Raw genomic sequence first — 57,671 nt, 5'->3', positions numbered from 1 at the left:
GTAACTTCTCTACTAGTTTCATTGGAATATTAATCACAAATGCAATGACTATCGCAATATAGAAGGGTCTTGCAAGCCCTAATGCATTAAGGAAGAAGTCCCATACTGATTCTAAATTGAAAAGAATAAAAGCTAAGACAATACCATATGTAATATATTGGAAAATCTTATCATCTGGAAAATTAAAATTTTTGTTGTCCATAATAACCTCACATTCCTTTCCGCCTGCGGCTCCAAGGCACACATAGAAATGAATAATTCTTGTTTGTGCAGGCATCTTATTTTATATTTTAATTGAAGGAGTCTTACACTACAAAGCACGGCGAGGTGAGTTGTAGATTCTTGCAACTCGTTCAAGTCAAAACAGTATAATAACCAGTGCAAGGCTGATCTTTTCAAGCACACATGAGTATGTCTTTTAAGTCTGCAGATTAATCATTGACTTGAGTTTAATCTTTTAGTGTTGATCAGTCAGTCACTGAGCTCCTTCTCTATATTCTTATAAGGAGCCTTTTATTTATGGAGATTGTTTACCCTAGATCTTGTGGTGTTGACGTGCACAAATCTTTCATTGTTGCTGTTATCTGCATCTCTGAATCCGTCAAACCCAAGTACATTAAAAAAAGATTCTCAACCTTCAATAACCAGCTCATTCAATTCAGGGATTGGCTTATTGAAAACAACTGTCAAAATGTATGCATGGAATCAACCGGCAAGTACTATATCCCTGTATACAATGCATTAGAAGGCCATATTTCTAATGTCGTTGTTGCCAATCCTAAATGGGTCAAGGCTATCAAAGGTGAGAAGGATGACAATAAGGATGCCAAATGGATTGCCGACCTCTTTAAATTCGGTATTGTCGATCCAGCTATATCCCTGAAAAGGATATCCGCGTCCTCAGGAATTTACCCGCTATCAGTATAAACTTATCAATATGCGTTCTTCTGAAAAGAATCGTTTCCAAAATGCTTTGACTACTGGAAACTGTAAACTTGATATTGTTTTTTCTGATATCTTTGGTAAATCTGCTTCCGCTATTGTCAATACTATTTTATCAAATGATCCATATACAAGTGAAGATATTCTTTCTAAAGTTCATGCCGGTTGTAAAGCATCTCATGAAGACATCCTGAGTGCTGTTGATGGTATTCAGCTAAATCAGTTTCAAAAGGCTAGAATTAAAATCGTTCAGAAACATATGGACTATCTGGATTCTCTTCTTGATGAAATACAGCACCATATCAACTTGATGGTTGCCAACTACGAAGACTACATACAGCTTCTTTGTACAATACCAGGAATCAATAGAAAATCTGCTATTACCATTATCTCTGAAATCGGCACTGATATGTCTCAATGGTCCTCTCATCGCAAACTTGCTGCATGGGCTGGATTAGCTCCTGGATGTAATGAATCAGCTGGCAAAAAGAAATCGGTTAAAGTTTCAAAAGCTGGCGTTTATCTTAAGCCTTGTCTTGTTCAGGTTGCACATGCTGCCGTAAAAGATAAGGAATGCGAATACTATGCAGACAAATTCAACAAGATATCTAAAAGACGCGGTAAGAAACGAGCTATCATTGCGATTGCGAGAAAAATACTTATTGCTGTCTATCATCTTTTAAAAACAGGTGAAGCATTTAATCCAACAGACATGGCAGATGTTGAAACAACAAAGAAGCAACGAATTGAATACGTTAAAAATAATTTACGAAATGCCTTCAATCAACTCAGCCGCACAGGCTTGTCTGAAGCAGAGATTCTACAACTCATCAGAAAAGAATCTAAGAACTCACCTCAAATAGAATAGCCTTCCATTTGGGGAAAGGGGCTTTATGCACTTTTTTAGGGTAAAATTTGTTTTCTCTTTCAATTTTTATTCAGATTATAACCTCACATTCCTTTCCGCCTGCGGCTCCAAGGCACACATAGAAATGAATAATTCTTGTTTGTGCAGGCATCTTATTTTATATTTTAATTGAAGGAGTCTTACACTACAAAGCACGGCGAGGTGAGTTGTAGATTCTTGCAACTCGTTCAAGTCAAAACAGTATAATAACCAGTGCAAGGCTGATCTTTTCAAGCACACATGAGTATGTCTTTTAAGTCTGCAGATTAATCATTGACTTGAGTTTAATCTTTTAGTGTTGATCAGTCAGTCACTGAGCTCCTTCTCTATATTCTTATAAGGAGCCTTTTATTTATGGAGATTGTTTACCCTAGATCTTGTGGTGTTGACGTGCACAAATCTTTCATTGTTGCTGTTATCTGCATCTCTGAATCCGTCAAACCCAAGTACATTAAAAAAAGATTCTCAACCTTCAATAACCAGCTCATTCAATTCAGGGATTGGCTTATTGAAAACAACTGTCAAAATGTATGCATGGAATCAACCGGCAAGTACTATATCCCTGTATACAATGCATTAGAAGGCCATATTTCTAATGTCGTTGTTGCCAATCCTAAATGGGTCAAGGCTATCAAAGGTGAGAAGGATGACAATAAGGATGCCAAATGGATTGCCGACCTCTTTAAATTCGGTATTGTCGATCCAGCTATATCCCTGAAAAGGATATCCGCGTCCTCAGGAATTTACCCGCTATCAGTATAAACTTATCAATATGCGTTCTTCTGAAAAGAATCGTTTCCAAAATGCTTTGACTACTGGAAACTGTAAACTTGATATTGTTTTTCTGATATCTTTGGTAAATCTGCTTCCGCTATTGTCAATACTATTTTATCAAATGATCCATATACAAGTGAAGATATTCTTTCTAAAGTTCATGCCGGTTGTAAAGCATCTCATGAAGACATCCTGAGTGCTGTTGATGGTATTCAGCTAAATCAGTTTCAAAAGGCTAGAATTAAAATCGTTCAGAAACATATGGACTATCTGGATTCTCTTCTTGATGAAATACAGCACCATATCAACTTGATGGTTGCCAACTACGAAGACTACATACAGCTTCTTTGTACAATACCAGGAATCAATAGAAAATCTGCTATTACCATTATCTCTGAAATCGGCACTGATATGTCTCAATGGTCCTCTCATCGCAAACTTGCTGCATGGGCTGGATTAGCTCCTGGATGTAATGAATCAGCTGGCAAAAAGAAATCGGTTAAAGTTTCAAAAGCTGGCGTTTATCTTAAGCCTTGTCTTGTTCAGGTTGCACATGCTGCCGTAAAAGATAAGGAATGCGAATACTATGCAGACAAATTCAACAAGATATCTAAAAGACGCGGTAAGAAACGAGCTATCATTGCGATTGCGAGAAAAATACTTATTGCTGTCTATCATCTTTTAAAAACAGGTGAAGCATTTAATCCAACAGACATGGCAGATGTTGAAACAACAAAGAAGCAACGAATTGAATACGTTAAAAATAATTTACGAAATGCCTTCAATCAACTCAGCCGCACAGGCTTGTCTGAAGCAGAGATTCTACAACTCATCAGAAAAGAATCTAAGAACTCACCTCAAATAGAATAGCCTTCCATTTGGGGAAAGGGGCTTTATGCACTTTTTTAGGGTAAAATTTGTTTTCTCTTTCAATTTTTATTCAGATTAATCACCTAAGGAAATAGTACCACAAAATTAGGGGTATTGTTATAATAAATTGAAGAAGAAAAGGTTGAGGAATAGAAGAAATTTGCTATAATGACACACGTAAAAGGAGAATTCAGATGAACACTATTATTATTAATAAGATTATGATGCATATGCTTGATTTTGAACATCGTAAAATATACTTAAGCGAAGATTTCTGTGAATTAAATGATACAACTCAGGAATATTATCATAAAAAAGTAGAAAAAGCTTTATACAGTCCAGCTATTAAAGAACTTGTTGTGCCTTCACTTCATGAATTATTACTTCGTGCAGATAAGATGCTTGAAGATGATGAAGAATTCAAGAAACAGGCAAAAGAAATTAGTGAAAAGTTCTTTGCATTAGGTTCAGTGATTGAAGAAATGCCTAATAGTAATATTCTTTATGTGGACTGCTATCGTGATGGTGTGCATATTATTGCTGCTTTAAAGCTTAATTATAAGTATAATTCTGTATCTCTTGTAGAAGAGGAAAATGTCCGTATTACAAGAAGACAGGTTCTTCCTCAGATTGGTACAGCAGTTGATGAAGCCATTATTATAGATACAGACCACAAGAAACTTTCTCTTATTGAAAAGAAGTATCTCATTGATGGTAAGATGGATACTTATTTAAATAGTCAGTGGATTAAGGGTGAAGAAAAGTTAACTGATCGTCAGAAGATTTCTACTATGAAGAAAGTGGTAAATAAGATTGATGATATTTATCATGTGAATGATAAAGAAGCACTTCCACTTGTGAAGCAGGAAATATTAGAAAGAACACAGATGGGTGAACTCGTTAAACCAATTGAAGTCGTTCGTAAGGTCATGGAAAGAGATTATCAGGCTCAGGAAGAATCAGAAACGATGATGAAAGATCTTGGGATTGGTGAAGATGATACAATTTCTTTAAATGCTTTAGGACGTTCTGTTGAGGTTGTAAAGATTACTCTTGATGAAAATATTCAGATTACTATGCCAGTAGATGAATATGTGAATGGCTCTACTTTTGAAAAGAAAGAAAACCCTGATGGAACAGTTTCTATCGTATTAAATAATATTCAAGACATTACAATCAAGTAACCGTTTACATTTTTTTGCCTATATTGTCTGAAATGAATGAATTTTGGTCATATTTAATGTATAATGAAATTTATGAAGGGAGACATATAGGTATGTTAGATAATTTCTTGATAAAATTGTTTTTTGAAGGAAAGTGTTTAGAGGCATATAAGGTATTCGGTGCTCATCCGGATAAAAAGGGCGTTCGCTTTACAGTATATGCACCACATGCAAGAAGTGTTCAGGTTGTAGGTAATTTTAATAACTGGGATGGAACACAACATTATATGGAGAGATATAATGATGGAGGTGTGTGGACTCTCTATATTGAAGGGCTAAAGCAGTATGACCTTTATAAATATAGAATTGAAACACCTTCTGGTGCTATTGTTGATCGTGCAGATCCATATGCCTTTTTCAGTGAAATTAGACCAGGAACAGCATCTAAGGTATATAACTTAGAAGGCTATCGCTGGCATGATTCTAGATGGATGAAGTCACGTTCTAATAACTATGATCGCAACATGAATATCTATGAAGCGAATCTTGGTTCTTGGAAGATGAAAAAGGAATTTACAGACACAAGTGACGGAGAGTTCTATTCATATGAAGAAATGATTGATGAAATCATTCCTTATGTAAAGAAGATGGGCTATACACATATTGAAGTAATGCCTTTAAATGAGTTCCCATTTGATGGCTCTTGGGGATATCAGGCAACAGGTTATTTTAGTGCGACAAGTCGTTATGGACATCCAAAACAGTTAAAGGAGTTCATTAATGCGTGTCATAAAGAAGGTATAGGTGTCATTATGGACTTCGTGCCTGCTCATTTTGTAAAGGATGGACATGGTCTTTATCAGTTTGATGGAGGCTGGGTTTATGAATATGCAGATGTGAATAATCGTTATTCTGAATGGGATTCAGTATATTTTGATGTGACAAAAGATACTGTACGTTCATTCTTAAAGAGTGCTGTTCATTTCTGGGCAGAAGAATTCCATATTGATGGTATTCGTTTTGACGCTGTCAGCAACCTTATTTACTGGAAAGGTAATAAAGACTTTGGTACAAACAATGGGGCTTTAGAGTTCTTAAAGACTATGAATGAACAGATTCATGAAAGATATCCTGCAGTTATGACTATTGCAGAAGACTCAACGGATTTCCCATATGTTACTAAACCAGTTAAGGATGGCGGTTTAGGATTTGATTATAAGTGGGATATGGGCTGGATGAATGATACATTGAAGTATTTCAAAGAAGATCCAGTTTATCGTCAATATGATCATAATCTCTTAACTTTCTCAATGATGTATTTCTATTCAGAAAGATTTATTTTACCATTCTCACATGATGAAGTGGTTCATGGTAAAGCCACTATTTTAAATAAGATGTGGGGGCTTGATGGAGACAAGTTCGCACAGGCAAAAGCTTTATATACATATATGATGACTCATCCTGGTAAGAAACTTAATTTCATGGGTAATGAATTAGGTGAATACAAGGAATGGGATGAAAGAAAAGCATTGGCTTGGAATATCTTAGAATATCCACAGCATGATTCTTTCCATCATTTTATGCAGGATTTAAATAAGATGGTTGAAGAACATCCAGCTCTTTATAGTATGGATTATGATCCAGAAGGATTTAAATGGCTGGTTGTAGATGATCATAATCAGAGTGTATTCTCATATGCTCGATTTGATAAGAAAGGCAACTGTTTAGTTGTAGTCGCTAACTTTATTGGTAATAGTCATGAGAATTATGCTGTACCAGTACCGTTTGCTGGAAGCTATAAAGAAATCTTGAATACAGATAAAGATAGTTATAACGGTTCTAATTACACAAATACACGTGCTTTAAGATCAAAGAAGGGTACTTGTATCAATGAAGCACAGAGTATTCATGTGAAATTAGCGCCATTTAGCGCGGTGGTATTTGAATATCATAAGCCAGCTAAAAAAGCGTCTTCTCCAAAGAAGACAAAGAAAAGTGTTGTAAAGGAAGGAAAGTAGTAAATGTTTAATACAAAAGAGGAATTTAAATATGAATTTTCTAAGCGAATCATTGAGTCATATGGTCGTACAGTAGAAGAAGCACATTTAACAGAAAAGTTCATGGTTCTTGAAACTATGGTACGTGACTATGCATCTGTTAACTGGGCTATGACAAAGATGGCAGTTCAGGCTAAGCAGCAGAAACAGGTTCACTATTTCTCAATGGAATTCTTAGTTGGTCGTCTATTAGTCAACAATATGATGAACTTAGGTATTTATGAAATTGCAAAAGAAGGTCTTGCTGATTATGGTATTAATATCCATGATCTAGAAGAATTAGAATCTGATGCTGGTTTAGGTAATGGTGGTTTAGGCCGTCTTGCTGCCTGCTTCATGGATTCTTTAGCTTCTTTATCTTATCCAGCTTTCGGTAACACTATTCGTTATGATTATGGTTTCTTCAAACAGAAGATTGAAAATGGATATCAGGTAGAAGTACCAGACCAGTGGTTACGTTTAGGTAATATGTGGGAAGTAAGAAAACCTAAGCATGCAACAGAAGTTAAATTCTGGGGTAAAGTAATCTGGGATGATGCAACTGGTGGATGGAAGCATGTAGATTATGAAGCAGTACGTGCTGTTCCTTATGATATGCCAATTGTTGGTAATGATACTAAGGTGACTAATACATTAAGATTATGGAAAGCTGAACCTAGTGAAAATATTCCTACAAATAAGGATTTCCGTCAGTATGCTCAGGAAGTGAATGATATCTGCCAGACATTATATCCTGATGATTCTACTCATGCTGGTAGAGTATTACGTTTAAAACAACAGTATTTCTTTGTATGTGCGGGTATTAATTCAATTATTCGTGCACATTTAAGAGTATATCCTGATTTAACTAACTTCCATGAAAAGAATGTTATTCAGTTAAATGATACACATCCAGTATTAGTTATTCCTGAATTAATGCGTGTATTTATTGATGATTATGGAATGGAATGGGATGATGCATGGAATATCGTATGTAAGACTTGTGCTTATACAAACCATACAATCCTTGCTGAAGCATTAGAAAAATGGCCTGTTGATATGATGAGAGACTTATTACCAAGAGTTTATCAGATCATTGAAGAAATCAATAGACGTTTCATTGGCTTCGTTAAACAGCAGACTGAAAATGATAATGACTTATTACAGAGAGTTATGATCATTAAAGATGGTCAGGTACATATGGCTAGACTTGCGATTGCAGGTTCATTTAGTGTTAATGGCGTAGCGCAGCTTCACTCTGACATCTTAAAAGAAAGAGAAATGAAGGATTTCGATACTTTATATCCTAACAAGTTCAACAATAAAACGAATGGTGTGACTCATAGAAGATGGCTTGCATATTGTAACCCACAGTTAACTTCATTAATCAATGAATCAATCGGGGATAGCTGGATGCATAGACCTGATGATTTACAGAAATTAGCACCATTTGTAGAAGACTCAATTACTCAGAGTAAATTCTACAATGTAAAACAGCAGAGAAAACAGATTCTTGCAGATTACATCAAGGAACATAATGGTATTGATGTAGATGTTAATTCTATCTTTGATATTCAGGTTAAGAGATTACATGCTTACAAGAGACAGTTATTAAATGTAATGCATATTATCTATTTATATCAGAGAATGAAAGAAGATAGCAGTTTCAGAATCTATCCACATACTTATATCTTTGGTGCAAAAGCTGCTCCTTCTTACTATTTAGCTAAGAAGATTATTAAGTTAATCAACAGCGTTGCGGATAAGGTAAACAATGACCCAGAAACAAATAAATACTTAAAGGTTGTATTTATTGAAAACTATGGTGTTACTATTGCTGAAAAGATTATTCCTGCTGCAGATGTATCTGAACAGATCTCTACTGCTGGTAAGGAAGCAAGTGGTACTTCTAACATGAAGTTCATGATGAATGGTGCTGTAACACTTGGTACATTAGATGGTGCCAATGTAGAAATTGCTGACTTAGTTGGAGATGACAACATTGTAATCTTCGGTATGAAGGATAATGAAGTCAACGAATTAAAGGCAAAAGGTACTTATAATTCTTGGAATGAATACAACAATAATCCAAACATCAAGAAGGTTGTTGATTCATTAGTCGATGGTACTTTCCATCCATCAAGAGAAGAATTCAAAATTATCTTTGATGAATTAATGAGCAGAAATGATGAATACTTCTTATTAAAAGATTTCGAAAGCTATAGACTTGCTCAGGAAAAGATCAACAACTTATATCAGAATCGTCAGAACTGGTCTAAGATGTGCTTAGCTAATATTGCGAAGAGTGGTCATTTCTCAAGCGATAGAACTATTGAAGATTATGTAAAGGATATCTGGCATTTAAATAGGGTAAAAATCTAATGAAAGATACATTCGTACTAGACGTAGATGGTGAAGAAGTGACTTGTGAAGTTATCTTAGGATTTACAGATGACGCAACAGGAAAAGAATATATCATTTATACAGATAACAGTTCAGATGAAGATGATCAGTTGAATATCTATGCTTCACAGGTAGATCCTGAGGATGCAGATAATATTCTTCCTATTGAAACAGAAGAAGAATATGCATTTGTACAGGAAGTATTAGACTCAATGATGTCTGAAGATGAAGAATAATGAATGAGAGGATAGCATGTCTATCCTCTTTTCTATATGTAGAATAAAATTATATAAACACAAAAAAGTGTGATTTTTCGCACGAATAATTCATTTGTTTACATTTTCTTGGTAAATGTAACCTTTTTCCAACATTTAACATTTATTTAGTAGTCGAACTGTAATTTATTTAGTATAATTAAAGAGTCATATAATGAAAGGGGAAAATAAATGAAGACAAAGAAGATTTTGGTTGAAGTTGTTGCGACTGCCATGATTGTCGCACCACTTGCACAGCCAGCACGCGTATTTAATGTACATGCATTAGATACAACACCAGTTGTACAAACAACAACAGAATCTCCTGTATTACAGAATGCGACAGTGCTTATTCCATCTGATGCAACAGTAGAACAGGTAACAGAAATTCTTAATAAGGCATTAATTAAGAATTTAGACAATGTGGACACTTCTAGCATTGAGTGGGAATATCAGTGTGAAGGGAAAAGTACATTTGCATCAAAAAATACTGAATGGGGTTCAATTAACGGATTTGAATCAACGAAAAAGACCCTTTTTGGTGCTACTACTACAACTTATACACATCCATCTTTAGCTGCAAATAGTGATGGCAGCTATCAGGTAAGAATTAAAGGGAATAATAATGTAGTCACTGTCACTAAGTTCGCAAAGCTTAAGAGTGTCATTGAAGTGAATCAAGGCGTTGAAGTCACACTACCTTATGATGAAGATGCAAATGTGAATTATGCTGCTTTAAAAGAAAACATCTTTAATAGTGTTGTAAAGAGCAGTAATCCAGAATTAACAGTGAATGATGTTAATATTCAGTATTATGCGACTGGTAAAGTTATTTTTGATGGTATACCGAAAAAAGATTGGACTTCTCTTGAAGGTAGTAAAGATACTTTTACAGAATATCCAGCAATTTCTGAAGGGACTCAGAAAATTAAAATTTCTTACAATGGAAATGATACTTACTATGGTGCAGAAAAAGAAGTCAACATCACTGTAAAGGATCGTACACCTTCAGACATCACAGTGAATGAAGGACAGACTATCAAATTAGCTTACAATGATGATCTAACAGTTGATTATGCTCAGGTAGAAAAGGACATCTTTGATAAAGTCATTGCGACTTCTACTCCAAAATTAACTGTAGATGATGTGACTATTCAGTATCATGCAAAGGGCTTAATAGGTCTTACAAATAAATGGGTAAGTATTAAAGGTGAAAAAGTTAATGGTGTAAACTATCCTGCAATTTCTGAAGGTGAGCAGGAAATCAGAATCAATTATAAGGGAAGCAAGGATTATAAACCTCATACTGTAGAAACTACAATCAATGTAGTAGACCGTGCTACTGTAGATGTAGTGACTAATGAAGGTCCTTATAACGTTTCTATGAAGTTCAATAAGAATCAGTCTTATGACTATGATGCCACTGCAAAAGCTATTTATGAAGCAGTTATCAAGTCTACAAATCCTGAATTATCATTTGAAGATTTCAAGATTGAATACAATGCAGATCCAACAAGCGTTTTAGATGTATGGTATGAATTAAGCAATAGTGCAGCTTTAAATCTTAATAAGTTTAAAGCAGGTACTTGGGAAATCAGACTTTCTTGGAATGCGACAAAAGAATATAAAGGCGGTAATATTGTTGTAACAGTAAATGTAGAAGACAATCGTTTAGAATCTGCAGTTACACTTAAAGAAGGTACATCTGTTACTTATAATATGGATGCACAGGAAATGAAGAAGGCTTTATTTAAATCAATTGATTTCAGTAAGTCTACATTACCTTCAAAAGATGAATTATCAGTAGATGATTTCACTTATGAATATTTTGGTACAAATGTTGTTGCCGGTAATATTGATGGTGGTATAAAACAGTGGGCTCCTGTTGAAGGTGGTAAAGTTACTTTATTAGATTATCCACAGATGCCAGCAGGTGAACAGAAAGTAAGAATCACTTATAAAGGTAATAGTGATTATCGTCCAAGCACAAGTGGTGAGACAACTATTACTGTTAAGAAGGCAAAGGTAAAAGTAAGCGTTCATTCTACTAATATCTTTGCGGATGAAGAATTATCAAAGGATTTCATTACTATAAATCCAGCTGATAAGTTCGATGTGTATACTGTTTATGCAGGTGCTACAAGTAATGTAAGTTTAGGTCTTTATTTAGATCTTCCTGCTCGTTTCACTGATAATGAAGCTGTTATAAAGGTTCTTGATCCTGTAGTAGAAAAGGTATTTGGTAAAACATTTACTCAGATGATGCAGGATGGTGTGACTGTTGGTGAATTAAGAAAACTATTCAGTACTCAGGAGCTATTAGACTTATTAGAAAAGTTACATATCGATACAGGTACATTTGGACAGATCTTAAAAGTTATCAACAAATTGCCTGGTATTGCGGATAATGTACGTGTAGGATTTGGTACTCCAAATAGACCTGGTTTATATGCAGTCACTGCAGTTACTGACAACAAGAACTATGAAACTGGTGTTGGTATTGGTGCATTACTTGTAAAACAGCATGTAAAGGGTGTTAAATTAATATGGAATCAGAAGTTAACTAAGATTTCTAAAGAAGAAGCTCAGAACTTTGATTTCAAGGCTACAGTTACATATAATGGTGCAGCTGTTTCTGATGAAAACGTTCATTACTTATATACTGGTGTACAGTCTAACTTAAAGCCTTATTCTAGTACAACTACAGCACCTACTGAACCTGGTGTATATACTATGACAGCAGTGACTGTAGGTGGAAACTATCAGGCAGCACCTATTATTCGTACATTTACAATCACAAAGTAATAGATTTATATAGACTTAACGACTTATGTTGTTAAGTCTTTTTTGTGTTATATGGCTTTCTTTTTCAAATTTAAATACTTTCTTTTTTTCTCATATTTTTATGATAGAATAGGGAATGTGAAAAGGTAGGTTTATAATATGCAAAGGGAATCAATACGTATGTATGCTTATGCGATTGATTTTGATTTGATCAAGGTCAATTTATCATTAAATTATTATAACGGAATTTCAAGTCAGTATTATTTAAAAAATTTAGATACAAGTGAAGTCAAGATACTTAAAGGCGAAGCGACTGAGAAAGAAAATGGATTCCAGTCGTATCTTTTGCATACAGACTTTTCTGTAGGTACAAGATATAAAGTGTTTGATAATTATGGTCTTGCTTGTTTTTTAGATTTTAGTCAGCTTTCTATGAGTAAAGAGTTTGATGATCATTTTTATTATGATGGTGATGATTTAGGCAGTCATTATACAAAAGAGAAAACAACATTCAAGGTTTGGTCACCTCTTTCTACGGAAGTTGTATTAAAAATTTGGAAAGATGAAGACCTTCATTATTATCCTTTAGAAAGAGGAGATAAGGGGGTCTATAGTACAACTATTAAGAAAGATCTAGATGGTTATGAATATGTTTATGTTATTGGAATGAATGAGGAATCCACTGAAACAGCGGATCCATATGCTTATTCTTGTACAGCTAATATGCATAGTTCAGTTGTTATTGATTTAGATAAAGTTAGAAGAGTCGATTATCCTTTGACAGAACTAAAACATAATACAGATGCAGTTATTTATGAAGTAGGTGTCAGAGACTTCTCTGTGGATGAATTTGGACAGATCACACATAAAGGTAAGTTCTTAGGTTTCTGTGAAGAAGGCACAGTGACTAAGAATGGCTTTTCATCAGGTATGGACTATTTAGATATGCTTGGTGTGACTCATGTACAGTTATTACCTGTTAATGATTATGCAACTGTGGATGAAGATCATCCAGATTTACTTTATAACTGGGGTTATGATCCAGCACAATATAATGTACCTGAAGGCAGTTATATTACTGATCCTAATGATGGTTATAAGAGAATCCAGGAATGTCAGCGTATGGTACGCCGTATTCATAAGCATAATATGAGAGTCATTCTTGATGTAGTCTATAATCATATGCATGATGTAAATAATAATGCATTAGAAAAGACAGTCCCTTATTATTTCTTTAGAAGAGATGAGAAGGGTGAATTATCTAATGGTTCATGGTGTGGGAATGATTTAAATAGTACTGCCAAGATGTGTCGTAAATATATCTTAGATATGTGCAAGAGATGGCAGGTTCTTTATGGTGTAGATGGCTTTAGAATGGATCTTATGGGTATTGTGGATATTGATACAGTGAATATGATTTATGAACAGGGCCATTCATTAGATTCTTCATTTATGCTATATGGTGAAGGATGGAATATGGGTACTGCATTACCTGATTCAGAAAAGACAATAATTGAAAATAACCATAAAACACCTCATGTAGGTTTCTTTAATGATCATTTCAGAGATACAATCAAGGGACCTAATCAGATGGAAGTCAAAGGCTATACATCTGGGGATACATATAAGACAAATGAAGCCATTATCGCAATGTGTGACTACAATAAGTTCTCATCAATAGAACAGAGTATTAACTATGCTGAATGTCATGATAATGCGACTGTATTTGATAAATTCATTATTTCTAATGGACATGAAGATGAATATTGTCGTCAGAAGAGATGCTTATTAACACTTGCAATGACTATTCTAGCTCAGGGTGTTCCTTTTATTCATGCCGGACAGGAATTCTTAGGAACTAAGAATGGTAATCAGAATTCTTATAATGCAGGAGATGCAGTCAATAAATTAGACTGGGAACGTCATGACCGTTATATGAATGTTGTACAGGCTGTAAAGTTCTTTATAGATTTAAGAAAAAACAACAAGTGCTTTAGATATTATGACTATGAAGAGATGCATCAGCATGTATTTATCAACAATATCTACTATCGTATGGTAGAATATCATTTGACTCAGGATGAAGGAGATTATAAAGAATTTAAGATTTATTTTAATCCTTCATATGATGTGATTACTATTGGTATTGAAGATGATTTTAAGATATTATATAGTATGTCAAATGAAAGAATAGAAAATGGACAGCTCAATGTATTTGGTGTATCCATGGTTGTATGTGCAAGATAGGAGAATGTAATGAAATTAATTGTTGGATTAGGAAATCCTGGTAAAGAATATGATATGACAAGACATAATACAGGATTTTATTGTTTAGATGTCTTAAGTGATGAAATGAATCAATCTATTGATAAAGAAAAGTTCAAAGGCTTATATACTAAATTCAAGTATAAGGGTGAGGATGTTATCTTACTTAAGCCTCAGACTTATATGAACAATTCTGGTGAATCTGTTGCGGCAGTGATGCAGTTCTTCAAGATTCCTGTTGAAGATCTATTAGTTATTTATGATGATATGGATATGCCTACTGGTAAGCTTCGCTTAAGAGAAAAAGGCAGCGCGGGTGGACATAATGGAATCAAGAGTATTATTGCTCATGTAGGTACTCAGAACTTCAAGCGTATTCGTGTAGGTATTTCTAAGAATAAGCTTTATAGTGTAGTGGACTGGGTACTTGGACACTTCTCTAAGGAAGAAGAAAAGCTAATCTCAGAAGGTGCTAAACGTGCGACAGAAGCTGTTTTATGTTATTTAGATGATAGTTTTAATAAAGCAATGAATAAATATAACTAGGTGATTGTTATGGAAAAAATACTGAATCTTTTAAAAGATAATCAGGCCCTACGTACCTTAGATACAGACAATGGAACTATTGTCACAAACTCAACTAGCGATGAGGCTTATCTCATTGCTGGTTCTTTTTGGCATAATCCAAGAAAAATCCTGATTATTAAAAACAACCAATATGAGGCATTTAACCTCTATAAAACATTAACTGAACTTGTGAATCAGGTGGTCTATTTCCCTGCAGATGAATCATTACGTGTTGAATCAGTGGCTTATTCTTATGAACTATTAGGTGAGAGAATTAATGCATTATATGCGATGACACAGGATAAACCGATGATCTGTGTCTGTCATATGCATTCAATGACACGTTATATTACTCCTGTAGACCTTTTTAAGAAGAGTATTATAAGCTTGAAGAAGGGAGATACGATTGATCCTTTAGAACTCAAGAAGATGTTACAGTTTATTGGATATAAGAATACGCAAAGAGTTGATTCACCTTTCTATTATTCTAGACGAGGGGAAGTACTTGATGTTTATACAATCCAATATGACCATCCTGTGCGTATTGAATTCTTTGATGATGAAATAGAAGAAATCTCTTTCTATGATAAAGACTCACAAAGACGAACAAATAAAATAGAGTCTATCGATATTCTTCCAGCTACAGATATGATGTATGAAGATGATGGCTTATCGCAGGTAGAAGCATCTATTCAGACATTAAAAGATAAGATGACTGTCAAGGATGATTTCAAGGATGAACTTGAACAGACCTATGCATTAGATATTGAATCACTTAAAGCACATGATTATAATCCACGTATTTATCAGTATTTAGGTTTATTCCCTGAAACGGCCACAATCATGGATTATGCACGTGATTATACAATTATTACTGCATCTCTCGCTTCTATTCTTGCTTCTTATAAGACATATATGGAAGAGAACTACCTCTATTACCATGAATTAGAAGAAATAGGACAGATGATCAGAGGACTTAAACTGATTAATAATCCTCAGACTATATTAAAACGTCAGAATGTAGACTTTGTTCGATTTAGAGAAAATGATCAACAGATCATGTTTATGACGCAGCCTGTCATGATTTCTATGGCTAATGAAAAAATCTTTATTAGTCAGTTAAAGGATTTACTTACATACAATCGTGTCATGATTGGTGTAGATGAAAAGCGTCAGATCGATGTATTAGTCAACTTATTTACCGATCATGCTATTCCTTTTACTCTCACAAGTGCCACAAATAAGATCTATGATGGCGTTAATCTATTCTTAGGACATTTACCTTGTGGAATGAACTTTGTAGAAGAGAAGACTGTATTACTCACAAGCCAGGAACTTTTCAAGGTACAAGAAACAAAGAAGAAATATATTAAATACAGAGATGCGACTAAAATCTCTGACTACAATGAATTAAAGGTAGGAGACTATGTTGTTCATGATACAAATGGTATTGGACAATATATGGGTATTGAAACATTAGTCGTTGATGGTGTGCATAAGGATTATCTACATATTGCTTATAAAGGTAATGATATCCTCTATGTTCCAGTAGAACAGTTCCAGTTAATTAGAAAATATTCATCTAGAGATGGTAAACCACCTCGTATTCATGCTTTAGGCTCACCTAAATGGGCAAAAGAGAAAGCAAGAGTCAGACAGAAGGTAGATGGTCTTGCTGATGATCTGATTAACTTATATGCAGAAAGAATGAGACAGCCAGGTTTTGCGTTTGAACCTGATGGGGATCTTCAATTAGAGTTTGAAAGTGAGTTTGGTTATGAATTGACTCCAGACCAGGCACAGGCTGTAGAAGAAATCAAGAAAGATATGGAAACACCACGTCCTATGGATAGACTATTATGTGGGGATGTTGGGTTTGGTAAGACAGAAGTGGCTTTAAGAGCCTGCTTTAAGGCAATTGTATCGAAGAAACAGTGTGCTTTCCTATGTCCTACAACTATTCTTTCTTCCCAGCATTATCGTACGATGCAGAAACGTTTTGAGAAGTTCCCAGTGAATATTGCGTTACTCAATCGTTTTACGACGACTAAAGAAAAGAAACAGATTCTATCTGATTTAAAGGAAGGTAATATTGATTTATTAGTTGGTACACATCGTATTTTATCCAAGGATGTAGAGTTCAAGGATTTAGGGTTACTATGTATCGATGAAGAACAGCGTTTTGGTGTGAGACAGAAAGAGAAGATCAAGAACCTTAGAAAAACAATTGATGTTCTTACACTCACTGCCACACCAATTCCGCGTACATTACAGATGTCCATCATGGGAATTAGAGGACTCTCACAAATAGAAACACCACCATTAAATAGATTACCTGTACAGACCTATGTATCAGAAAAAAGTTGGGCTCTCATTAAACAGGTGATTGAAAGAGAATTATCACGTAATGGTCAGGTATTCTATCTTCATAATAGAACAGAGAATATCTATGAAATAGCCTCTACTTTACAGACTCTCTTACCTCATGCACGTATTGGGGTAGGACATGGTCAGATGGATAAGACAGAACTAGAAGATGTCATGACTGATTTCGTAGAAAAGAAATATGATATCTTAGTATGTACAACTATTATTGAGACAGGTATTGATATACCGAATGCGAATACGATTATTATTGAGAATGCGGATAAGTTTGGTTTAGCACAGCTTTATCAGATCAAAGGACGTGTTGGTAGAAGTGCACGTATTGCGTATGCTTATCTTCTCTATACAAAAGATCGTGCTATGACAGAAGAAGCCCAAAAGAGACTCACTGCCATTAAGGAATTCACACAATTAGGCTCTGGTTATAAGATTGCGATGAGAGACCTGTCTATTAGAGGAAGTGGTGATATTCTTGGTGGTGAACAGGCTGGATTTATTGATCAGGTCGGTTTTGATATGTACATGAAGATCTTGCAGGATGCGATAGATGAAAAGCAGGGTAAGATCAAGGAAGATGATACAGTTCCATCACGTAATATATCTGTGGATGGTTATATTCCAGAAGACTATGTAGAGAGTGATATGGAGAAATTGGAACTCTACCAGCGTGTTTATAAAGCCAATGACTTAGAAGCCCTCAAACGTGTGGAACAGGAATTAACAGACCTTTATGGTGTACTACCATCACAGGTACGTAATATTGTCGTAAAGAGAAGATTTGATATCCTCTCACATGATCCACTTATTGAAGATGTCAAGGATGGAAGCCAGGGATTAGAGATGCGTTTCTCTAAAGTCTTCTTAGAAGACCTAGATGGACAGAAGTTCTTTGCATATGTGAATCATATGTTCAAGAAGCCACAAATGAAATATACAGAAGGTATGTTGACGATTGTGAGTGGTATGGAACCATACTATGTTTCTGCATCTACTGAATTTTTAGACACAGTTTTGAAACAATATTATAAAACACACACTAGTGTTTAAAAATAAAATAAGATAGAATAGGAAAAAAGGGGGGAGTATCAATGAAAATTATTGATTTATTAAATGAAGATAAAGTGACTTTATCTTTTGAAGTATTTCCACCTAAAACAAGTGGCAGATATGAAAATGTCTTAAAAGCTGCAGAAAAGATTGCATCTTTAAATCCAAATTTCATGTCTGTGACTTATGGTGCAGGTGGAGGAACAAGTGCACATACTGTGGCACTTGCGAAAGATATCCATGAGAAATATGGTGTTGAAGTCATGGCGCATTTGACATGTGTCTCTTCTACAAAAGAACATGTAGAATCCATGGTAGAACAGTTTAAAGAGAATGGTATTGAAAACATCATGGCATTAAGAGGAGATATTCCATCTGATGGTAAGGTGGGAGAAGATTACCAGTATGCCTGTCAGTTAATTAAAGAATTGAAAGAGAAAGGTGATTTCTGTATTGGGGCAGCATGTTATCCAGAAGGACATGTAGAATCACCTAGTATTAAGGAAGATATCCAGCATCTAAAAGAGAAGGTAGAAGCGGGGGCAGACTTCTTAACAACACAGATGTTCTTTGACAACAATGTTTTCTATAACTTCTTATATAAGATCAAGGAAGCAGGAATCGATGTACCTGTAGTAGCTGGTATTATGCCTATCACAAATGCGAAGCAGGTAAGTCGTGCTGTACAGATGTCAGGTACATCTATTATTCCTTATCATTTCAAGATGATGGTGGATGCGTTTGGTGATAATCCTGAAATCATGAAGCAGGCTGGTATTATTTATGCTTCTGAACAGATTATTGATTTGATTGCGAATGGTGTAAAACATATTCATGTTTATACTATGAATAAACCAGATGTTGCTGAAGGTATTATGAATAATTTATCGGAGCTTCTTAAATGATAGAAATCAATCGTAAAGAAGCATTACGATACTTAGGATATCGTCAATCCATTGAAGGCAATCTCACAGAAATCAATAACGCACTTGATCACTGTATCGAAGTATTACAGAAAACAGCTGTACCGCGTCATATTGTGAAAAGATTTCCTGTCACAATAGAGAATCATACAATCACCATTGGTGATATGGTGATTCATAGTCGTAATCTAGAGAATAACTTAAAAGGCTGTCATGCTGTTTATCTCTTTGCGGCTACAATTGGAATAGAAGTCGATCGTTTGATTAAACGTACAGAACTGACTAAGATGAGTGATGCAGTGATCTATCAAGCAGCGGGGGCAGCGATGATAGAAGCGTATTGTGATGAAGTGAATGAAGAACTCAATCAGGAGGCTCATAAGAATAATGAATTCTTAAAGCCACGCTTTTCGCCTGGTTATGGAGATCTTGCATTAGATCATCAAAAAGATTTTATGCGTATATTACAGATGGATAAGATTGGTATCAGTTTATTAGAAAGTCTCTTAATGGTCCCATCCAAGTCAGTGACGGCGATCATTGGTATTACACATCACGCACAGCCACGTCATACAAAAGACTGTGCCAATTGTCCTGCACAATGTGAATTCAGGAGGGTAGAGTAATGGGATTTAAAGAAAGACTGACAAAAGAATGGTTATTCTGGGATGGTGGTACTGGTTCAGTACTTCAAAGCTGGGGCTTACAGGCTGGTGAACTACCTGAAACATGGAATATCATTCATCCAGAAAAGATTGTAGAATTAAATAAAGGTTATCTAGAAGCAGGATGTGATATTATTAACACCAATACATTTGGTGCTAATAGATTAAAATATCCTGATAATCTAGAAGAAATAGTTACAAAAGCAGTAGAACATGCAAAAAAGGCAAGAGAACTTACAGGACGTGCTGATGCCCTGATTGCGCTTGATTTAGGTCCTACGGGTAAACTCTTAGAACCACTAGGAGATTTATCATTTGATGATGCAGTGGATATCTATGCAGAAGTCATTGAGTATGGAACTAAAGCGGGGGCAGATGTGATCCTTATTGAAACAATGCAGGATAGCTATGAATTAAAAGCTGCAGTACTAGCCGCTAAGGAACATTCAGATCTTCCAGTATGTGCCACTGTCGTATTTGATGAAAAAGGTAAGATGTTGACAGGTGGTACACCTGAATCAGTTGTTGCCTTACTTGAAGGGTTACATATTGATGCATTAGGTATTAACTGTTCATTAGGTCCTCGTCAAATTAAGCCATTTGTAGAAAGAATGATTCAAGTCTCTTCTACACCAATTATTGTGACACCAAATGCAGGCTTACCTCAGACAGATGATGAAGGTCATACTTATTATGATATGAGTGCAGATGACTTTGCGTTAGAGATGAAAGAGATTGCCTCTTTGAATGTACATGTACTTGGAGGATGTTGTGGAACAACACCAGAATATCTCTCTAAAACTATTGAATTAGTGAAAGATTTACCTATTGAACCACCTGTAAAGAAGAATATGAGTGTTGTGACTTCATTCTCTCAGAGTGTAGAAATAGGACCTAAGCCAGTGATTATTGGTGAACGTATTAATCCAACAGGTAAAAAGAAATTTAAACAGGCCTTACGTGATGGAGATATTAACTATATTTTATCTGAAGGTTTAAAACAGGAAGATGCAGGGGCACATATTCTAGATGTCAACGTAGGTTTACCAGAAATTGATGAACCTAAGATGATGGTAGAAGTGATGAAGAAATTACAATCTGTCATTGCATTGCCATTACAGATTGATACATCAGATCCAATCGCCTTAGAAGCAGCTTTAAGACATTATAATGGGAAAGCCATGATTAACTCAGTCAATGGTAAACAGGAATCCATGGATGCTGTTTTCCCTCTTGTTCAGAAATATGGTGGTGTTGTCGTAGGACTTGCCTTAGACGAAGATGGTATTCCTGATAATGCGGCAGATCGTATTCGTATTGCAAAGAAAATTTATAAAGAAGCAGGTAAATATGGTATTGAACCTAAGGACATCGTAATCGATGGACTCGCTATGACTATTTCATCAGATCCTACTTCTGCCATTGCGACATTAGAAACACTACGTATTATTAGAGATGAACTTCATGGACATTCTATTCTAGGTGTCTCTAATATCTCTTTTGGTCTTCCACAAAGACCCATTGTGAATGCGAACTTCTTTACTATGGCGATGCAGTCAGGACTCAGCTGTGCAATCATCAATCCTTCATCAGAAGCAATGATGAAATCATATCGTGCCTATCTTGCCTTAAGTGGACTCGATACAAACTTTACAGAATATATTAGCGCCTATGGTAATAGTGCACCAGCCACTCCTATAAAGAGTGAAGCTGTTGATATGTCGTTATATGAAAGTATCAAGCGTGGTATGAGTGAAAATGCAGGTAAAGCGACAAAGAAACAGCTTGAGTCTAAAGAAGGATTAGAAATCATCAATGAAGAATTGATTCCTGCCCTTGATGAAGTAGGTAAAGGCTTTGAAAAAGGCACAATCTTTCTGCCACAGTTGTTAATGAGTGCAGAAGCAGCCAAAGCTGCTTTCGCAGTCATTAAGGATTCCATGGCAGGAAAACCAAGAAAAATGAAAGGAAAAATCATCATTGCGACAGTTAAAGGTGATATTCATGATATTGGAAAGAATATTGTGAAAGTCATGTTAGAAAACTATGGCTATGATGTTATTGATCTTGGTAAAGATGTACCACCAGAACAAATTGTGGATACAGCCATTCAAGAAGATGTAAAACTTGTAGGACTCAGTGCTTTAATGACAACGACAGTTGTGAGTATGGAAGATACAATTAAGTTGTTGAAGGAAAAGAAGCCTGATACATTAACAGTTGTAGGTGGAGCCGTTATGACTCAGGAATATGCAGGTCGTATCGGTGCAGATTGTTATGCGAAAGACGCAATGGAAACAGTGCGTTTTGCGGATAAAGTATTTGGAGGAGAATAAAAATGAGAAGAATATTGACAGTTATAACTTCAATCGCATTAACTTTTGCGTTATCATTCTCAGCCGCTTTTGCGAGTGATGATGCGTTAATCAAATCACAGAACTATTTAAAGACAATTACTTTAGATAGTCCTGATGCAGTTATTGCGTATGAAGCAGCAGGATTTGAAGCAGATGGTAAAGCTGATTCTTTATTAGAAAACTTTAAGGATGTAGATTATACAACTGCCTCTTATGGCGATTTAGCTAAATCTATTATTGCGATTTCTTTATTAGGGGATAACCCTGCAGATTTCAATAAGACTAACTTAGTAGAAATCTTAGAAAACAGAGTACAGGCTGATGGTACTCTTACAGATGATAAAAATGGTGGATGTGGAGCTACTATTTGGACATTAATGGCTTTAGAAACAGTGAATTCAGATAAAACAAAAACTGTTGCAGATAAGCTTTCAACTATGGCCATGGACAATGGTGCATATTGGTATGAATACCAGGGTCCAAATGCGGATCTAGATACAACTGGATGGGCTATGGAAGCATTAAGTGTTGCAGGACGTTCTACTTATGATGCAGCTATCTCAAAAGCATATACTTTTGTACAGTCTAAGTTAAATAGTAAAGATGGCTCTTATGATATTGGATGGGGCGGTAATGCAGATACACAGTCTTGTGTATTAGAAGGATTACATGCGGCTGGTTATAAATTAGATGATCAGGCATATAACTATCTTCTTTCTTATCAGAATGAAGATGGTACATTCAATGCATTAAACTATAACACATACCAGCTTGAACCAAACGCTTATGCATCAGTAGAAGGAGCAAGAGCACTTGGTGTCATCAATAACGGAAGCTTTGTATTAAAGGCAAGAAAAGATTATACAAAGACTATCTCAAATAGTACTACACCAGAAAAACCTGAGACTAAACCTGGTACTACTACAACTAAACCAGCTGTAAAGCCAGAAACAACACCTAGTACAACTAAACCAGCTGTAAAGCCAGAAACAACAACTACAACAGAACCAAAGAAAGAAACAGTAAAGAAAGTCAACACAGGTGACAATACAAATGCGATGGCTTATGTAGTGGCTGCAATTGCGGCAATTGGTGTGATTGTATTAACTATAAAAAGTAAGAAGAAGTAATGAAGAAATTCACGACTAAAAAATTAGCGATTGCCTTTGTCGCAATCGCTTTTCTCTTTATATTTGGCTTTACAGCTTATCGTGGTGTAACTGGACAATTCCAGTCTCAACCTACTATTAGTAATGAAGTAAAGAGCGCCACAAAGAAGAAAGATACTTCTAAAAAAGAAGAAACAAAACAAGAAGAGACAAAACAAATAGAGTCACAAGAAGAATCAAAGAAGACTGATACAAAATCATCTGATTCTTCTAGTAAACAAGAGACTAAGAAGCAGGAAACAAAGAAAACAGAGACAAAATCCGCTTCTAGTAAACAAGAGACTAAGAAACAAGATACAAAAAAGACAGAAACAAAATCTTTTTCTACTAAACATAAGACAAAGAAGACAGAAACAAACACTTCTTCTAGTAAACATGAAACATCTGCGCCTCAGCATGTAGAAACACCTAAGCAGGACACACCTGTAAAACAGACAGTTTCTATTAAAGTCATTGGCATTAATACGACAATGATGCAGGGAAATATAGAAGTGAATAGTTCTTCTACAGCTTATAGTGTCTTAAGAGAACTTGCGAAACAGAATGGTAAGAGTATCTCTACAAAAGGGTTTGGGTCTACTGTTTATGTATCAGGTATAGATGGATTAAAGGAATTTGATCATGGACCAAGTTCTGGATGGATGTATAAAGTGAATGGCACACCACCTAATATTGGGGCAGGTGCCTATAAAGTGAAAGCAGGAGACACAGTCATCTGGTATTATGTCAACGCCCAGTAATAAGACAAGAGAAATCTGTTTGATAGGTATTCTTGCCGCAGTGAATATTGCCTCTAGAGTCGCAATGCAGGCCTTACCTAACTTTAAACCTGTTACATCTATCATTATTATATCTGTTCTCTTATTTGGATTATCATTTGGAATTAAACTCACAGTAGTAACAACTATTGCATCCAATATGATTCTAGGTATGGGAACATGGACAATCTTTCAGATTCTCTCATGGGTAGTCATCTGTTTATTCACTCAACGTATCAGTGACTTCTATAAGAAGATCAACAAAGAACCCCCATTACTTCTTATGGCTCTCTATGCCTTTTTAATGGGTTATGTCTTTGGATTTATCGTCTCACTCGAACAATTAATTATAGGTGGTCCTGTCTGGTTTGGTATCTATTATGCCCAGGGGCTCTTATTTGATACATTCCATGCAGTAGGTAATTTTGTTTTTTACTTACTTTGTGCACCTATACTTATGCGTTTATTTAAAAAAGAAATGTCTCAATATACGAAAGACTATTACAAGTGATTCAATTACGGATCACTTTTTATTATGTAATAAACATATCATCAACATCTAAAAGATACATTTTACATATGATATAGAAAGTCTATAATCACAAGTGGATGGAGGTTAAAACTATGACACCATTATTTCCACGTGTTCAAGAAGTAGAGAACATATTTCACAAAATACTCGCAAGTAAAGAAGCTTGTGCAAGACTGAGAGAAACATTCAATTCAAGTCTAGAAGACTTTCAGGGATCAGAAGAATTAAACAATGAGACCTTTTCAAAAGTCGTTCTAGATAGTTATTCAAATCAGGATATCAGTGCATTACTACTCGCTATATGTGGTAAATCTATGTTTGATTTATTACGTGATGCTTATTTGGTTCCTCAAACATTTCATGGTAAAGCAGGAGAAAATCCAGTATTACTTACATCACCTTCTGGAGATCTGTTAGAGGGGAAGGATGTCTCACACCATACAATGAGACGTTTTAAAAATATCCTCTCACAACATCAGCCTGTTCCCCGTTCCCTTGTTTATCTGGCTGATGGCTATGATATAGAACGTTATTATAAGCATGATGGATCAGTAGACCAAAGAAAGACAGATGCAGTCAGAGGCATCTTACTTCTTTATGCACTTCCTGATACTAAGAAGCTTCATCTAACAGCTGCGCAGGTTTATGCAATCATCTGGGATACATTCTTCAGTATTCAAAAAGAAGCACCTCTTGCTCGTGTCTATTATGGACAGGAAACAGGAGAGAAGAATGATAAAGACTATGATGAAATCGCAATATTACTTCCTACTCATTTGTTTAGAAGACAGATGGTTGAAAATATGGAAATCATTGATGGATTAGTTCTATCTTGTAGAGAAAAAATGATGGCTGAAGCCGGTAATGATAGTTTGGAGTTGTAATTATGCCTAGAATCGGATTACGTATTATTAAAACAAGTATTGCCGTCTTCATCATCATGGTATTATTCACTCTCTTTGGTGTACAGAGATCACCTTTCTATGTCCTTATAACCACAATTATCTGTATTCAGCCAGATAAAGAGAATGAAAAAAACCAGGCACTTGTAAGAGCCCTCGGTACACTTATAGGGGCTATTACTGGAGCTATTGTCATGTTTTTACAGCCTTTCATCCATATTGATCTCGCATGGGATTTACTCAATGCATTATTTATTATGTTGACTATTTACTTAACAGTCTTATTTAAAGTACAACATATGGCATTTATGGCCTGTGTGGCTTATCTAAGTGTTGCAGTAATTCCTCATGCTGGTATTTCACCTTATGCATTTTTATTCTATCGTGTCTTAGATACATGTATTGGTGTAGGGGTAGGTTATCTTGTCTGTACATTACACTTACCAGTTAAAAGAAGAAATGATGTTCTCTTTGTAGCTGAACTTGATGATATGGAACAGACAGCACACCAGCAGTTAAATAACTTCAATAAGACTCAATTGAATAAACTTGTAGATGATGGTGCCTTGTTTACTATCATCACAAAAAGAACACCTGCATCCATGCAGGCAGAAATTGAACATCTTAAACTACATCTACCAGTGATCGCATTAGATGGCGCAATATTGTATGACGTACCAAAAAACGAACTATTATGTACCTATTCCTTACCACAAACATTAGGTTCAAAGATCACTCGATTATTAGATGATAAACATCTTAATTACTTCTATCACGTTCTCAAAGACGATGTATTATTGACATATTATAATAGTTTCGACCAGTCCGAACAAATGGACTATTATGATATGATGCGTCAATCCCCTTATCGTAATTACATCTTTGGTATGCCTACACACTCATATCAACCTCTTTATATCAGTGTTCTTAATACAAAAGAGATTATCTATGATATTATAGATGACCTGATAGATTTAGGATTACATAAACAATTGCGTTATTTTGTAGAAGAAGATTATTTTGAAGGCATGTGCTTACTTAAGATATTGTCTTATGAAGCGACACCTCAAAACATGCTGGAAAGATTAAAGGAAAAGTTAGATATTAAAGAAAGTCTTGTCTATGGTTCATCTGATTCAATATGTGATGTCATAGTACCGGACAATGATTTCAATAGTATAGTAAAAAGTATTCATAACGAATATGAAGGAATTCAAATGAAAAGAAGACAGCCATGATAGCTGCCTTCTTTTCATTCATGGGGGGAGTCTCAATGTATATTCAATTCATGATCAATATCATGGATTTTTTTATTTGTATACTTATTTGCAACTCCCATGATTAAAGCACTTAATAATACTGCAATAATAGTTAGAATAATATAAATCATAAGAATCACCTCTTTCATGTCTATACTATACATGTAAGTTGTGTAGTTCATATGTATTCTCTATGTATTTATTATGTTTTTTTACAAGCCTTTTAACATATCATCAAATGTGATACCTAAAGAAAAACCAAAATGGAAATAATCATCCAAAGCATCCTGTAACTTAATAGGACTATAACCATTTCTTAAATCTAGAATATCTTGATTGACTTTAAAGAGTAAATCAACAGAACTACTCTTTTCAGGCATTTCTTCATGATTCTTGATTTCATCAATCTGTAAGTCATACGCAATACTCATTAATAAGCGCATACCTTCAATATAAGTGTCTAAAAGAGCGTTTTGATCAACCTGAGTATCTTTATCCCAGAATGTATAAACATGTCCTAATTCTCCTGTATTATATACACATTGCATAAATGCTAGAAGTTTATGGTCAATCTTCTTAATATCTAGAATCTGACCCTTAGGAATATCTAATTCTCTGTTTAATACTAACTGATATAATTTTGATAATTCATTCATTTAAATCACCTCTTATATACTATTATAGTCAATTAAAAAAGAGAATCACGTAGATTCCCTAAATAATTCCTAAACCTTCTATTAAAATTTTAATACCTATGAGAATAAGAATAATACCACCAGTGATCTGTGCTTTCTGTTCATATTTATTTCCAAACACATGACCAATATAAACACCAGCAGATGCAATAATAAATGTCGTTAAACCAATAATAGAAATAGCCATGAAGATATTGATTGATTCAAAAGAGAACGTAACACCTACTGCAAGTGCATCAATAGCAGTTGCGATAGCAAGCATCAACATTGTCTTCCAAGAGAAGTCATCATTCTGTTTTTCTTCTTCAAAAGATTCTTTAATCATATTGATTCCAATAAATGCGAGTAGGATAAACGCAATCCAGTGGTCAATAGAATCCACTAAACCACTCAATGTAGAACCAAGACAATAACCAATAAATGGCATCAATGCCTGGAATCCACCAAACCATACACCACATAACAATATATTCTTAATAGATAACTTCTTTACAGATAATCCTTTACATACAGATACCGCAAAAGCATCCATGGATAACCCAATACCAATTAATAATATTTCTATACTAGACATCTTTACACCTCAACTGGAATATAATCTTCCTTTATAACCTCATAATGCATATTGGATGCAGTCAGTTCATTAAGTTCATCTAAGAAAGAAGTATCTCTTAAATAAACATCATAATGAACTTCTTCATCATACTCAGTATTCATTAATAATAGATTTTTAGATTGTATTAAATAAGATACCTTACGGCTGAAGTGATAGTCAACACTAATACGATAAAGCTTGACGAGTTCTTTATCGACTATTTCTGCTTCTTTTAAAGCATCTGCAACACTATTTGTATATGCACGAGTCAATCCTCCGGCTCCTAGCTTAATCCCACCAAAATAACGTGTCACAATCGCAATCACATTATCGATCTTCTGTCTCTGTAATACATTCAACATAGGAAGTCCTGCAGTACCTGATGGTTCTCCATCATCATCCGCTTTTTCTAAAGGACCGACACGATAAGCGACACAGTTATGTGTTGCGTCATCTTTAGAATAGAGTTCTATTAAGTCTTTGATTTCTTTTTCATCATTACATGGAATCAGGGTTGTAATGAACTCTGATTTCTTAATAATGATTGTATTTGTCGTTGTTTCTTTAATTGATCTCATAGTTTCACCCGTTCGTATTATATCCCATTGGTTGTAAAATAAAAAGAAATAAACTATAATATACATAGTGAATTATCACTGATGGGGTGTTAAAAATGAGTAAAATAGCGATTATTGCAGACAGTGGCTGTCAGATTGATATCAATGGAGAGCATGAAGGTATTTATATTGCACCATTATGTATTGGTCATGGTAGTCAGACATATTTAGATCAATTAGAAATCACAAGTCTTGATGTATTTAATCAGATGAAGGAAACAGATGATATGTATACAACATCTCAGCCTTCGACTGGTTCTTTAATGAAGGCTATGGAAGATGCGAAAAGCGACGGTTATGATGAGTTAATTGGGATTCCTATCGCAACTGGTTTATCATCTACATTAAATGGTATGCAGGTTGCAGCTAATACAGTAGAAATGCCTATTACTTTAATCGATTCTCAAGGAACAGCACATGTTCAAAAAAAGCTTATTGAAGCAGCACGAAATCTCATAGAAAAGGGTCAGTCTGTTTCTGAAATTAAAGAAAAGCTTGAAGATATGGTTAAGCATTCAGGTACAATTATTTTTACACCAAACTTGAATCACCTTAAAAAGGGTGGGCGTATTACGCCTGCAGTCGCAATGCTTGGCAATATGTTGAAGCTTGTTCCAGTTATGGAATTGAATAGTGAATTAGGTGGTAAGATTGATACTTTAGGCAAAGTAAGAACAACACGTAAGGCATGTAAGATGCTTGCTGATCGTGTTGTTGAAAGAGGTGCAAATGCGAAAGATTATACATTTGCGGTTGAAGATGTTCTTGCACCTGAAGAAGCTCAGCGTGTAAGAGACTATCTTGAAGAACAATTAGGTCCATGTCAAGTTACCATGAGAGAGTTACCAAGTGTTGTAGGTGCTCATATGGGAATTGGTGGTGTAGGAATCCAATTCATCAAAAATCTCGCAGAATAGGAAGCAGATGATGAATCTGCTTTTTTTGTATAGAAAGGAGGAATGCTCGTGCAAAGAGAATTTGAAATGGTTGTACAGACAAGTGCAGCTACACAGAGTTTACGTTATTTATTAAAAAGCGGTGATATGACGTGTATCACAAAGGGAGAAATTACTAAAAGACTAGAAGCGGCAGTCCTTTTACAGGATTTAAGTTTTCAGGCTGTTATGACAAGTGGTGAAGTCGTAGAGGATATGTTGGAGAATACCTATGAGGATTATGATGAAGCATTAAGAGATTCTATTCAGACTCATGGAATTGTGTTTAAGGATTATACCTTTGCGGTGACTTATAAATATGACGAAGAAGCTGTCTTTAAACCTTTCTTCTCTAGACAATATGGGGCAGACTTAGGTTTTTCACTTCCATTAGTGGATGATATGAAATATGCGAATATGTGTGTATGTCTTGCATTAATTAAATTATCAAGAGAATATGTACGCACAAGCGTAGGAATAACTCATGATTATACAGATGTGAAGCCTAGTATTCATCTTACATTTAAACCAGGTATATTCCTACCTAAGCTACTTACAGAAAAGCCATATACAGAAATGACATTCAATGCAGTCTATGCTGCAATATATAAACTACGTGCCGCAATACGTTTCTTCTCATATGATCATACAGAAGAAGCTTATAAGAAGTGGATCACTTTGATAGAAGAAATGAGTACTCGTCCTTATGATGGTATATTAGATGATCTGGATGAGTTAGATTATGTGCCATCACAAAAAGAAGAACTTTATGTATATGAAGATAAGGTCAATGGCGGAGGTACTGTTCAGTGCTTAAATAACTCATTTTATGCATTGATACTCTGGGCCGCTATATTGACTAAAGTCATGAATGAACAGTTCTTATATGAAACAAACTACCCAGATATGAACTTATGGGACTACTAATTAAAAAGAAAATATTCAAAACACCTATAAATAGGTTTTATCAGTGCAAACTTTGACGCATTAATTCTTTCTCTTCGCTATAATAGTGTTAGAAAAAAGAGGAGGGAAAGAATATGTTAGAAAGTTATAAAGAAATTACATCAATCTCATTAAATAAGTTAAAGGACTATTTAGATATCATTGATGTATATCATGATTCATTTATTGATACTTGCAGAAGTCAGAAGAAAATAGAGGCTTATATTAAGGCACATCAAAAGAAATACTTAGGACTTGCTTTAAAGAAACTCTATGAAATTGATGATATGCAATGTCTAGAAAATCATCTTGTAATGATTGAATATTTATTTGGAGATCATCCACGTATTCAATCATTGAATAAAAAGTTATGTAACTATATGCTGCACAATGGATCACCAATAGATGTGTATCGTATTGTGAGACATCTGATGCCTTTCTCATATGTTGCTCTTATTTCTATATTAGTAGAGAAAGAAGTCATTACTTATGCACAGGCTGCTTACTTCTCTTTGGTAGAAGAAGATATTGAAGGGGCTTATGACTACTTAGAAAATTGCGTTGTGGAACCAGATGAATCACTTTTAAATCTTTATGCATCTTATGATTTGATTGGTTATTTCCTACTTGTGGATCATTATAGTAAAAAGGTATCTTACCAGGTATCAGGAGGCATAAGATGGGAGAAAAAATGTGGGCTGTCTTCTCATTATTGATGAATTCAGAAGAATGTATCAGTGCAGAAGAAATACAGCGTCAATTAGAAGAAAAAGGTTATGATATTGGTTTAAAAGCTGTTTATGCAGTGATTAAACAGATTAATGCATTTACATCTTTAATGTTTGGAAAAGAAATAATCAAAGCAGTCAGACGTTTTGGTTATATTATTGAAACGGGCTATTTTGATGAAGCACAACTACAGTTATTGATTGATATGGTGAATTATCGTCAGGACTTAAGTCGTGCAGATAAAGTAGAATTGATTAATAAACTTTTAAAATTCTCTTCTGCAAAACAGAAGGATTATTTAATCATTCCTGAATTAGAAGAAGATGAAGAAGAAGTTTATTCACTTAGTAGAAACTTAAAGACCATTACTTCCGCAATACGTAATAAGAAAGATATACGCTTTAAGTATATCGATTATGCAATCATTGATGGACATCCTGTAGAAACACATTCTACAAAAGGGAATGCTGGTATTAGTCATGAATATTATAATGTAAGTCCTTATAATACAGTTATTGTGGATGGTCATTACTATTTACGTGCGTATTATAATAAGCATAAGGATTCTTTGACTACATTCCGTATGGATCGTATTAGAGATTTACAGTATAGTCGTACATATTATTTTGATTTTGATGATGAAAAGAAGATTAGTGAATCTTTAAGACAATCATTAGAGAAATCAATGAATAGTTTCTTTGATGGTGAAGAAATTACATTACATATTAAGTTTGATGCAGCTCTTATTAGAGAAGTTGTTTCTCGTTTTGGAAATGAGATTACTATGACTAAGACTATTCCTCCAACTGGTTACAATAATAAGCAGTTATGGTATGAAACACGTATTGAAGGGATTATCTTTAATACAGGTTTGATGAACTGGATTAGACAGTTTGGTCCTATGATGGTTGTAGTAGGTCCAGAAAAATTAAAGGATTCTATTGTGTCTGCATTAGAAGAGAACTTAAGCTACTATAAAAAATAGGAGTACACTATGTATATATTAAAATTGTGCCAAGGTGAGTTAAGTACCAATGTTGGTTTGTTTCATACAATACAGCAAGGTAGAGAGTTTATATCACAATTACATGGTTATCATTATGAAGTGATAGAAGGATTTGAGTATGAATACTTTGATCCTACTATTGTACCTGATTATGTAGAACTAAAATATAATGGACATATTGTACCTTTTACTACATATATGTTTACTGGTGATGGTAAAGTAGATATTTATTGGGATGAGATAGTAGACTTATCTATACCAGGAAGTGGAATGATTGAAGGAGCAACAAGAGTGGATGCTTATTCTATTCCTAATAATGAACTTAAGGATTATATAGAGAAAAGAGAATATAACTATATATGTGTTAAACAATACTTAGAATCTAAAGGATATGAGGTAGAGAGAGCTTATTTTGGTTCTGAAGATGGCGAAGCCATCTTATATAGAGATACAGGTGAGTGGCATTTCTTAACACACATGGATCCTGAGTTTGTGGAATCTGAAGATATATTAAAAGACTTAGACATTTAGGTGTCTAGGTCTTTTTACGAGATCATATTGTTTATCTTATCCTTTAAAGAACTATAATAACGACGACTAATAGGAATAGAAGTCCCATTTACAAGAAGTGCAGAATCTTTTGTGATTTCCTGGACCATCTTTAAATTTATAATATAACTACGATGACACAGTGCAAATGAATCTTCTAAACGTTCCAGTAAATCTGCAAGCTTTTCAGATGTTGAATAAGTCTGTGTAGGAGTCATAATCATTGTTGTTCTTAATTGTCTCTCCATATAGAAGATATCCTTCTGTAAGATGTTATATTCTTCTTTATTCCAGAAAATCTTTAAAGAAGCTCTTCTTTGTTTATTTAATGCTTCATTTGCGAGTGATAAAGCATGTGGTAAATACTTCTGATAATTTTTCTTAAGAATAAAATAGATATGTTCTGTATCATACACATCACTCACATAATCTTCATAAGATGTCATATAAATAATAATTGTATGAGGTGAAAAGACATTAATCTGTTTAGAGAACTTAATGCCATTACCATCGGGTAAATCAATATCCATAATCACAATATCATAAGGCTCTTTATTTTTCATTGCTTCTTGAATACTATTGCATAAATCATTCCCTTTATAAAAAGAATTAATCGCATGCTTAGGTAAAGAAATCGTTTCTAAAAAGGATAATATCTGATTATGTTGTATTTCATTATCCTCACATAACCCAATCTTAAGCATATTGTTACCTCCTATACTTTCAACATAACAAGTGATGTAAATGTATCACCATTATCAATCCATTGGACTGATCCATCATGCTTATTCGCAATATCTGTAATAATAGATAAACCATAACCATGATGTACTTTATCTTCTTTGGTTGTTTCTCCTGTAAACTTCTTCTCTTGTTTTGAATTCACCATCTTAATATGTAAATAACCTAGATGATCACTTATAGTCAATGTTAATGATGAATTAGAACATCCAAGACACGCTTCTATTCCATTATCTAATAAATTAAAGAGTACTGCAGATAAATCTGTATCAAATCTATTCGCATACTCAGTCACTACATGATAATGAACATCAATACCTAATGTATTCGCATATTCTCTCTTTGATTGCAAAATCGCATTCATTAAGGAATCAGAACAAATAGGATGCATTCTTACAGATTCAAAATGATCAGATAACTGCATAAGTGTTTCTTTTGCTTGATCTATATCATTGTTTTCCAACATCCCACTTACAGCCTTTAAGGCTTTTTTAATTTCATTTTGGAACTCTTCTGCATTGTCTTTCATTACTTTTAATTCTGTTTCCTGTTTCTTTCTAAGTTCCTGATTTTTCATCATTGTATCGAGCTTAATATTCTGTTCAGTTAAGTCAAAGATCTTTTTAATAGTATTGTACACTGATACAACAATACTCATTATTGTGATAAGCATAAGGAACTGAAATAAACCAATAAAAGAGCTTAATTTTGGTGAAGTAAGGCTCATTTTACTTAAAAGGCCAAAGATAGAAGAAAAGATAATACATAAAAAGGTCATTTTATAAGACTTCATTATTTCTCCTCCTCAATAATATTACGAATATACTCTTTAGCTTCTTCATTTTTAGAAGATTCAATTAAATGTGCCAATGATAATAAGTGATTCGCAATATCATGATTCCAATGACGTATCTCAATATACTGCGCTTCTGTTTCTTTATAAGATGTTAATTGGGATTCTACAAGTTCTACCTGCTGTTGTTTCAAGGCAATATCATGACTGGACTCAGAAATCTCATTAAATAGTCGGTTGAATAAAATAATCAAGAAAATCGTTGCAACCATACTAATTAGAACAAGGAATAAAGAGAATTTTATAGCAGATGGTGCTGCAAATAAATTATTAATAAAGATCACTGCCACAAAATAGAAACATGTTCTTAAAATTAATCCTGATTTTAAAACAGTAAAGGAGTTCTTAAGAAGAAAAGCAGCTTTTACTGTGAGTAACAAGACGAATGATCCGGTCAACAATGAGAATATACTAATAAGTATATATTGATTATTTGTCTTAAATAATACAGGAACCATATTAATATGTGGAAATAGTGGACTGATTGCAACAAAAACAATCGCAAGAATTGTTTCTGCAGTCAATGAAAAGGTAAGTAACATAAATGTAAGTGTTAATTTATGTTTCATATCTCCTTCATAGAATAGTGAAGGAAGAAACATAAAGATGTATAATAGATAGGTAGCTAGAAATGAATGTTTCTGTAGTAATAGATAAAGTACTACAAAGAGAATATGAAGTATGATACCAACAAGCAGAATATGATCTGTTTTTGGTTTTAATAGCTGATAATATAAGTACTGGGCGCTAGTTAGTACATATAGCATATAAAGTATAAATATAATAAATGATTGCATATGAGCCTCCTACGCTCATTATTATAAGCCATGAAATCACGAAAACGCGTGATTTTGCATATAAGAGCAATTAAGCGTCATGAATGTCATGAAATGTGATATAAAGTGTAATTATTACATTTATTTTATTTGAAAAGTAGATGAATGGGAGGTGAGAGTCATGGATATTAAAGGGATGTATGATAATGAATTATATAAAGATATAATTGATTCTTATTAAGAAGATCATATGAATGCTTTTGGACTTGTTTTCTTTATTCTTCCATGCTGTACAACTGCCAGTCCCCCCCCAGGAGCCATCTGAACTGCTAGGGTGTTATTTCTCTTGCTTCAGTTTCATCTCTAGGCCATTTGAACCTGCCGTTTTCCAGTCTCTTGTAAAGGAGCACAAAGCCGTCACCCTCCCAGTACAGTGCTTTCATCACTCTCGTAATTCTTCCATAGAACAGAAACACTGAATTTGAAAAGGGATCTAACTTGAACTGCACTGTGATAAGTGCACTAAGACCATCAATCTGTTTCTTCATATCTGTATAGCCAATAGCTATATAGATATGCTCAGCTCTGGAGATATCACCTAGCATAATAGTGAACCAATGATGTACGTTACGGTTCCTATATCTGTATCACAGGGAAATTCTATACGAACATCACTTTTAGTTATAATTATGTTCTGGTTATCAAATGTGCTCTGACCAACAGGTACGAATGACGGAGTTTGTATAGCACCTGCTTCGATTGCCATCTTTCGAAGTTTCTTTAGCCAGCAGTAGTAGGTCTGCTCACATATGTTGTTCTGCTTGCACCATCTTCTGACAGGAAGTCCACTTTCCCTGCATTCTTTAATCCTTTCTATCCATTGCTTGGTCTTGATATGATCATTAATGCTTTGAATATCCATGATCTCACCATCCTCTATATAGTGAATTTAGTGCTAAAATCACTACATATAGCAAATTTAGTATCTAAAAACACTGCTAATTATCTAATATGGTGAGGTCTATTTCTAACCACTATATAATTTGGCACTTACTTTGAGATGAATGATAATCAAATTTAATATGATTTGATCACCATTTTTTAGGTTTCTTAATTCTGTGATTACAAAAAAAGAGAACAGATGTTATTGTTATCAAACAAACTGTTCTCTTCAAATTCTGAGATTCTTTAGAGAAAAGGAAAAAATCAGAAATTTTTATCTTATCCTAATCTCCTTTTTTTGTAAGTGGTTTCTATAAAATACAACACTTTTTACCAAGTTGCTCCATCTCTATAATAACAACAAGAATTGCTACATTTAGAAGGACCATCAGCAGAATTTTGTCTTTCTGTTCCTTTAACTTCTAAAGAAATAGTTGTTAAATTTGGACTTGTATATTCCATATTCTTTCTCCTTTCAATATATTTTCAAAACACTAGTGTATTTTTACATAGTGTTATGAATATTATTTTTTAACTTGCACATTTCAAATCGCATATGTGTTAATTTACAAACGCTTTCTGCCGGCTTATTATAATCACCAGTAGCTAAGTGATTTACAATTACACATGGACTACACATCATTAGATATTTACATTTTAAACATTTATTTTCCTTAGATGCTTTTAATTTGAGAAGTGATTTATAGTCATCCCACGCAGTTTCAAAATCATTTTCCAATAAATTCCACTTTTTTATTCTACATTTATGACAAGGATTTAAATATCCTTGGTAATCGATTAAGAAATTTGAAATAGCCATATCACATAAATATAAAGGAACATTATCTTTATCAGCAAATGGATTTTTAATTTCAAATAAATGATTATATTCTTCAATTTTTCCTGGAATATTTTTTTCTATTTCTAATATTTTTTCTAAAGAAATCATATGAGTTTTTGTACAATCGTTTCCTTTTAAAGTTGGAAATAATTCCATAGAATATGAGAATTTTGCATCATATTTTTTAGCTATTTCTTGTACTGCAAAGAAATCGTCTTGATTTTCTTTCATGCCAATATATTTAATTTCAAAATGGATAGAATTAGTTGATAATAATTCAAATGTATTTATCACTCTTTTATACATGCCTTTTTGTTTTGTCACTCGATAATAACTATCTTCATCTTTACCATACATGCTAATGCTCACTGATGCAGGTGGATATTTGTTAAAAATTTCAATTACTTTATTATCAATCAACGTACCATTAGTCAGAAGTTCAATAATAAATCCTTTTTTCTTAGCATATACATATATATCTAAAAAATCTGGTCGCGTAAAAATTTCTCCTCCAGTAAAGTATAAAAATAGAACTCCTGCAGTACAAAGCATATCCAGAATTTTCTTAATCTCTTCTGTTGAAAGTAAAGATTCATTTATTTGATCCTGCAAATAACAATGTACGCATCTTAAATTGCAATAAGGAGTTAATTCAATTCCTCCCACATGTGGGTGGCGTTTTTTTATCCAAATTTCTTCTCTAATTTGTTCGATAGAACTATTTCCATTAGTATGAAACTCTTCTGCAAACATTATTTTATCTCCTCCACATAACCTAAATCTAATAATTCATTAATGAATTTTTGACAATCCGAATAAATTAAAGAATACATTTCAGGGTGATAATCTTTAATTATTGATTTTAAATATGAGACAACTGCTTCAATGGTAAATACCTTATTATTCAATGCAAATTTTATAATTACTTTCCCAATATCATTAACAGAAAACAAGTTTTTATAGTCATAATAATATTTTTCATGAATATCTATCAAAAAAACAACTCCGCCAACATCTCTTAAAACTATTCCTTCCTTAATGGAATAAAATATTTTTTTATTGTTTTGATTCTTTTCAAAATACATGTTTATGCATTCTCCTTCATTAGTATAACCACTCGATAATTGTATTAATGAACATTTATATATGGATATATCAGGTAGACTTTTTATTAAATTTTCAGCATTGATTTCATATTGTTTATAATTCTTTAAATATAATAAAAGATCACTTAAATCTACAGTTTCTTTTGATTGTGAAATATAGTATTTTATTTTTAATTCATTGGTATTCGATATTTCAATTCCAATAAAACGTAGTTTGACTTGTTCTTCTATAATCATTTGTTTTATTATTTGAAATGTTATATCTTTTCTAATCATTGGATCTTGTTCGCAGTACTTCAAATAATCTAAACTGTTGTCTATCATCTCATTAACGCCAAAACATTTGAAATAGAAGCGAATACTATCAAATTCCTTTGATGCGACATTCTTTGAAAATCCACAAAAATAGAGAGCTCTATAATCATTATCATTTATTCCAATATCCATATTTCGTAAATAATTGATAATGTCTTTTTGATTATTTGATAGGAGTTTATTTTTTACTAGGTAATTAATTAAAGATAATTCTTGTTTTTCATTACTTATATTTGTTCGAATATAAAATTTATCAATATCTTTATTGCTCGAATCCATTTTTTCAGATATTCCATATACTCCAATTTCACGAGTGAAATCGATGAACTTCATATCTGTATTTGTTAAAGAATGCTCATACATAGCGTGTCCTTCTAAGTAGTATGTATCAAAAAACAAATCGCCTATTTTTGATTTCAAAGCAACAAAGTCAATTAACTTCCAATTGTCACTAGCAATATCTTTAAATTGTTGGAATATCATTTTTCTGTTCATTTGACGTCATTATTCCTTTCTTCTTCACCTATACAATAAGAATTTAATAATTTTCTAAAGTTTACCATAAGAATAAATTTACATTTGGATATAGTGTTATATTTGTAAATATATGCAATTTTTAACATAAATTTCAATTTTTGCAAAAGGTTTCAAAATAAGAAAACCTGTTCCTGTAAAATATAATTGGTCAGCCTAATTGAATCGGGTATGAACAAAGACAATATTCATTTCAGTGACAGTAACCCCATCAGTAACAAAGGTTACAAAAGTTCGCCAAAGGTAAGTAAGGTAGGCCAAGACACTGATTATAATGCAGTATTTATGGTTAGTAATAACTATAATGATATTAAAAATAAGTATTGGTTGACTGGGCTAGGGTTCGAAAAGAACTCCTTCACTTTGTTGAATCCAGAAAAATTGAATAGTGTTGTCTCTATTTGAGTAACTATGCTAGTGCAGTAAATATCTATGGTGCGACAGCCTTTGACAAGACCACATCTGGCGAAAGACTACAGAAGCTTGGGTATGAGCGTGGTCTAACTGTAAGGAATCGTTTGTTGGAGAAAGGAGTTGATTCCACAAAGATTAATAAAGTCTCTTCATTGAGTTATAAGAGTCTTTACTATAAAAATGAATGGAATGAAGAAGGGTTTAATGAAGAGGTAGCAAAACTAAATCGAACAGTGGTTATTAAGGATAGCTAGTCATAACATGCTGAGAGGCATGTTTTCTAATGCTCGGAGATGTTAATTCTTACATTGTGCACATTTTATTAGTGAACTATAAATACATATTATTACATTTTGATAATTGGAAGAGGTGATAAATGATATCGTAATAGAGACAATGTATCTAAAAAAATATAGGTTACTTGAACAATTAAAAAATGTAAATTTTCTAATTGTGTGGATAATAATTTGTTACATTTATTGGTCATCTGATTTTGATTTTTTTAAAATTAGTGATTGAAGAACGTATTGTTTAATAATTAACGATTAAAAAGTATAGCAGTAGTAAGGAGACAGAGAAATGACCGAACAAAAGAGATATGTACAGTATGAAGATGCATGGAATGAATCTGAAAAAAGAGTGAATACTGAGTTACAACTTGCACAGGGATTTAATGTGGCGGATATTTATTTGAATCGCTCTTATTTAGATTCTTTTTCTTCAGCTCCAATTTTACCTGTTTCAAGAAGTGTATTGGATGTTTCAAATATGAGAATTATTGAAATCACAAAACTTGTATTTGATAAAAAAGAAAAGTTTGTAGATAAGTTAAAAAGTGTTTATTCAGCTATTCATAGTTTTGGAAGTGCTGTTTCTCTTATTATTGATAGTGAAGGAAATAAAATAAGATTCTATATAGGTATAAGATCTAGAAATAATGCCGCTATTGCAGGGGATGTATTAGAGTCTACGCTAAAAGGTAATTTTCCTGGTATTACATATAATTCATTAACTATATCAGAGAGTGAACTGATGATTGAAAAGATCAAAAAATCAGGAATAAAGAGTCTTTCTTCAGTTTCAATGGTTCCATCTATGAGAGAAAAAGAATTTGAGACAGAATCTTTTGTTCAGGGGATGGAAAAGTTTATCGATACATTAAGTGGGAAGGTATACACAGCTATTTTTATTGCAACACCATTAGATGATGCAACAATGCAACAAAGAAAATATGGATATGAAGAACTATATTCATCTCTTTCACCACATGCGAAATTATCGATTGCTTATGGTGAAAATGAAAGTAGTGCAGTAAATGAAAGTATCTCTGCAAGTTTTTCTAAATCAGTAAATAGAAGTGTGAGTAATTCAAATACGAAAAGTTCCTCAAAATCAAATGGATCAAATTATGGGCAAAGTTCTACTAGTAGCTCGAATGGTAGCTATTCCTCTGGTGGATGGTCACTAGGAGGGGGAAGCAGTACAGGTTATTCTAATGGTTCATTCTCTTCATATACATCTGGTAATTCATTTACACAATCTATTTCAGATAGTACAGGTTCAAGTTCCACAGAAGGAAGAACACGTGGAACAACAACATCAACAGGTAGTTCTAAAACAATAACACTAAATTATGAAAATAAAGGTGTAACCACTTTACTTGAACGTGCAAAAGATGAGTTAGAACGTTTTAAAACATGTGAGTCATTTGGAATGTGGGAATTCTGTGGTTACTTTATATCTAAAGATATTCATACTACAGCCCTTTCTAGTAATACTTATAAGGCGCTAATGACAGGAGATAATTCGAATGTTGAAAGTGCTCATTTAAATATATGGTCAATGAATCAAAGTGATTCAATAGAAAAAATATTGGATTATATATTACATTTTGCACATCCTGAAGCAGAAATGCCATCTTTTGATGGGGGGTATACAAAACAGTTGGTAACACCTACAAATTTAGTAAGTGGATATGAACTCCCATTGGTGATGGGATTTCCAAAAAAATCAGTTGCCGGACTTGCTATTGTAGAAATGGCTGAATTTGGTCGCTCTGTTGTATATGAAAATAAACAGCCAAAGCGTAGTATCGATTTTGGCAGCATTTATCATATGGGAGTTGTTGAAGATACTCGTGTGAAAATGGACTTGGATTTATTAGCATCCCATTGTTTTATTACTGGGTCTTCAGGTTCTGGTAAATCTTATGCTACTTATCAATTGCTAGAATCAGTAATTCAAAATGATGTAAAAATAATGATAATTGAACCAGCGAAGGGTGAATATAAACAAATATTTGGTGGATTAAAAGGAATTAAAATATTTACAACAGATCCTAATGCTTACAGAATGCTAAAAATTAATCCGTTTCAATTTCCAGAAAGTATTCACTTATTATCGCATATAGAACAACTATTACAGATATTTAATGCATCTTGGCCACTTTATGCAGCGATGCCAGCAATCTTAAAAGAAGCTGTGGTGAATGCGTATGTTAAATGTGGATGGGATGTACAAAAATCGATTTGGATTCCTGGAATTTGTGATCATAAATATCCTGTTTTTGCAGATGTATTAGAATTATTACCTCAAATTATAAATACATCAGACTATTCTGCTGATTCTAAGGGTGATTACAAAGGTGCATTATTAACGCGTGTACAGTCCATGACAGTAGGTATTAATGGTGTGATTTTTAAAAATAGTGTAGGTATTGATGATTCTTTGTTATTTGATTCAAACGTTGTTATTGATTTGAGCGAATTAGGCTCAGATGAAGCAATTGCCTTAATTATGGGTGTACTTATTATGAAACTTAATGAGTATAGAAAATCACAACGAAAAGAAAATAAGAGTCTATCTCTTAATTCTCAACTTAAACATGTAACAGTTTTGGAAGAAGCACACAACCTCTTAAAAAGAACTTCTAAAGATCAGAATCAAGAGGGAGCAAATATGGTTGGTAAATCAGTAGAAATGATCAGTAATTCTATTAAAGAAATGAGAACATATGGAGAAGGTTTTATTATTATTGACCAATCTCCGATGGCGGTCGATACATCAGCGATAGAAAACACAGCTACTAAAATCATTATGAATACACCAGCAAAGGACGCTTGTGAAGAACTTGGAAGTGCGCTCTCTCTAAATGAGGAACAGACAAGCGAGTTATCTCGTTTAAATGTGGGTGTTGCAGCAGTATTCCAAAAAGGGTGGCTCTCACCAGTTCTTATGAAAATAGACAGATGGGATGATCGTTATAATGCTGAGGTTGAATATACTGATACAACTCTACTTAGAAGTGTTAAAGGGAATATAGTTGTTGAACTTATTAATCAATATCATAGCAATCGTTTTTCGCCTATGAAAATAAGATCAATTATTAAAAAATCAGAATTGACTGCGGATAAGAAACGTGAAATGGATGAAATTGTATTATCATATAATGAAAAAATATTTTCACAGAAGAACTGTAGCCGTAAGTATTTTGGACAACTATTAATGGATTTAGTCGAATGCGATCATTTATTTGAAATTATTCCTACTACTGGAATTCCTACATACACTGAGTTCTTGGAATATGATGAGAATACAAAAGAATTTAGAGACCTTGTAACTGAATATGAGGAAGGTATGGAGGTATGGTTTGAAAAGATATTTAATGCTCTTTCTCTTTATGTGACTATAGATTCAGAAAAAATTAAAACAGAATTAATTTTGTTCTTGATTTATATTGCAGGAGTTGGGGGACAGATAAAATATAACAGAAATAACAAATTAGCAATGGTTTGTAGAATGTTATATAGAATGTTTTCAATAGAATTATAGGGAGATATCAAAATGTCAATTGGAAAATTTAATGAAACTAGCGATTCAAAAAGAGAAGGAAATGAAGCAAATGAAAAGACCGATAATGCAGAAAAATCTACTGGTAAAATAAAGGAATCAAAAGAAGCTTGTAATGATGACTTTAATAAAAAATTAGATGCATTAGATTCTAAAGAATCATCTGGTGAAAAAGGAAATAAAAAAGAGGCCAATGAAAATCAAGGTGAACAAAAACAAGGATTTTTAACGGGAATAAAAAATCGTTTGTTTAAAAAGGATGATGGTAAAGAAAATAAAGAAGGCGATAAAAGTGATAAGCCAGTAGAGACTGCTAAGGAAAAGCGCGATAAGTTTGTTAATAATCTTCGTTATGATGTTTCTAAACCTAAAGAAGGAAATGAAGAGAAAAAAGAGTCTTCAAGCGAGGGTAATGAAGGTGATGACAAACAGCATGGAGATGGAGGAGCTCGTGTTAAATATAAGGAAAATAACACTGAGAAGAATACCAAAGATAAAGACGATGATTTTGACAGATAAAAAATATAGTATGTGGGAGGTATTTATATGCCACGTGAAGTTGAAATTGAATATAATCCATATAAGCCTCAGCTTAAGGTTGTAATAGATGGCGTTCAAATTCCAGCTTTTAGTAGACTAGTTCAGTACTCGGATGAATATATTTGGCAATGGGCACCGGAAATTATAGATGCTCTGTATGCCGAGGTGCACGATGATTTTATTCTTTCATTTATTGGAACTGATCAAGATGCAGAGATTGTTCGTTTTATATCGAATAATCATGATAAGTGCGTAGGGTTCAGAAATACACAATTTCCAATTGTTGATTCTCTTCCAAAGAGAATGGGGAAACTGAATCAGTTGATTAAGAAAGCTGGAATAACGTCTTACCATAGAACGGTAGTTGATGCAACATTTCTGGTTTCATCAATTCATCAAGATCTATTAGATGATATTTTAAAGATTGATATTAATAATCTGTTTTGTGCCGTTAGAGTGAGTACGATAGGTGAAAAATGTGAATACGAAGAAACAGATAATTCGATACTTTTTATTGTAATTGATAGTTTGGAGCAAGGAGCAAGATATTTGGAAAGAATATCAGTTCACAAACCAGCATTTGTTTTGGTTATTGGAAATGAAAATAGAATTCTATCTATTGCTAATAATAATTGGTGTTTTGAAGTAACAAAAGATAAAGTGTTTGACATGATTTTTCAATGTTTTATACAAATGCCGTTAACTGTGGCATTTAGAAGATGCTTAGAAAGTATTAAGGGTGGTAATAAATTAGCTAAAGAACTTAAAGTGATTTCAGCAATAGAGCCAATTATCAATATAAAAACTGAAAAAAGTGTAGAAACTGGTAAAAGTATACGCATAGAAATCACTCAAAGTCCTAATGTTGGAATAATTCCAAAGCTTATATTTAAAGTGAGAAATGAAAAGATTGCTTCTTGTGATGGATTATCAGTTTATGGTTTATCAGAGGGTGATTGTGTCTTAGAAGTGTATAAATTGGGTACTAAACAGCCCTTTTTTACGAAAAATATACATGTATATAAGCGTAATAGAATAACAAGTTTGGTTTTGTCTGATGATACTTTATTGATGGGTGTTTCTGATACTGAAAATCTTATATTAGATTATTATCCTGTTGATGCTGACAATGTCGATGCTATTTTATGGAAAAGTACAGATGAGAAAGTACTAAGAGTAGATAACAAAGGAAATGTTGAGGCAGTTGGTCCGGGATCATGCAGAATTATTTGTACAGCAGAGAATGTGTCAGCACAGTGTATTTGTACAGTTAAACATCATCTACAAGACTTGGAATTTGGTGCTCCTGTTGATGAAAATGGAAATATAAAGATAGAAGCATTACAAGAAGTAGAATTAACATATAAATGTGTTCCGGATGATTGTATGGACGGAGACATTACAATTAGATCAAATAATTCTGATATTGTGAATGTTGTAAAAAATGTATTATATGCAAAGAAGTGTGGCGAAACCACAATTGTAATTACAAATTCAACTAATCGAATTAGTCGTGTTTTTAATGTCGTTGTGTCTAAAGCAAAACGAAAAAAGAATAAAAACGGCTTTTTCAATAAATTATTTAAATAAAGAAGGGAGATTATTATGGGAAAGTACATAGGGATTGATTTAGGTACAACTTTTTCATGCATGGCTTACATAAATGATAATGGACAACCTGAAATTATTCCAAATAGTGAAGGAGATAACATCACTCCTTCGGCTGTATTATTTGATGAGGATAGTACTGTAGTAGGTAAAGAGGCTAAATCACAAAGTCTATTTGATCCTCAAAATTTTGAACAGTTTGTCAAACGTCATATGGGAGAACGAGATTATTTTTTCACTACTGAATCAGGAGAAAAATATTCACCTGAGGCTATCTCGGCTATTATTTTGTCAAAAATGAAAAAAGATGCTGAAAGTTATCTCGGAGATACTGTAGATGGTGCAGTTGTAACAGTACCTGCATATTTTAATGAGGCACAACGTAAAGCTACTATGGATGCAGGGAAAATTGCTGGTTTAAATGTGCTTGCTATTATCAATGAACCAACTGCCGCAGCACTTTCTTTTGGAATTTCTAAAGGAACAGATAAAGAGCAAACAGTTATGGTTTATGACTTAGGTGGTGGAACATTCGATGTTACTATTATACGTTTTAATAGTGATTCTATAACTGTATTAGGTACATCTGGTGATAGAAAATTAGGTGGATATGATTTTGATTCTAAGATTATTGAAGCTGTAATGGAAGAAGCACTAGAAAATGGAATTGATATTTCTAAGGATATGACAGCACGTCAAGATTTACAATTAAAAGCTGAGAGTGCAAAAAAATCATTATCATCAAAAGATAAAACAAAAATCACTTTAAATGTTGGTGGACAGCCATTCAAATATACGCTTACTAAAGAAGATTTTCTTGATCTTGTAGAACCATTACTTTATAAAACAGTCAGCAGTATGGAGAATGCCTGCGATGAAGCAGGAATTGAATATGAAGATTTAGATAAAATCTTGATCGTTGGTGGATCAACAAGAATGCCAGTTGTTCGTGACTTTATTGAGGAAGAAACTGGAATTATACCTTCTTCTGAAGTTCATCCTGATGAGGCTGTTGCAATTGGTGCAGCATACCATGTGTTAGATGTGTTAAAAACGCAAAAAGCTAAATCAGAAACAACAGGAAGTACAAAAGAAGATGTTCAAGTAATAGATATACCTGAACCAGCCAAGAAATATTCATTTACAGATGTAACTTCACATGGTATTGGGATTGTTATTACTAATGAATACAATGAACAATCAAATTCTGTAATTTTACCAAAGAATGTTCAGGTTCCGGCTGAAAAAACAAATTATTACCAAACAACTGTTCCGTATCAGGAGACATTAAAAATTCAAGTCACTCAAGGTGAAGAAGAAGATTTGCGATATGTTACAATAATTGGTACAGCTGTTATTGAAATTACTCCTCGTGAACAAATAGTTGGTATTGAGGTTACTATTGCATGTGATGAGAATTCAATAATTCATGTAAGGGTATATGACCAGGATTTACAATGTGATTTAGGTGAAATGCATATTGATCGTGTTTCAAACCTATCTGAAGAAGAGGTAAAAAGAAACATAGATAGTATTAGTAGATTAAATATTAGTGGTGAATAGGGAGAAAAGTTATGGTTATTACATATGATCTTTATAAAGAATTAGCTCTTGACCGTTCTTGGGATGAACCGACTATCAAAAGCAAATTAAAAGAAATTCAGAGACTTTGGACAAAGAGACAAAGTGCATGTAATGATAAAGAGCAATTAATACTTATAGACAGCATTCTTGAAAAAGTTGGTGAGGGCTTTAGATATTTAGTTAAAGCAACTAAAAGAAAAGAGTATGATACATCTTTAGATAAAGCCTATAAAGAAGGAAAAATAAAAGATTACGCAGAAGAAAAGATGAAGAGTCTTATTGAAGAAGCTAAGCAGTACTATCGTAAGGGTGACATTAAATTGGCTACTCAGTGTGCTGAAGAAGCTATTGAAGGTAAGGTAAACGATCCAGATGCATATAATGTATTAGCTAGATGCTATTTTGATATGCAGAATTACGGTAAGGCTGTTAAAACTATTGATGATGGAATTAATATTTTTAACGACGCCATCAATCTTCATTGGTTAGGAGCAAGAATGGCTATTACAGGAACTAAGGATTATGAAGATGCTCAAAAGAGAATTAATAAATTATTGGAATTAACTCCAAATTCTTCTATTGGTCATTCAGAACAAATCAATTTACACCTTAATAAGGGTGACGAAGATTTGGCGTTCCAGGAAATTGATACTTATATTGAGGCACATCCTGCTGATAATGACTTTAAGCGTAATACTGCATATAATATTATTTCATATTCAAATAATTGTTATTTTTACGATGAAAAGGACAATTCTACATTTATTGCAAGTAAATATGACTACCAAAAATGTCTGAAGTTACGTACTAAAGCAGCTGAAATTTATAGTGATGAACATACTCAAAATCAGCTAGAGGATGCAAAGTTTTATGGACAGAAAAAATGGAATTCTTGGAATGTAGAGAGCATAAAATCATTAACAATTTATGGTCTTATTCTATTCTTCTTAATTCCGATGATTGGGGTACCATTATTACTTATTGATGCGATTCTTGTTTATTTTAGTTTTAGACCATATTGGCAGATTAACAAAACTTATGTAACTGGAGAAATGGGTGCACTTGAATCTTTGGTAAGTTATATTGGTGAATTAGCAGCAAAGTTTGGTGGATGGTTTGTTCGCTTTTTATGGAATTGTATCGTTGCAATTATCAAACTTGCATACTATATCGCTACAGGAGCGTTCTTTAGATAAAACATTAGTATAATTTCGTATTAAAATTCGAATATTGAATTTATTTTTAGCAGCTATTTAAATCTGTTAAGTAATTTTTAAGTCTATCACAGATTGAATGTGATGGACTTTTTTGCTATAAGGCATTGGAGGGATTTAATGGGAACAAGAAAGAGTGAACGTTTTGAAAATTATATGGATGTGTCAGTTCCTGAAACTCAAGGAGATGTAACAATACAAGAAGAATTTTCTGAGGAGACTAGTGATTTATTTGAAGACCGATTATCTAATTTAGATAAACTAAAAGAAATAGAATTAAGTAAGTTTGGTAATGATTTAGATTTAGTAGATAAATCTGATAAAATGAATCTAGAACCTAAAAATAATATACAAACGCCTAGCATTAAGAGGATGATAAATGCACATTTAGGTCGATATGAAGAACAAAATATAATCAATAATAATTATGAGAACAACTGTAAAGAAATGCTTGCTGATCAACGTGATTTAGATATCAACATAGATGGTGCATTTGATGCGGTGCCAGACGATAGGAAAGAAACGGTTTATGATTTATTTAAAAAATCACCTAATGAAGTCAAAAATATTGCTAATATGTTAAAAGATAAATTATCTGTAGAAAAAGTGATCGATGATGACTAATGTGGACCCCGAGTCAAGGACATTAAATAAAAAGGCGCTTAAAAATGATTAGAAATAAAGATATCCTCTAGGTGTAATTAACCAGGAGGATATTTTTATGTGTAAACTATGTAAATATGTAATTATTAAAGATGGAGTTTTATGTGTATTGGAAACAGATAGAATGAAGGAAGTCATAAGAAATGAACTTGGTGTATTTGACTACCGAGATTATATATTTGATGATGATCCATCAGTCTATCTTCTTGTAAAGGATTTAAGTGTATATGATACTGGTCATACTATTGTTTACAGATCATTTCCAGATGATGCTGACGGTTATTTTAATGGCACTGTTATATTCACTAAGATGGATGATTTTGGCTTTGCATCATTAAGTAATAATGATATAGATATAATCAGAAGTCATTTACGCAGACTACCTGATGGACTGTTTGAAATGAGTTATTCTTTGAAGGATAGCTACTAATTTCTCGAGCGTTGAGTTTCTATCAAGATTATTTCTTATCTGTCTGAATTTTTCCTTATATTCATCAGGCTCCTTTGCGACATGAATTAGTGGGTATTCACCAGTTATATAATATTCAAAATATTCATTTGGTGAAAGTTTGGCCAGATTGTACTGATAACGATCATTGTTGTAATAAACCATATAGGAATCTATTATTTCCTTTAGTTCTTCATATGAGCAGGCATTCTCTGTATATCTACCTATCTCATCTTTCATATGTCCGAAGAAGGATTCCTGGGGAGCGTTGTCCCAGCAGTTTCCTCTTCTTGACATTGACTGTCTGATTTCCAGGCTCTTGAGTAAGTCAATAAACTTGACACTTGTATAATGCACACCCTGATCACTGTGTATCAAAGCATCAGTGTGAATATTATGCTTATGTTTACTGTAAAGCTGATTGATTGTCTCCAGGACAAAGTCTACTTCTAAAGACGGTGATAATACATATGCAAGAATCTGCTTTGTAAATCCATCCTTTATCACCGATAGATAGGCTTTAGATCTTTTGTGACCGTAGAATAGATAAGTAATATCTGTTTCAAGCACATATCCAGGACCATATTCCTCGAAGTGTCTGTTTAGAATATTATCTGCATAATTTGATGTTTTCATTGCCTTAGCCATTCTTCTTGCAGGATTGGCTTTTCTTATTGGACAGAATAGTCCGTATTTCTTCATCAGTCTTGAAATCTTTTTATGGTTCATCACAATGCCCATGTGAAGAAGACGCATATGAATACCACGTCTGCCCTTGTCATATCCTTTGAACCTGTATGCTTCTAAAATCAGTTCAAAATCCTTACGGTCTTGTTCTTCTTTTTCGCTTATGGAACCTTTTCGTTTCTTCCATGAATAGAACCCACTTCTTGAAACACCTGCAGTATCACATAATGCTGAGACACTCAGATTATTACTAGGTGATTCAAGAGTTCTATCTATCATTTTATATTTTTCTCTTATTGTTTGCCCTTCTGCAGTTTTAATATTTGCTTTCTGTTGATAAATCTCACTCTTTTTAAAAAATCGTTCTCCTGCTGGAGAATTTTATTTTTCTGCTTAAGCCTTTCTAGCTGTTCCTCAATGGTAAGATTCTTTGTAGAAGGTCTTCCGGATTTTGTGCCTCTGGTATCCTTGAATCCTTCTTCCCTTGCTGCTTCTTTCCTTACACGATCTGTGAACTTGAGAGTTCGACTAGATCCTAACATATGAGGATCAAATCCATACTTTCTAAATATGTTTCCAGGCATCATGCCTTTCTGTAAATCAATCCAGAAGAGTTCTTTGAATTTTTCTGAATAGGTTATGCTTTTGATAGATACTTTCTTTACATATGGATTCTTTTCGAGTTCCTTTACTTGTTCATCACTAAAATAGTTTACTCCCATAATAACACCACCATTCTATAATCATTATACTATGCAAAATAAAAACCCTGTAAAACAGGGTCACGAAATAAATATCCTTTTTTATCGTGTCCTTTTTACAGGGTCCATTTTAGACAGTTATTATGATCTTTTAGATAAGAAAATAAAAATGGAGGAAAATATTGACGATTCTGAATATGCTGAAATTTTCAGTCATGAATACGGACATTTTGTAGATAATCAATTTAATGATATTTCTAATTCAGAACAATTTGTAACTTCTATAAAGAATGATTTGAAAAAATATGATTCTAACACAAAAGATGGACTAAGTAATTTAAATGATTTAATTGATAACCTTGTGAAATCAGATGTAGCTTTTGACATGGCAATATCGGATAATATGTCAGCACTATTTAAAAATGATCCAAAACTTATGGAAAGTTATTCAAAAGAAGGAATTGCTTACTATGGACATGATAATGATTATTGGAATATATCTGGTAATTGTGAAGCAGAAATATTTGCAAATAATTTTAGTATGCTAGCCCAAGGAAATAATGAGTCTTGTGAATTTATGAAGAAATATTTTCCTAATACATGGGAAAAATTTAATGAAATACTTAAGGAGATGTAATATGAATTCTATAGAGTTTGGAAAAAAATGTAGATTGATAAATATTAAATATAGAGAAATATTTGGATATGTTCCTTGCTATAAAAATTATAAATGTTCTCAGCAAGAATATTATGATGCATTGGTAAAAGCCGTTGAAACAAAACAAGAAATAACAAATTTTATTTCTAAACGCTAAGTTTATGAAAAATGTTGCTACTAGATCATTAAATTTAACTTAACGCCTATTTTTCTACTTTATAGCCACCTAACTCAAATCATCATTTCTCGAACAGTTGTAAAATGATCTTAAAAGGTCAGGTGAGTGCTATGATAACTGAAAACCAGGTAAAAAACTATTTAAGATCTAAGGATAAGGATTATGTAAATAAACTTATCGAATCATTATATGAACAGGATGATGAAGACATTGATCCATCTCATAAGGCATGCCCTATATGTGGTTCAGTCCATTTCAAGAAGAATGGAAAAGATAAGAACAGACATCAGAGATATATCTGTCTTGACTGTCACAAGTCTTTTAGTGATAGAACCAACACCTTATTCTACTGGTCTCATTTTACTTTGGACCAGTGGCTTCACTTCATTGAACTGGAACTATATAAAATGCCTCTAGAGGGTGAGGCTCAAGTCTTAGAGACAAGCAAGACGACCTGCTTCTATATGCGTCATAAACTTTATCATGCAGCATCTGAAATCATGGGTCATCAGAAATTATCTGGTGAAGTTGAAATAGATACACAGTATAAAAGTATAAACCTAAAGGGAACACGTCCTCAAAATATGCCTAGATACTCAAAGAAAAGAGGTAAACAGGCTGCATATAGAGGAATATCTCATCACAAGGTTGCCATTGTCTGTGCTACAGATGAAAATGATCATATGATGATGCAGGTATCAGGTCTTGGAAGTGAGTCATTCGATAAATATAAAGCGAATAAAGACTACTTTAAGGATGTGGAAGAGTTCATATCAGATTCAAAGGCAAGCATACAGCAGTTTGCCAACTATCTTGAAGCAGTAAACAATAAGATAAAGACATCTCCTTTAGAGAAGAGATATCTTACTGATGATGGTAAATCATTAGGAGCTGTCAATGAGATGATGACAGAAGTAAGCTCAATGATACAGACAACAAGAGGCGTTGGCACCAGATACATACAAGGTTATCTAGATTTCCTGCTTCTTAAGAAGCAGGCTAAGTATACATTCAAGAGAAAGGAAATGGCATCTGAGATTCTAAGAATGATGATGGATACTGAGGCTTTCAGTAATGAAATGGTAAGAGCTACACCTATGCCTATTTCACTTAAGGAAGCATATTACGAATATCGTTATGGTATATTCGCTGAATAAGATTACTCAAAGCAACAATTTTCTTAAATTGAGCGTTTCTAAAAAGAATTTAATCTATAATGATTCAAATAAAAAGTATTAACAATTGAGCAGAATAATTTTGCTTGTAATAGTTTCAATACCTTCATAAAAAATTCTAATAATTCATATATCTATGTTAGAATATTAATAAGAGGGGAGGCGATGATATGAGAAAGAAGAAGTTTATAATAGGTCTATCTATTGTTGCAGTTATTACTCTTTATTTTGCATATCATCGCTTTGAGACATCTATCGCTGTAGAAATAGATGCACCCTATGGGATTACATGTACTACTTCTAAATCACGTATAGATGGTGATCATTATAGTCTATGTCTGCATATTAACTCATATAAGTTTAAAGAAGAATATATCAACATTCAGATTAAGACATATGACGAAAATAATGAATTACATGAATACAGTACGACCTATAAGATAGATAAGAAGATACCTTTTAAGTTTTCTACAGATACAGATGAAGACATAAAAAAAGTCGTTGTGAGCATTACACTCACAACGGCTTTTCGTTATAGAGCGTGTATAGAACGTTAAATGAATTTTAAAAATCTTTTATTGCATATAAACAAAAATAATGTGGAAAAGATGTTAATAATATATTAACAAGAAAAAAGAAAACGCTTCACAATCGATATGGAAGTAAAAGTTTAATATGTACTGATATAGATAATAGAAGCGAGAAAGGAGTTAGTTATGGATCAAGATTTTAAAGCATTAATTGCGCAAGCTGAGAGTGGTGATGTGAATGCTATGATAAAGGTTGCTGGTTGTTATAATGCAGGAATGAATGTTGAGAAGAGTGATACACTTGCATATAAGTATTATAAGATGGCAGCAGATCACGGTCATATAGAAGCTCATGTCAGAACTGCGATACATTTATTATTTGGTTATGGTATCCCCAAGGATAAAAAAACAGGAGTTAAATATTTGAAAATAGGTGCTGACAATGGATCTGCCTTTGGACAGTATATGTTAGGATTTCTTTATAACACAGGAAAAATAGGATTATTTGGAAGAGAAAGAAAAGCATTGCAATATTTTGAAATGGCGGCTAAACAAGGACATGCAAAATCACAAATAGAATTGGCTAATATGATTATGATAGGTGATCATAATGGATATACATTAGATGATGTGGTTTTTTGGTTATCTTGTGCCTATTTACATGTTGATAATGCTCCTAAGGAAAGTGCTGATGCACTAACACTTCTTAATCATTTGGTTGATAATGGAATTCCAGGAGGTAGCGAATATATTCTAGATGTAATGAATGATGCTCGTTGTAATTATCCACAATATCTAGATAACCCAAAATAAACGATATTTGAAAGGGAGTATATTGTTATGAGAATTCTTAAGTCAATATATGAGAAAATAATCAACAATGTTCCTGAACATATGCCTGAATCAGGAGGTATGCTAGAAGGTAATAATAACACGATTACATCTGTAGTATTTGATGAGGGCAAGCAAGATGAATTTAGGCATTGTCATTATACGCCAAATGTTGAAATGTTGAATTCTATCCTTCTTGAATGGGCAGAGAAGGATATTGAATTTTATGGGTTATTTCATACACATTTCCACAGTGTTTCAACCTTATCTGAAGGTGATATTACCTATATTAAAAATATACTGGGTGTAATGCCTGAATCAAAGAAGTTACTATATTTTCCAATTGTTGTTTTGCCAGAAAAAGAAATTATATCATATTGTTGTTCTATGATTGGGTCAGAGCTAAATATTGTTGAAGATTCAGTCGAATGTATGGAAACTATTTAGAATTTAGAAGTTGGTAGAGTCAAAAGTTTATGAAAAACTTGATGAATGACAGATTTCAGGGCTCGATGAACGATGCGATATCATTCATGTAGTATTAAAATTGAATATTTTGAATTTTTCTAAACCGAATGATTATAAAGGTAATAAAAAAACACCTAAAAAAGGCGCAATGAGGGTATCGTCTCCTGAGCACTGCTTGGAGAAATGATTAATTGTCAGCTGGATGGTACTTATGTGATATCTCAATGAGCTTGAGCCACTGATCTGGCATAAGCATATTATTATCAAACAAGCCAGTTACAGGTGTCTTGTACTTCAGTGATGAATGTTGTCTCAGAAAATTAAAGAAGCATACAAAGAGAATCATATAGCTGTTGGCACCCTCTATCTTGTCATAGCCGTTAGTTCCATAGTAGTTCTGCTTGTATGTTCGATTCAGTCTCTCTTCAATCTGCTTGAAGGGTCTGTATTTCTTGAATATCTCATCTTTGTTTTTAACGCCGATTATCTGGTGAAGGTCGAACTTGATGCCGTTGATATCAAAGAATACCTGAGCTGCATTGTAAATAGGATTGCCATCAGTGATGAGTGTAAGGTTCTCTGGAATCTTCCCGTTATAGTGTCTCAGACAGTCATAGATTGATCTGCAGGTGCATTCTGTATCACGTGTAGGATAGATGGTATGTGATGTGATGACTTCGAACTAGGGTCTGACCAGAAGAACACATACTGATTCTTTCCTCTTACCTTGATGTATGTTTCATCACCTGATAATACAGAACCAATCTTATAGGGATAATGGTCAACCATATCCTTCACAAGAGCTGATACGCCATTAGTGTAGTTAATGACGGTCTGATGTGAAATACGTACGCCATGAACCTGTTTCATGATGAGAGCAGTCTTTCTGGCGCCAAGGCCATAGTTGACGTAATAGGTCAGGATAAGCCTTAGAACCTTAGAATCAAAGTGTATTCTGGATAGATTATAGCTTATATTCAAGTCGTTACTGACATTCTTGAGAGATTCTAAGTTGAACTTGAAATCACGATAGTGGTAATGGAGACGATACTGCTTGCTTGAAGTGAGAAGTGAATCACTATCATCACTGTCCTGGATCTTCTTGTTATGCTTATAGTATGAACAGTCATGATTTTGACAGACATAGACGAGATAGCCATTGCGGTCATGATGCAAAGTGAGCTTATGCTTGTAGTAGGGACAGTATATTCCAACATCTTCCTTGACTGTAGTCTTTAAGGTGAATGTGTTCTTACAGGCCTTGCATTTATACTGGCCTCTTCCTCTGCTGTTGTCATAGATGTACTCTTTAGGAGCACCACAGTAAGGACAGACGCCATCAAATGTGAAGGAGTCATCGCTTCTGCGCTTTACAGGTTTCAGGTAGCTTTCTCTGATGATATCTTCAAATGAGATCTGCTTGATAAGCTCGTCTCTGAATATAGGAGGCTCATCTATCTTGAAGTCTGCATAAGGAATCTGAACATCCTTATTCTTACTGGATTTAAGTTTGGATAGTTCCTTCCTGGTAATTGGATTGATCTTATCCTCAAAGAAACTGTTAAGCCAATCAATGTGTTTTGAAGCCTCTTCAAGATGATGAATAACATCAATATTATTCAGACGATAGGAAACAGTATCAGGAATCTTGCCAAGGAGATTCAAAGCCTGAAAATACTGAGAGAACTTAAAATTTTGTTTAGAAAAAGATTCAATAGAATTAATTAAATGTGTTATACTTTCCATGATGAAACATCCTTTCGTGATATTTTGGTTGGCGCTAAAAGTATAACACAGGAGGTTTCATCTTTTTTAGTTAAATACGAAAAAAAGATGATTACTAAGATATACTCAGTAATCATTTTACTGTTTATATAGATAAAATTGAGGGTAGTGTATTTATGCTATGTGATATAGATTTTTGACACTACCTTAAAAGAAAGGAGGAGAGTCGGAATGAAAGTTATTCGTAATGTATCTTCTGAGGTTGCTTCTAAGAAACTTGAGCAAGCTGCATCTGAAAAATTTGTAGCAAACGAAATGGCTAGTAGTTGCCTATGCCGTTGCAGTGACGGCTAATCATGCCATCTGCATTCCTTAAAAAAGTGTAATACAGGCAAATGTAGTACTGCGTCAGCAACTGAAAAGTCTGTTGATGCAGTTTTTTTATTTATAAAGAACAAATCTGTTCTATGGGAGGAACAAATGAAAAAATCACAGTTTATAGTTGAACAACCTGGATTTTCTGAGGACTCAGTCCTTCTATACTCAACGTTTACTACTTCAATGGTTGAACTAGAAAAGAAAATATACGAAGATATTTTCGTATATTCTAAATATGATGATCATTCTGATGAAACAGCTGCATTATTAGAAATGGGTTTTTTAATTTCAGATGATGTGAATGAGTTAACGTTTTTAGAATCACTAAGGATGAGAACATTGGCCTCGAACGATGATTCCCCTAGTTATTATATTATTTGTCCTACAACAGGATGTAACGCAAGGTGTTATTACTGCTTTGAAAAAGGCGCTGTACAAAAAAGAATGAATCTTGATACAGCGCGAGCAGTTGCGGAGTACATTTTTCAGAACCATGATCCAGAACATCTCGTAATTCAATGGTTTGGGGGGGAACCTTTACTTGAACCTAAAACAATTTCATATATCGTAGAATATCTTAGTTCTAGAGGTGTAAGTTTTGATTCTAAAATAATTACTAATGGATATTTATTAAATGATTCCATAGTAGAACAAGCTATTAATCAATGGAATGTAAAAATCATACAAATAACTATTGATGATTTGAATGAAGAGTACAATCGAATTAAAGATTATGTTTATTCAGATACCAATCCATTTGATATAGTAATGGAGAATATCAGCAGATGTCTGCAAGCTCAAATCAATATCCGTATTCGAATTAATTTCAATCCATTAGAATACCAAAAAGCGATAAATACAGTAGATTATTTAAAAGAT

General features: G+C 33.5%; 56 protein-coding genes (2 of these 56 cut by a window edge). 41 read left to right on the top strand and 15 right to left on the bottom strand.

The window, feature by feature from the left end:
• On the bottom strand, positions 1-202 hold the beginning of the coding sequence (locus NQ499_RS12195) for an AI-2E family transporter (protein WP_259848530.1). 1,064 nt of this gene lie to the left of the window's left edge; only the first 202 of its 1,266 coding nucleotides appear in the window; its start codon is at positions 200-202; its stop codon lies beyond the left edge, outside the window.
• A 317-nt stretch (positions 203-519) separates the two neighbouring features.
• Between NQ499_RS12195 and NQ499_RS12190 the strand changes: the two genes are divergently transcribed.
• From NQ499_RS12190 to NQ499_RS12095, 20 genes are all read left to right on the top strand, one after another.
• Positions 520-927, top strand: coding sequence for an IS110 family transposase (locus NQ499_RS12190; RefSeq protein ID WP_259848528.1), 408 nt, complete (start codon positions 520-522; stop codon positions 925-927).
• 10 nt (positions 928-937) lie between these two features.
• Positions 938-1,810 carry a transposase gene (locus tag NQ499_RS12185; protein ID WP_259848529.1) on the top strand — a complete coding sequence of 291 codons (873 nt, stop codon included), beginning with the start codon at positions 938-940 and terminating at the stop codon, positions 1,808-1,810.
• A 393-nt stretch (positions 1,811-2,203) separates the two neighbouring features.
• Positions 2,204-2,611 carry an IS110 family transposase gene (locus tag NQ499_RS12180; RefSeq protein ID WP_259848528.1) on the top strand — a complete coding sequence of 136 codons (408 nt, stop codon included), beginning with the start codon at positions 2,204-2,206 and terminating at the stop codon, positions 2,609-2,611.
• A gap of 273 nt (positions 2,612-2,884) precedes the next feature.
• Entirely contained in the window at positions 2,885-3,493 is a 609-nt protein-coding gene (locus NQ499_RS12175; protein ID WP_259848527.1) for a transposase, read from the top strand.
• 194 nt (positions 3,494-3,687) lie between these two features.
• Positions 3,688-4,677 carry a nucleoid-associated protein gene (locus NQ499_RS12170; protein WP_006506433.1) on the top strand — a complete coding sequence of 330 codons (990 nt, stop codon included), beginning with the start codon at positions 3,688-3,690 and terminating at the stop codon, positions 4,675-4,677.
• Positions 4,678-4,769: 92 nt separating this feature from the next.
• A complete protein-coding gene (glgB, locus tag NQ499_RS12165) occupies positions 4,770-6,674 on the top strand; it encodes a 1,4-alpha-glucan branching protein GlgB (RefSeq protein WP_040390080.1) in 1,905 nt (634 codons plus the stop codon).
• A 3-nt stretch (positions 6,675-6,677) separates the two neighbouring features.
• A complete protein-coding gene (locus NQ499_RS12160; protein WP_006506435.1) occupies positions 6,678-9,074 on the top strand; it encodes a glycogen/starch/alpha-glucan phosphorylase in 2,397 nt (798 codons plus the stop codon).
• A complete protein-coding gene (locus NQ499_RS12155; protein ID WP_006506436.1) occupies positions 9,074-9,331 on the top strand; it encodes a DUF1292 domain-containing protein in 258 nt (85 codons plus the stop codon). Before NQ499_RS12160 ends, NQ499_RS12155 begins: the two co-directional genes overlap by 1 nt.
• Before the next feature lie 210 nt (positions 9,332-9,541).
• Positions 9,542-12,154, top strand: a complete 2,613-nt coding sequence (locus NQ499_RS12150; protein ID WP_006506437.1) for a hypothetical protein — start codon at positions 9,542-9,544, stop codon at positions 12,152-12,154.
• Positions 12,155-12,292: 138 nt separating this feature from the next.
• Positions 12,293-14,380, top strand: a complete 2,088-nt coding sequence (gene pulA, locus NQ499_RS12145) for a type I pullulanase (RefSeq protein WP_006506438.1) — start codon at positions 12,293-12,295, stop codon at positions 14,378-14,380.
• A 9-nt stretch (positions 14,381-14,389) separates the two neighbouring features.
• Positions 14,390-14,944 carry an aminoacyl-tRNA hydrolase gene (gene pth, locus NQ499_RS12140; RefSeq protein ID WP_006506439.1) on the top strand — a complete coding sequence of 185 codons (555 nt, stop codon included), beginning with the start codon at positions 14,390-14,392 and terminating at the stop codon, positions 14,942-14,944.
• Positions 14,945-14,953: 9 nt separating this feature from the next.
• Entirely contained in the window at positions 14,954-18,397 is a 3,444-nt protein-coding gene (mfd, locus tag NQ499_RS12135) for a transcription-repair coupling factor (RefSeq protein WP_040390081.1), read from the top strand.
• Positions 18,398-18,438: 41 nt separating this feature from the next.
• A complete protein-coding gene (gene metF, locus NQ499_RS12130; RefSeq protein WP_006506441.1) occupies positions 18,439-19,302 on the top strand; it encodes a methylenetetrahydrofolate reductase [NAD(P)H] in 864 nt (287 codons plus the stop codon).
• A complete protein-coding gene (locus tag NQ499_RS12125) occupies positions 19,299-19,946 on the top strand; it encodes a vitamin B12 dependent-methionine synthase activation domain-containing protein (RefSeq protein ID WP_006506442.1) in 648 nt (215 codons plus the stop codon). Before metF ends, NQ499_RS12125 begins: the two co-directional genes overlap by 4 nt.
• Positions 19,946-22,321, top strand: a complete 2,376-nt coding sequence (locus NQ499_RS12120) for a homocysteine S-methyltransferase family protein (protein ID WP_006506443.1) — start codon at positions 19,946-19,948, stop codon at positions 22,319-22,321. Before NQ499_RS12125 ends, NQ499_RS12120 begins: the two co-directional genes overlap by 1 nt.
• Positions 22,322-22,323: 2 nt before the next feature.
• A complete protein-coding gene (locus NQ499_RS12115; RefSeq protein WP_006506444.1) occupies positions 22,324-23,472 on the top strand; it encodes a prenyltransferase/squalene oxidase repeat-containing protein in 1,149 nt (382 codons plus the stop codon).
• Positions 23,472-24,251, top strand: coding sequence for a DUF4430 domain-containing protein (locus tag NQ499_RS12110; RefSeq protein WP_006506445.1), 780 nt, complete (start codon positions 23,472-23,474; stop codon positions 24,249-24,251). The genes NQ499_RS12115 and NQ499_RS12110 overlap by 1 nt, the downstream gene beginning before the upstream one ends.
• 19 nt (positions 24,252-24,270) lie before the next feature.
• The gene (locus NQ499_RS12105; RefSeq protein WP_259848526.1) at positions 24,271-24,780 is read left to right on the top strand and encodes a hypothetical protein; all 510 of its coding nucleotides are present in this window, start codon (positions 24,271-24,273) and stop codon (positions 24,778-24,780) included.
• Positions 24,781-24,893: 113 nt separating this feature from the next.
• Complete coding sequence (locus NQ499_RS12100; protein ID WP_040390082.1) at positions 24,894-25,685, top strand: DUF4866 domain-containing protein; 792 nt, start codon at positions 24,894-24,896, stop codon at positions 25,683-25,685.
• A 2-nt stretch (positions 25,686-25,687) separates the two neighbouring features.
• Positions 25,688-26,941 carry an aromatic acid exporter family protein gene (locus tag NQ499_RS12095; protein WP_006506448.1) on the top strand — a complete coding sequence of 418 codons (1,254 nt, stop codon included), beginning with the start codon at positions 25,688-25,690 and terminating at the stop codon, positions 26,939-26,941.
• Positions 26,942-27,174: 233 nt separating this feature from the next.
• Here the strand turns inward: NQ499_RS12095 and NQ499_RS12090 are convergent, their stop codons facing one another.
• The 3 genes from NQ499_RS12090 to NQ499_RS12080 are packed head-to-tail and all read right to left on the bottom strand — an operon-like array spanning position 27,175 to position 28,830.
• Positions 27,175-27,618, bottom strand: a complete 444-nt coding sequence (locus tag NQ499_RS12090) for a dUTP diphosphatase (RefSeq protein ID WP_006506450.1) — start codon at positions 27,616-27,618, stop codon at positions 27,175-27,177.
• Between the two features lie 58 nt (positions 27,619-27,676).
• Entirely contained in the window at positions 27,677-28,231 is a 555-nt protein-coding gene (locus NQ499_RS12085; protein ID WP_006506451.1) for a manganese efflux pump MntP, read from the bottom strand.
• A 2-nt stretch (positions 28,232-28,233) separates the two neighbouring features.
• Positions 28,234-28,830, bottom strand: coding sequence for an IMPACT family protein (locus tag NQ499_RS12080; RefSeq protein WP_040390083.1), 597 nt, complete (start codon positions 28,828-28,830; stop codon positions 28,234-28,236).
• Between the two features lie 95 nt (positions 28,831-28,925).
• Here NQ499_RS12080 and NQ499_RS12075 point away from each other — a divergent pair, with 95 nt between their 5' ends.
• From NQ499_RS12075 to NQ499_RS12055, 5 genes are all read left to right on the top strand, one after another.
• Positions 28,926-29,786 (top strand): DegV family protein, encoded by an 861-nt coding sequence (locus tag NQ499_RS12075; RefSeq protein ID WP_006506453.1) that lies wholly within the window; start codon positions 28,926-28,928, stop codon positions 29,784-29,786.
• Between the two features lie 48 nt (positions 29,787-29,834).
• On the top strand, positions 29,835-30,731 hold the full coding sequence (locus NQ499_RS12070; protein ID WP_040390084.1) for a hypothetical protein: 897 nt from the start codon (positions 29,835-29,837) through the stop codon (positions 30,729-30,731).
• A gap of 113 nt (positions 30,732-30,844) precedes the next feature.
• Positions 30,845-31,465 (top strand): hypothetical protein, encoded by a 621-nt coding sequence (locus NQ499_RS12065; protein WP_006506455.1) that lies wholly within the window; start codon positions 30,845-30,847, stop codon positions 31,463-31,465.
• A complete protein-coding gene (locus tag NQ499_RS12060) occupies positions 31,429-32,463 on the top strand; it encodes a helix-turn-helix transcriptional regulator (RefSeq protein WP_040390085.1) in 1,035 nt (344 codons plus the stop codon). The genes NQ499_RS12065 and NQ499_RS12060 overlap by 37 nt, the downstream gene beginning before the upstream one ends.
• 9 nt (positions 32,464-32,472) lie before the next feature.
• Positions 32,473-33,015: a hypothetical protein gene (locus tag NQ499_RS12055; protein WP_006506457.1), complete on the top strand. Its 543-nt coding sequence runs from the start codon at positions 32,473-32,475 to the stop codon at positions 33,013-33,015.
• Positions 33,016-33,029: 14 nt separating this feature from the next.
• Here NQ499_RS12055 and NQ499_RS12050 read toward each other — a convergent pair whose 3' ends face one another.
• The 8 genes from NQ499_RS12050 to NQ499_RS12015 form a co-directional block, all read right to left on the bottom strand.
• Entirely contained in the window at positions 33,030-33,737 is a 708-nt protein-coding gene (locus tag NQ499_RS12050; protein WP_006506458.1) for a LytR/AlgR family response regulator transcription factor, read from the bottom strand.
• 11 nt (positions 33,738-33,748) lie between these two features.
• Positions 33,749-34,567, bottom strand: a complete 819-nt coding sequence (locus NQ499_RS12045; RefSeq protein WP_006506459.1) for a sensor histidine kinase — start codon at positions 34,565-34,567, stop codon at positions 33,749-33,751.
• A complete protein-coding gene (locus NQ499_RS12040; protein ID WP_006506460.1) occupies positions 34,567-35,424 on the bottom strand; it encodes a sensor histidine kinase in 858 nt (285 codons plus the stop codon). The genes NQ499_RS12045 and NQ499_RS12040 overlap by 1 nt, the downstream gene beginning before the upstream one ends.
• A 308-nt stretch (positions 35,425-35,732) precedes the next feature.
• Positions 35,733-36,008 (bottom strand): IS66 family insertion sequence element accessory protein TnpB, encoded by a 276-nt coding sequence (gene tnpB / locus NQ499_RS12035; RefSeq protein WP_006506461.1) that lies wholly within the window; start codon positions 36,006-36,008, stop codon positions 35,733-35,735.
• Complete coding sequence (gene tnpA / locus NQ499_RS12030) at positions 36,002-36,325, bottom strand: IS66 family insertion sequence element accessory protein TnpA (protein ID WP_006506462.1); 324 nt, start codon at positions 36,323-36,325, stop codon at positions 36,002-36,004. The genes tnpB and tnpA overlap by 7 nt, the downstream gene beginning before the upstream one ends.
• A 350-nt stretch (positions 36,326-36,675) precedes the next feature.
• The gene (locus NQ499_RS12025; RefSeq protein WP_006506463.1) at positions 36,676-36,807 is read right to left on the bottom strand and encodes a hypothetical protein; all 132 of its coding nucleotides are present in this window, start codon (positions 36,805-36,807) and stop codon (positions 36,676-36,678) included.
• 43 nt (positions 36,808-36,850) lie between these two features.
• Positions 36,851-37,939, bottom strand: a complete 1,089-nt coding sequence (locus NQ499_RS12020) for a radical SAM/SPASM domain-containing protein (protein ID WP_259848525.1) — start codon at positions 37,937-37,939, stop codon at positions 36,851-36,853.
• Positions 37,939-39,102 (bottom strand): hypothetical protein, encoded by a 1,164-nt coding sequence (locus NQ499_RS12015; RefSeq protein WP_006506466.1) that lies wholly within the window; start codon positions 39,100-39,102, stop codon positions 37,939-37,941. Before NQ499_RS12015 ends, NQ499_RS12020 begins: the two co-directional genes overlap by 1 nt.
• 440 nt (positions 39,103-39,542) lie before the next feature.
• On the opposite strand from NQ499_RS12015, the gene NQ499_RS12010 reads away from it, so the two are divergent.
• From NQ499_RS12010 to NQ499_RS11975, 8 genes are all read left to right on the top strand, one after another.
• Positions 39,543-39,809 (top strand): hypothetical protein, encoded by a 267-nt coding sequence (locus tag NQ499_RS12010; protein ID WP_006506468.1) that lies wholly within the window; start codon positions 39,543-39,545, stop codon positions 39,807-39,809.
• A 325-nt stretch (positions 39,810-40,134) separates the two neighbouring features.
• On the top strand, positions 40,135-43,386 hold the full coding sequence (locus NQ499_RS12005; protein WP_006506469.1) for an ATP-binding protein: 3,252 nt from the start codon (positions 40,135-40,137) through the stop codon (positions 43,384-43,386).
• A gap of 12 nt (positions 43,387-43,398) precedes the next feature.
• The gene (locus NQ499_RS12000; RefSeq protein ID WP_006506470.1) at positions 43,399-43,923 is read left to right on the top strand and encodes a hypothetical protein; all 525 of its coding nucleotides are present in this window, start codon (positions 43,399-43,401) and stop codon (positions 43,921-43,923) included.
• Positions 43,924-43,950: 27 nt separating this feature from the next.
• The gene (locus NQ499_RS11995; RefSeq protein WP_006506471.1) at positions 43,951-45,534 is read left to right on the top strand and encodes an Ig-like domain-containing protein; all 1,584 of its coding nucleotides are present in this window, start codon (positions 43,951-43,953) and stop codon (positions 45,532-45,534) included.
• A 15-nt stretch (positions 45,535-45,549) separates the two neighbouring features.
• Positions 45,550-47,115, top strand: coding sequence for an Hsp70 family protein (locus NQ499_RS11990; protein WP_006506472.1), 1,566 nt, complete (start codon positions 45,550-45,552; stop codon positions 47,113-47,115).
• 11 nt (positions 47,116-47,126) lie between these two features.
• Positions 47,127-48,332: a tetratricopeptide repeat protein gene (locus NQ499_RS11985; RefSeq protein WP_006506473.1), complete on the top strand. Its 1,206-nt coding sequence runs from the start codon at positions 47,127-47,129 to the stop codon at positions 48,330-48,332.
• A gap of 138 nt (positions 48,333-48,470) precedes the next feature.
• A complete protein-coding gene (locus tag NQ499_RS11980) occupies positions 48,471-48,974 on the top strand; it encodes a hypothetical protein (RefSeq protein WP_040390086.1) in 504 nt (167 codons plus the stop codon).
• Positions 48,975-49,071: 97 nt separating this feature from the next.
• Positions 49,072-49,443 (top strand): hypothetical protein, encoded by a 372-nt coding sequence (locus tag NQ499_RS11975; protein WP_006507025.1) that lies wholly within the window; start codon positions 49,072-49,074, stop codon positions 49,441-49,443.
• On the opposite strand, the gene NQ499_RS11970 is transcribed toward NQ499_RS11975, so the two are convergent.
• A complete protein-coding gene (locus NQ499_RS11970; protein WP_006507026.1) occupies positions 49,393-50,427 on the bottom strand; it encodes an IS3 family transposase in 1,035 nt (344 codons plus the stop codon). The genes NQ499_RS11975 and NQ499_RS11970 overlap by 51 nt on opposite strands.
• A 14-nt stretch (positions 50,428-50,441) precedes the next feature.
• Positions 50,442-50,870 carry an HTH domain-containing protein gene (locus tag NQ499_RS11965; protein WP_006507027.1) on the bottom strand — a complete coding sequence of 143 codons (429 nt, stop codon included), beginning with the start codon at positions 50,868-50,870 and terminating at the stop codon, positions 50,442-50,444.
• A 148-nt stretch (positions 50,871-51,018) separates the two neighbouring features.
• Here NQ499_RS11965 and NQ499_RS11960 point away from each other — a divergent pair, with 148 nt between their 5' ends.
• From NQ499_RS11960 to NQ499_RS11935, 6 genes are all read left to right on the top strand, one after another.
• On the top strand, positions 51,019-51,486 hold the full coding sequence (locus NQ499_RS11960) for a hypothetical protein (protein ID WP_040389583.1): 468 nt from the start codon (positions 51,019-51,021) through the stop codon (positions 51,484-51,486).
• 1 nt (position 51,487) lies between these two features.
• Positions 51,488-51,664: a hypothetical protein gene (locus tag NQ499_RS11955; RefSeq protein WP_259848524.1), complete on the top strand. Its 177-nt coding sequence runs from the start codon at positions 51,488-51,490 to the stop codon at positions 51,662-51,664.
• A 131-nt stretch (positions 51,665-51,795) separates the two neighbouring features.
• Positions 51,796-52,842, top strand: coding sequence for an IS1/IS1595 family N-terminal zinc-binding domain-containing protein (locus NQ499_RS11950; protein ID WP_040389582.1), 1,047 nt, complete (start codon positions 51,796-51,798; stop codon positions 52,840-52,842).
• A gap of 188 nt (positions 52,843-53,030) precedes the next feature.
• Entirely contained in the window at positions 53,031-53,417 is a 387-nt protein-coding gene (locus NQ499_RS11945) for a hypothetical protein (RefSeq protein ID WP_006506907.1), read from the top strand.
• 159 nt (positions 53,418-53,576) lie between these two features.
• Positions 53,577-54,203 (top strand): tetratricopeptide repeat protein, encoded by a 627-nt coding sequence (locus NQ499_RS11940; protein ID WP_259848523.1) that lies wholly within the window; start codon positions 53,577-53,579, stop codon positions 54,201-54,203.
• Between the two features lie 27 nt (positions 54,204-54,230).
• Positions 54,231-54,668: a hypothetical protein gene (locus NQ499_RS11935; protein WP_006506904.1), complete on the top strand. Its 438-nt coding sequence runs from the start codon at positions 54,231-54,233 to the stop codon at positions 54,666-54,668.
• Positions 54,669-55,292: 624 nt separating this feature from the next.
• On the opposite strand, the gene NQ499_RS11930 is transcribed toward NQ499_RS11935, so the two are convergent.
• Complete coding sequence (locus tag NQ499_RS11930; RefSeq protein ID WP_006506901.1) at positions 55,293-56,435, bottom strand: hypothetical protein; 1,143 nt, start codon at positions 56,433-56,435, stop codon at positions 55,293-55,295.
• 210 nt (positions 56,436-56,645) lie between these two features.
• Here NQ499_RS11930 and NQ499_RS11925 point away from each other — a divergent pair, with 210 nt between their 5' ends.
• The gene (locus NQ499_RS11925) at positions 56,646-56,768 is read left to right on the top strand and encodes a hypothetical protein (protein WP_006506900.1); all 123 of its coding nucleotides are present in this window, start codon (positions 56,646-56,648) and stop codon (positions 56,766-56,768) included.
• 126 nt (positions 56,769-56,894) lie between these two features.
• Positions 56,895-57,671: the 5' portion of a radical SAM/SPASM domain-containing protein gene (locus NQ499_RS11920; RefSeq protein WP_006506899.1), read on the top strand. The gene runs 543 nt beyond the window's last position; the window shows 777 of its 1,320 coding nt (coding positions 1-777); the start codon lies at positions 56,895-56,897; its stop codon lies beyond the right edge, outside the window.

Origin of the sequence: Catenibacterium mitsuokai (genome assembly GCF_025148785.1) — a bacterium.
In the GTDB taxonomy this organism is placed as follows: domain Bacteria; phylum Bacillota_I; class Bacilli_A; order Erysipelotrichales; family Coprobacillaceae; genus Catenibacterium; species Catenibacterium mitsuoka.
This window is presented reverse-complemented; position numbering and strand designations above follow the sequence as displayed.

Bases quoted from the DNA above. Each gene is read 5' to 3' on its own strand.
- NQ499_RS12055 (WP_006506457.1), top strand. From the start codon at position 32,473: ATGTATATATTAAAATTGTGCCAAGGTGAGTTAAGTACCAATGTTGGT.
- NQ499_RS12185 (WP_259848529.1), top strand. From the start codon at position 938: ATGCGTTCTTCTGAAAAGAATCGTTTCCAAAATGCTTTGACTACTGGA.
- NQ499_RS12080 (WP_040390083.1), bottom strand. From the start codon at position 28,830: ATGAGATCAATTAAAGAAACAACGACAAATACAATCATTATTAAGAAA.
- NQ499_RS12120 (WP_006506443.1), top strand. From the start codon at position 19,946: ATGGGATTTAAAGAAAGACTGACAAAAGAATGGTTATTCTGGGATGGT.
- NQ499_RS11975 (WP_006507025.1), top strand. From the start codon at position 49,072: ATGTGTAAACTATGTAAATATGTAATTATTAAAGATGGAGTTTTATGT.
- tnpB (WP_006506461.1), bottom strand. From the start codon at position 36,008: ATGCTAGGTGATATCTCCAGAGCTGAGCATATCTATATAGCTATTGGC.
- pulA (WP_006506438.1), top strand. From the start codon at position 12,293: ATGCAAAGGGAATCAATACGTATGTATGCTTATGCGATTGATTTTGAT.
- NQ499_RS11985 (WP_006506473.1), top strand. From the start codon at position 47,127: ATGGTTATTACATATGATCTTTATAAAGAATTAGCTCTTGACCGTTCT.
- NQ499_RS12095 (WP_006506448.1), top strand. From the start codon at position 25,688: ATGCCTAGAATCGGATTACGTATTATTAAAACAAGTATTGCCGTCTTC.
- NQ499_RS11970 (WP_006507026.1), bottom strand. From the start codon at position 50,427: ATGATAGATAGAACTCTTGAATCACCTAGTAATAATCTGAGTGTCTCA.
- NQ499_RS12110 (WP_006506445.1), top strand. From the start codon at position 23,472: ATGAAGAAATTCACGACTAAAAAATTAGCGATTGCCTTTGTCGCAATC.
- NQ499_RS11995 (WP_006506471.1), top strand. From the start codon at position 43,951: ATGCCACGTGAAGTTGAAATTGAATATAATCCATATAAGCCTCAGCTT.
- NQ499_RS12050 (WP_006506458.1), bottom strand. From the start codon at position 33,737: ATGCTTAAGATTGGGTTATGTGAGGATAATGAAATACAACATAATCAG.
- NQ499_RS12040 (WP_006506460.1), bottom strand. From the start codon at position 35,424: ATGCAATCATTTATTATATTTATACTTTATATGCTATATGTACTAACT.
- NQ499_RS11990 (WP_006506472.1), top strand. From the start codon at position 45,550: ATGGGAAAGTACATAGGGATTGATTTAGGTACAACTTTTTCATGCATG.
- NQ499_RS11955 (WP_259848524.1), top strand. From the start codon at position 51,488: ATGAATTCTATAGAGTTTGGAAAAAAATGTAGATTGATAAATATTAAA.
- NQ499_RS12170 (WP_006506433.1), top strand. From the start codon at position 3,688: ATGAACACTATTATTATTAATAAGATTATGATGCATATGCTTGATTTT.
- NQ499_RS12160 (WP_006506435.1), top strand. From the start codon at position 6,678: ATGTTTAATACAAAAGAGGAATTTAAATATGAATTTTCTAAGCGAATC.
- tnpA (WP_006506462.1), bottom strand. From the start codon at position 36,325: ATGGATATTCAAAGCATTAATGATCATATCAAGACCAAGCAATGGATA.
- NQ499_RS12000 (WP_006506470.1), top strand. From the start codon at position 43,399: ATGTCAATTGGAAAATTTAATGAAACTAGCGATTCAAAAAGAGAAGGA.
- NQ499_RS11940 (WP_259848523.1), top strand. From the start codon at position 53,577: ATGGATCAAGATTTTAAAGCATTAATTGCGCAAGCTGAGAGTGGTGAT.
- NQ499_RS12190 (WP_259848528.1), top strand. From the start codon at position 520: ATGGAGATTGTTTACCCTAGATCTTGTGGTGTTGACGTGCACAAATCT.
- NQ499_RS12155 (WP_006506436.1), top strand. From the start codon at position 9,074: ATGAAAGATACATTCGTACTAGACGTAGATGGTGAAGAAGTGACTTGT.
- NQ499_RS11980 (WP_040390086.1), top strand. From the start codon at position 48,471: ATGGGAACAAGAAAGAGTGAACGTTTTGAAAATTATATGGATGTGTCA.
- NQ499_RS12045 (WP_006506459.1), bottom strand. From the start codon at position 34,567: ATGAAGTCTTATAAAATGACCTTTTTATGTATTATCTTTTCTTCTATC.
- NQ499_RS12060 (WP_040390085.1), top strand. From the start codon at position 31,429: ATGGGAGAAAAAATGTGGGCTGTCTTCTCATTATTGATGAATTCAGAA.
- NQ499_RS12020 (WP_259848525.1), bottom strand. From the start codon at position 37,939: ATGTTTGCAGAAGAGTTTCATACTAATGGAAATAGTTCTATCGAACAA.
- NQ499_RS12075 (WP_006506453.1), top strand. From the start codon at position 28,926: ATGAGTAAAATAGCGATTATTGCAGACAGTGGCTGTCAGATTGATATC.
- NQ499_RS12025 (WP_006506463.1), bottom strand. From the start codon at position 36,807: ATGGAATATACAAGTCCAAATTTAACAACTATTTCTTTAGAAGTTAAA.
- NQ499_RS11965 (WP_006507027.1), bottom strand. From the start codon at position 50,870: ATGGGAGTAAACTATTTTAGTGATGAACAAGTAAAGGAACTCGAAAAG.
- NQ499_RS12175 (WP_259848527.1), top strand. From the start codon at position 2,885: ATGGACTATCTGGATTCTCTTCTTGATGAAATACAGCACCATATCAAC.
- NQ499_RS12115 (WP_006506444.1), top strand. From the start codon at position 22,324: ATGAGAAGAATATTGACAGTTATAACTTCAATCGCATTAACTTTTGCG.
- NQ499_RS12015 (WP_006506466.1), bottom strand. From the start codon at position 39,102: ATGAACAGAAAAATGATATTCCAACAATTTAAAGATATTGCTAGTGAC.
- pth (WP_006506439.1), top strand. From the start codon at position 14,390: ATGAAATTAATTGTTGGATTAGGAAATCCTGGTAAAGAATATGATATG.
- NQ499_RS11950 (WP_040389582.1), top strand. From the start codon at position 51,796: ATGATAACTGAAAACCAGGTAAAAAACTATTTAAGATCTAAGGATAAG.
- mfd (WP_040390081.1), top strand. From the start codon at position 14,954: ATGGAAAAAATACTGAATCTTTTAAAAGATAATCAGGCCCTACGTACC.
- NQ499_RS12150 (WP_006506437.1), top strand. From the start codon at position 9,542: ATGAAGACAAAGAAGATTTTGGTTGAAGTTGTTGCGACTGCCATGATT.
- NQ499_RS12180 (WP_259848528.1), top strand. From the start codon at position 2,204: ATGGAGATTGTTTACCCTAGATCTTGTGGTGTTGACGTGCACAAATCT.
- NQ499_RS12125 (WP_006506442.1), top strand. From the start codon at position 19,299: ATGATAGAAATCAATCGTAAAGAAGCATTACGATACTTAGGATATCGT.
- NQ499_RS12065 (WP_006506455.1), top strand. From the start codon at position 30,845: ATGTTAGAAAGTTATAAAGAAATTACATCAATCTCATTAAATAAGTTA.
- NQ499_RS11935 (WP_006506904.1), top strand. From the start codon at position 54,231: ATGAGAATTCTTAAGTCAATATATGAGAAAATAATCAACAATGTTCCT.
- NQ499_RS12100 (WP_040390082.1), top strand. From the start codon at position 24,894: ATGACACCATTATTTCCACGTGTTCAAGAAGTAGAGAACATATTTCAC.
- glgB (WP_040390080.1), top strand. From the start codon at position 4,770: ATGTTAGATAATTTCTTGATAAAATTGTTTTTTGAAGGAAAGTGTTTA.
- NQ499_RS12085 (WP_006506451.1), bottom strand. From the start codon at position 28,231: ATGTCTAGTATAGAAATATTATTAATTGGTATTGGGTTATCCATGGAT.
- NQ499_RS11925 (WP_006506900.1), top strand. From the start codon at position 56,646: ATGAAAGTTATTCGTAATGTATCTTCTGAGGTTGCTTCTAAGAAACTT.
- NQ499_RS11930 (WP_006506901.1), bottom strand. From the start codon at position 56,435: ATGGAAAGTATAACACATTTAATTAATTCTATTGAATCTTTTTCTAAA.
- NQ499_RS12090 (WP_006506450.1), bottom strand. From the start codon at position 27,618: ATGAATGAATTATCAAAATTATATCAGTTAGTATTAAACAGAGAATTA.
- NQ499_RS11960 (WP_040389583.1), top strand. From the start codon at position 51,019: ATGGAGGAAAATATTGACGATTCTGAATATGCTGAAATTTTCAGTCAT.
- NQ499_RS12005 (WP_006506469.1), top strand. From the start codon at position 40,135: ATGACCGAACAAAAGAGATATGTACAGTATGAAGATGCATGGAATGAA.
- metF (WP_006506441.1), top strand. From the start codon at position 18,439: ATGAAAATTATTGATTTATTAAATGAAGATAAAGTGACTTTATCTTTT.
- NQ499_RS11945 (WP_006506907.1), top strand. From the start codon at position 53,031: ATGAGAAAGAAGAAGTTTATAATAGGTCTATCTATTGTTGCAGTTATT.